Here is a 57,671-nt window from a genome sequence, read left to right as displayed (position 1 = left end):
TTGTTTGCTTTTCTCAGGTAATTTTAGATAATCCACTTTCTGGTTAACAGTAAGAATTATAATATCTCCCTTTGCCGAAATATTAATGCTGTTTGGGTCAATATTCTGCGCAACATCAGTAAAAATTAAATCTGATTTCCCTTTCTCGAGTTTTACTTTTGCTGAATGAGTAATTTCTGCACCTCTTAAAAAAACTTTTATACCAGTTATATTTGCTTTTATGAACTGTTCATCTGAAGCGTAAACATGATTAAAAAAACCGAGAATTAATAAAAATATGATTGATGGTTTCATAAATTCCTCTTTCTTTAAAAAACTGCTTCTTATATACTTAAATTGATATTTCAGTTCCATCAGTAAAAGTTTGTTTGGAAAATTTCAACCTTTCAATTGAGAAATGGTTTCTTTAATTTTGTCTGCAAATAATTACTTTATTATATAAAATACTTCTGAAATTTATTGTTTATTCTGCCATTAACCAATCATTTAATGAATGAAAAAATTATTAATAGAATTTCTAAGAAAACATTTTTACCAGGTATCAGAAAATTGGAGCAGTAAGCTAATTCAACTTTTTAAAGAAAAGCTGTTAAATGCACAAATAAATACTTTTGTAGAAAGCAGTATTACTACCTTTATTGAAGTATTAGAACAGGGTGATTATAAAATAGCCGACCAGTATCTAATTGACATTTATACTTTGTTCTCAAGGTCCAATTTAAATTTGCTTGAAGTAAGCCAGATGTTCAGTCAGGGGAGATATGCTGTATTGAATGTTATTGAGAAAGAAATTGCAAGTCCTATTGACCCTGTTATTTTACTTGGCTTTATTGATGAAATAATTGAACAGGTACTTGTGCGGTATGCAATGTTACATCAAGAAGCTAAGATGAATGAATTAAAATATGAAAGGGACCGCCTGGCATTCAAACTCGAACTTAATCAACAATATCTAAAAAATATTCTCCATACTTCAGATTCTGCAATTATGATGGTAGATGAAAATGAAAAATTTATTGCTTGGAATAAAGGAGCTGAGAGAATTTTTGGATATACAGAACAGGAAATTATTGGTAAACCATCTTCATTTCTTTTACCGGAAGGAGAAAAATATCAAGAAGAATTAAGACAGATTCAGGAAGAGGTTAAAAAAGGGGCTACAAAAATTTTAGAGACAGAAAGAAAAACAAAAGATGGAAGAATTATAAGTGTTAAACTGAGCGTTTCAAAACTGCCCGGCAGCAAAGGGGATTATTCGGGACGTTCAATTATTATTAAAGATTTTACTGAGTTCAAAAAACTTCAGGCACAAATTGACCAATCAGAAAAATTAGCTGTTATTGGCCAACTTGCTGCAGGTGTTGCACATGAAATTGGAAATCCACTTGCATCAATTTCTTCTCTGGTTCAAATACTTCAAAGAAAAAGTCAAGACCCCTTTATAAGCGAACAATTATCTCACATCAAAGAAAACATTGATAGAATTTCAAGAATTGTGAGAGAGCTTGTTGATTTTTCAAGACCGCCAAGTTATGAACGTGCAATGCACGATATTACGGATATTGTAAAAACAGCACTTGGTATTGTTAAGTACGACAAGCGAGTTCGCAATGTAAAGTTCGATACAGATTTGAAAAAAAGCTTGCCTGAAATTAACGTTGCGGCAGATCAATTGCTTCAGGTCTTTGTAAACATTCTTATTAATGCACTTGATGCTATAGAAGGAAACGGGATTATTACAGTAAAATCAGATTCTGACGAAGAGAATATTTATGTGCATATTACTGATAATGGTTGCGGTATGGATGAAAAAACGATCGAAAAAATTTTTGACCCATTCTTCACAACAAAAGAAGTTGGAAAAGGAACAGGTCTTGGTTTATCTGTAAGTTATGGAATTATAAAGCAATATAATGGAGAAATTTTGGTTAAGAGTAAATTGAACGAAGGAAGTACATTTACAGTTAAAATTCCAATTAAACAAAATACTTGAGGAAAAAAATATGTCAGCAAAAATTTTAATTGCAGATGATGAAAAACCAATACGAGATTCTTTGAAAATGGTGCTTGAAGAGGAAGGTTATAAAATTGAAGTTGTTGGAGATGGTGAAGAAGCACTGCAAAAAATTCAAACAGCAAAAGGAGACGAAAATTTTGATATAGTTATAACGGATATAAAAATGCCTAAACTTGATGGCATGCAGCTTATTGAAAAAGCTTCGAGAATTTCTCCAGAGACATTTTTTATTATAATGACTGCTTATGCATCAGTTAATACTGCAATCGAAGCATTGCGGCAGGGTGCTTATGATTATTTAATAAAACCAATAGAATTTGATGACTTAATTATTCGTGTAAAAAGACTGCTTGAATACAAAAAACTTGCTCTTGAAAATAAAACACTTCGTCAAAGAATTTCGACTGGTTTCGACTTTACAAATTTAATCGGCAAAAGCGATGCAATGAAAAAAGTTTTTTCGATAATTGCTCAGGTGGCGCCAACTAACAGCAATGTATTAATTACAGGGAAAAGCGGAACGGGCAAAGAACTTGTTGCAAAAGCTATTCATTACAATAGCAAAAGAAAAGATAAAATTTTTCTTCCTGTTAATTGTGGCGCAATAGCAGAAAATTTAATTGAAAGCGAACTTTTTGGACATAAAAAAGGAGCATTTACCGGCGCAACTGAAGATAAAATCGGTTTATTCAAAGTTGCAGATGGAGGAACATTATTTCTCGATGAAATTGGTGAACTCCCCTTAAATCTTCAGGTTAAACTGCTCAGAGCAATTGAAGATAAAGAATTTATTCCTGTTGGTGGTATTAAACCAGTAAGCACAGATGTAAGAATTATTGCAGCCACAAATCAAAATCTTTACGAAAAAACAAAAACAGGAGAATTTAGAGAAGACTTATACTATCGACTCAATGTTGTTGAAATAAATCTTCCTACATTGAACGAAAGAAAGGAAGATATTCCTCTTCTTGTTAATCACTTTCTGGAAAAATATTCGAAAGAAATGGGGAAAAAAATTATTGGCGTTGATAATGATACAATGAAAATTTTAATGTCTCATGAATGGCGCGGTGGAGTAAGAGAACTTGAAAACATTATTGAGCGAGCAGTAATATTTTGCAATAAAGACATTATTACTATTGATGACCTTGCAGAATATATTCGTGGAAATGCAGAAACTTATGAATATCCTGATTCACTCAAAGAAGCTCTTCACAATTTTGAAAGAGAACATATTATCAAAACAATGAAAAAATATGATTACAATAAAGAAGAAGTTGCAAAAGCTCTTGAAATAGGTTTATCTTCTTTATATAGAAAAATGGACGAACTAAATATTCCAACCAAACCTCCAATCGATGATAATAATTAAAAATTGTTCTGTTAATAAATTATTATTTTATCTAAGCTGAAATGTATTTGCAAAGCAGAAAGAAAATGTTCCATCAAACATGTGTTACATTGAATAGTTTTTTTTATATTTGATATACAGACGCATACTATTTAACGATGAACAACTTTATTGATACTAATACACTTTCTTACTTTTCACGCGGTCAAAATGATATTTTTTTTATTGTTGAATTTTTAGAAGAAGAGCATAAAAATTATTATTCTGAGAACATAGAACAGATAATTGGTTACACCCCGGAAGAATTAGATAGTTATCCCGAAAAACTTCACTCGTTAATTGCTGAAGATGATTATAGCAAAGTTAGAAATGCATTACTCGAACTTGAATCTGATGAATCAAAAAACTCAACAGAACTTGAATACAGGCTTAATTCTAAAGATGGAAAAAAAATCTGGCTTAAAGAATTTTTGAAAGTGATTCGTAATAATGAGGGTTTGATTTCTCAAAAATACAGCATGATATTTAATTTAACATCATTAAAGGAAAAGGAAGAGAAATTAGAGGAACAAAATGAAAAGCTTAAAGAACTGAATATTGCTAAGGATAAATTTATTTCTATCGTATCACATGACTTAAGAGCCCCTTTTACAACATTACTCGGATTTTCTGAAATTTTATTAAATGAAAAGGAGTTGACAGAAGAAGAAAGAAATGAATACTTAAGATACATTTATGAAGCTTCGAAGACAGAACTTAATTTAATTAATTGTTTGCTTGATTGGTCCCGTTTGCAAACGGGAAGAATAAAAGTAGAACCAACGAGATTAAATGTTAAATCAACAGTTGCAAATTCAATTATATCATTAACACCAATTTATGTAAGAAAAAATATTGAAATAAAAATTGAAATCCCTCCTAATTTGTATATGTTGGCTGATGAAAGATTGATAAGTCAAGCAATATTAAATTTAGTAAGTAATGCTGTTAGATTTACTCCTGCAGGTAAAGAAGTTCAAATATATTCACAAAGATTTAAAGAGGGATTCATTGAAATAGTAGTAGTAGATCAGGGGACAGGAATACCGGAAGAGGGACAGAGTAAACTTTTTAAGATAGACCAAAAATTTATTACTGCGGGAACTGAAGGAGAAAAAGGAAGCGGGCTTGGATTAACTCTTGTCAAAGAGATTATTGATAAACACGGCGGCGAAGTATGGTTCTACTCCAAAGTTGGAGAAGGCAGTGAATTTCATATTACAGTTCCAGAAGCAAAAAATATTTTGTTAATTGTTGAAGATGACCAAGCAATACTATCACTTTATAAAAGAATTATTGAACATTATCTCCCAAATTTTGAAATTAAAACCGCTGTTAATGGATACGATGCAATAACTATGCTAAAAAATATTATGCCTGCAATAATTATAACAGACCATGATATGCCTTTGATGAACGGGACTCAATTTGTTGATGCTGTTTATAAACGAGAAACAAATAAATCAATTCCTATTATTGTTATTTCTGCTAAACTTGATGACGAGATAATTAAAACATATTCAAAACTGGGAGTGGATAAAATTATTCCTAAGCCAATTGATTCAGAAAAACTTATTAATGCTATTAAAGATTCATTATTAATGAATTGAGAGGGCTTGAATGAGTGAATTAAATCGAAATCTTAAACACTGGTATGCTTTTTACACAAAACCTCATCAAGAATTTAAAGCCCAACAGCAATTTGAATCTGCAGGAATTGATTATTATTTGCCTGTTATAAAAACAGTAAGGCAATGGGGAGATCGCAAAAAAAAAATTCTTGAGCCTCTATTTAAATCTTACATTTTTGTTTATGCTAACGAAAAAGAGAGATTGTGCGCTCTACAACAGTCATCAATTGTAAGAACTGTATGTTTTAATGGAAAGCCTTCTGTTATTCCAGATTATCAAATAGAAAATTTGAAAATTATGCTAAATGAAAACCCGGAAATATTTGTAGTAAACCAAATAGAAGCAGGAGAAATTGTTAAAATTATTGACGGACCTTTTAAAGGCGTAATTGGAAAAATTAAAATAGTAAGCAAAGAAAAATGGCTTGCTGTTTCTATAGATTTGCTTCAACGTTCAGTTCTTGTTCGTCTTCCAATAGAAAGTGTAGTTAAATTAATTTAAATATTTTATGGAGAATCATGTTAAATCAAAAATCATTAAGTGAATTAAACAAAGAAGAAGAATTTACACTTTTTTTGTTGATACATAGCTATGAAACTAAAACAGCTAAAAATGGGAGTTCATATTTGAGTCTTCAACTGCGTGATAAATCGACAGTTGTTTCAGCAAATCTCTGGGAAAATTTTGATGTTATTCTGCAAGGAATTTCAGAAAATAAAATTGTCAAGGTAAATGGAATTTTGCAGGAATTTAATGGCTTGCCGCAAATAAGAATTAAAAAAATTCGTTTTGCAAATGAAAATGACAATGTAAGTATAGAAGATTTTATTCCTGTTTCTTCTCGTTCTTTTGATGAAATGAAAAATGAGTTTAATGAAGTTATTGATTCAGTTCAAAATAAATTCCTGAATACTTTATTAAAAAAAATTTTTAATGACAAAAATCATCATAATTTTTTCAATGTGCCTGCAGGTGCAAACTGGCATCATGCTTATTTGCATGGCTTGCTTGAACATACTCTTGAACTGATAAAAATATGCGAACTGATGTGTACAATTCATCCCGAAATTAATAGAGATTTATTAATAGCCGGTGCATTGTTACATGATTTTGGAAAAACTCAAGAATTAAGCATAAATCCTTCGTTTGAATATACCGATAAAGGGAAATTACTTGGGCACATAGTGATTGGAGCGCTGGAAGTGGAAAAAACAGCTAATCAAATTGAAGGATTTCCCGAAGAATTAAAAAATCAACTTATGCATTTGATACTCAGTCATCAAGGAAAACTTGAATATGCTTCACCTGTAATTCCGAAAACACTTGAAGCAATTGTTCTTTATCATGCAGATGAACTAAGTGCAAAAACAAATGCTTATAAAAATGTAATTCAATCAGAAAAAAATAAAAATGGAAGATGGACAAAGTTTATAAAACTTGCCGACACTTCACTTTATATCCCGGAATTAAAAATTGATGAGGGTGAAAATGGAAATTCATTCCTTCAAAGCAAGTATAATTCAGAAACCGGAATAAACGGAACAAACGAGGAGGAAAGTTTATGAAAAAAATTATTATCAATATTTTGTTTATTGCATTTTTATTTACAGCACAGATTACAGCTCAATCAGTAGAACAATTAATCAAAGAGGGAGATAGTTACTACGAAAAATTTAATAATGAAAAGGCTCTTGAATTTTATAAAAAAGCTGAAAAGAATGACCCGAACAATTATGAAATTTTATGGAAAATAAGTAGAGCTTATGTTGATATTGGTGAACATATGCCATCAAATACATCAGAAGAAAAAGATGCACAATTGTCTGTATATCAAAAAGCATTGGAATATGCAGAAAAATCAATAAAAGCTGCACCGGATAAATCGGTAACTTATTTGCGTCGTGCTATTGCAAATGGAAGAATAGCTCTTTTCAAAGGTGTATTTTCTGTTGCAGGTGTAGTTAATTCAGTTAAAGCAGATCTTGAAAAAGCAATTCAGCTGAATAATGGAGGTAATGAAATTCAGGCAGTTGCGCATTATGTACTTGCAAGAACTCATGCGAAGACAAGTGAAAAGTGGAAACCCGCTCGGTCTGTTCTGGGTTTGGGATGGGCTGATAATGAAATTGCATTGAAGGAATATAAAAAAGCTGTTGAGCTGAAACCAAATTATGTTATGTTTTATGTGGATTATGCAATTTCATTGATGCGCGAGAAAGATTATAAAACAGCAAAAGCAATGCTTCAAAAAGCAATTGATAGTCCAATAGAAGATGAAGATGATGAAGTTAGAAAAGATGAAGCAAAAAAATTATTAAAAGAAATTGAAAGTAAGTAAAGATGGAATTTGAAAAAAAATTTCTTGAAAAATTAGGTACTGCAAAAAGAATTGTCTTTTTTACAGGCGCAGGAATTTCTGCTGAAAGTGGCATTCCTACATTTAGAGGCAGTGATGGCATATGGAATAAAATGAAACCCGAAGAATTGGCAAGTTTTGATGCATTTATGCGAAATCCTGATTTAGTTTGGGAATGGTATCAGCATAGAAGAAATATTATTAATAATACCAAACCTAATGCAGGACATATCGCCATTGCTGAATTAGAAAAATATTATGATGTAACTGTAGTTACACAAAATATAGATAATCTTCATCGACGTGCAGGTTCAACTAAAATTTTTGAACTTCATGGTAATATTGAAAGAAATTATTGTATAGATTGTAAAACATTTTATAACTCACCCGAAATTGAATTAAGCAGCAGTGTGCCTAAATGTAAAAAATGTGGAGGATTGATTCGTCCTGATGTTGTATGGTTTGGGGAAATGCTTCCTCAAGACCAATACAGTGGTGGTGAGATAGCAGCTCAAAAGAGTGAAATTTGCTTTGTAGTAGGAACTTCGGCTGTTGTATATCCTGCAGCTTATATTCCTATGACTGCAAAACAAGCTGGGTCATTTATTGTTGAAATTAATATTGAACCGACAGATTTAACACGCTATGCTGATTATTCTATATTCGGAAAAGCTGGCGAGATACTCCCTGAAATAGTAAAAGAAGTAAAGAAAATTAAAGGTGAATAATCATACTCGAGTTATATTGCGGAAGTGTAAGCTGACATACTTAATAATTATTTTAGCTTTATCTCTTCTTCTGCATAAGAATTTTCTGTTTCAAGAACTCTAACTTTTAATGAAATGATATTTTCAGGTAAAGATGGTTTGATTTTATCAATTAAAAAGTAACAGATATTTTCAGCTGTTGTTTCAAAATTTACAACTACCTTTTTAGAATTCAGTTTTTCGAGTGCTGAGATTAAATCTTTATCTTCATTATAAACCATAATTGAATGGTCTAACTCATCAATTACTGGATTTACAATTTTTGATAAATCATAATAATCAAGCACCATTCCATTAGAATCCGGAGTTCCGTTTATTTCAATTATACATTTGTATGAATGGCCATGAAGGTTTTTACATTTCCCTTTATGAAATGTTAAGCGATGTCCCATTTCCCATGTAAATTCTTTTGCTATTTTCATTACACACCTTTTGTTTCTGGATGCCAAATATATTTATGCATCTGAAGTTGAAATCTTACATTTAATTTATCTTCTAAAATCCAATTTACAAGTGTAATTGGTTCGAGCTGTCCGAATACAACCGAGAACAAAACTTTACATTTTTCATTTAAGTTATATTTGGATATAATCTCTTTACTCCACTCATAATCTTCTCTTGTACCGATAACAAATTTTACTTCATCATTTGGTTTAAGAAAGTTTATGTTTTCATAAAGATTTTTTTTCATCATATTACTGGATGGACATTTTAAATCCATTATTATCATTACACGCTTATCAACATCTGCAATTGGAAGACTTCCGCCTGTTTCAAGCATTACTTCAAAGCCTTCATCGCAAAGACTTTTCATCAAATCAAGTGATTCCTTTTGAAATAGAGGTTCACCGCCTGTAACTTCAACTAAATTACAATTGTATTGCTTAACTTTATTAATAATTTCTTCAATAGTGAAATCTGTACCTTCGTAAAAAGCATAAGTTGTGTCACAGTAGGAACATCTTAAATTACAATAAGTTAATCGCACAAAGACACATGGCAAGCCGGCTTTCGAACTTTCTCCCTGAATTGAATAAAATATTTCATTTACTCTAAGCATAAATAGTTCTTTTTTTATTTACAAAATAAGAATAAAGGATATGAGATTAAAGTTTTATAAAAAAAAGTTTGATTTCAAACTGTCTTAAAAGTATATTTACGCACGTTTTTAAATAAATTTAGGAAATTTAATGGCGCATCATAAGTCAGCACAAAAGAGAATCAGACAAACAATCAAAAGAACATTACGAAATAAAGCAGCTTTATCTAAGATTAAAACATTGATTAAAAAAGTCTACAGTACACAGGATAAAGAGCTTGCAGAAAAATATTTAAGAGAAGCTGTGGCAACATTGGATAAGCAAGCTGCTAAGGGAAGAATTCATAAGAATACTGCTGCAAGAAAAAAATCTGCTATTACAAAATATGTAAACAATTTAACAGTAGAAAAATAACCACCTCCTTTTCAAAATTTAGGGGCTGCCTAAAATTTTTTGGCATCCCCTTTTTAATTTTGATTCAAATCTTTTATTGCTTCTTTCCCTTCCGGTTCGGGTAAATAAAATCTAACCTTGAATTTATCTCCTGAAAAATCTAATGGTTTTTGTATGATTTTTTTAATTAATACAGAATGTTCAATAAAAATATTTTCATAGATTATAGAACCAAAGATATATGTGACGCCCTTTATTGTAACATCATTATATATTTTTACGGGAAATTCATCGCTTCCTGTTATTCTTACTCCCGATTCTATAGAACAATTATCACCAATAGTTACATTTCCTTTAATAACATCACCCCAGAAGATTTCAACATTGTTTCCAATCTGAAGTGTTTGATTTGGGAAGCAGGATAGATGTGCATTTTCTCTGACAATAATATTTTTTCCAAAAATAATATTGCCTGATATAAAAACATTTTTCATCAAGTTTAGATTGTAATTAAGCTTAGCCCCTTTTCCAATGTAGACTCCTTTACCAATTTTAATATCAAGTGGTACACCAAGTTTATCCATTCTTAAAATATCTTCAATAACATCATCATCGATAAAAAAATCATCAGGGTCATCTATTAGAATTATGTCTTTTAATTTTTCATAAGCAACCTTTCTTGCTATATCATCCATTTCTTTTAAAACAGATTTATTGTTAAAACCCATTAAAACATATTGTTGTTTTGGACTTATTGCAGCTACAGAATAATTATGTTTGTTGAATAATCCTATTAAATCAGTTAAATAAATTTCGTTTTGAACATTATTGCTTTCTAATTTATTGATGAGTTCCGAAAGCGGCTTAAATTTGAATGCATAAACTCCGCTGTTAAATTCTCTGTTTTCAAGTAATTCTTTTTTTGTGTAAGAAAATTCTTTGCCGCGATATTTAATTTTGTACTTCTTTTTATCATCTAAATTGAGAATATCTTTGTATTCGAGTATTTCAATAACTTTTCCTTTGAACTTAAGAACTTTATTTCCCTTTGAATCTCTATCCTTCACTCTAATTATTCTGCCGTAATAATTATTTTGAATATCACCTTCGTAAATTCCAGTAAGAACAATCATATCGGAATTTGATTTTAAAAACTCATCTTTAAGAAATTGAATAGTCTCTGCGTCAATTAATCCCATATCACCAGGAAAAACATAGACAGTTCCATCATATTTTGAAATGTCTATATTTTTCAGAGCAGTTTGAACAGCATGCCCCGTTCCATTCTGCATTTCCTGATAAGCATAAATTAAGGATTCTCTTTTTCCAATAGTCTTAATTACATCCTCAGCTTTAATTCCTACAACAATTATAATGTTTGATTGTTGTAATCCTTTTACACAGGCATTATAAACACGTTCTACAGTTGGTTTTTCCCATATTTTATGCAGCATTTTAGATGTTTGCGATTTAATTCTTTTGCCGTGACCTGCAGCTAAGATAATAGCGGTTTCTTTTTTGTTGTAATCAAATTTGTCTGAATATTCTTTAATTAGCTCTTCAATTGATGCAGTACTGCTCATTTATTCCTCGCTTTATAATTTTTATACTGAAATTTAACAATAATTGATTAATAATTACTCAGATGATTATTGAATATTTTATAAGCATGAGGTTAAATAGTTCTTCCATTTTATGAGAATTTTTATTAATTCTTGCATTAAAAAAAATAGGCTTTAGTAGAAATATGAAGAAAACAATTTTTCTCTTTTCAGTTCTAATTTTTTTCAGTAATTCCTTTGCGCAGGATAAAGGATTGGGATTGGGTGTTATGATAGGGGAACCAACCGGATTAAGTGCAAAATACTGGCTGAATAACAGCAATGCATTTGATGGAGGATTGGCTTATTCTTTTGTAAAAAAACATAGTGCTGTATCTTTGCACGCAGATTATTTATATCATAATTATGATTTAATAAAATCTAATTATAAAATTCCTGTTTATTATGGTTTTGGTGTTAGAATGCGTTTTGTTGAAAATGAAGATAATTCACTTGGTGCACGTGGTGTAGTAGGATTAGCCTGGTTAATTAATGATTTGCCAATTGATGTTTTTCTTGAGTTTGTACCTGTCTTTAATCTTTTTCCCGCAACAGCATTAAATTTAGATTTAGCAATTGGTGTAAGGTATTATTTTGATAAAAAATGATGGACAACCAGGAAGTTAAAACATACTTTGATACTCCCGAGCGTTCGAGTGCAGACGATATAATTAAAGATTATTTGATATTTCATCTTAATCCGCTTATAAGCCAAATTCTTGAAGGCTTCCCAGAATTAGCAGTAATAATTAATAAAAACCGCCAGATAGTAGCATTTAATAAAAAAGCAGCAGAAACATTTAAAATTTCTGACACAGATAAAATTTTAGGAAAAAGAATTGGTGAGGCATTAAATTGTATACATAGTAATTTAATGCCAGCCGGTTGCGGAACATCATTATTTTGTAGAGAATGTGGCGCCGCACAAGCAATAAAATTTACTGATGAAAATAAAATTCATTCTGAACAAGAGTGTAAAATTACAGCCACATTAACAGGGAAAGAAATTTCATATGAATTTTATGTTTATGCACAACCTATTAAGTATAAGAATTCTGAATTTGTTTTATTTGCTGTGAAGGATATCTCAAGTCTCAAACGAAAGGAAGCTCTTGAGAGAATTTTTTTTCATGATATATTAAATACAGCAAGTGCAATTGCAAGTATATCAAACCTTTTAAACGATGAAGAAGATGAAAAAGAACGAAAAGATTTGATAAAAGCATTAAATGAAGCAGCTCAGCAACTTGTAAATGAAATAATTTCTCAAAGAGATTTAAGAGATGCAGAGGATGGCAAATTAGGTGTTGATATAAAAGAAATAACAACGATTGATTTTCTTAAAGCAGTCCATGAAGTTTATAAAAATCATGAATTGGCTAAAAACAAAATTCTTGTTATTGAATATCCGACTGACTGCAATGTTTTTGAGACTGACAGAACATTATTATTAAGGTCAATTGGCAACTTAATTAAAAATGCACTCGAAGCATCATCTGAAGGAGATACAGTAAAAATATATTCATACAGCAATCATGAATTTGTTTATTTTAATGTACATAACAATCAAGTAATACCAGAGAGTGTACAGCTGCAGTTGTTTCAGCGTTCGTTCAGTACAAAGGGAGTTAAAGGTAGAGGCTTGGGACTTTACAGTGTTAAACTAATTATTGAACGGCATTTGAAAGGAAAAGTTACTTTTGTATCAAATGAAATGCTTGGCACAATTTTCACAATTCAATTGCCAATAAAATTTAATTCAAAATAATTATTGAGGGTAAAAATGAATAAAAAAATTTTTTTATTATTCTTAATGTTTTTTTGCTTTAAACAAATAATTGCACAGGATAACTTCGAAAAAGATACAATAAAAACATCGCATGGGGAATTAATTATTACTTTTATTGGACATGGAACATTAATGTTTAATTTTAATGATCTGGTTATACACATTGACCCAGTTGGACGATATGCAGACTACTCAAAACTTCCTAAAGCAGACATAATTTTAATTACACATCATCACGGGGATCATCTTGATTTAAAAGCAATTGATACATTAAGAAAAAAAGACACAGAATTGCTTTGCACTGAGTTGTGTTATAAACAATTAAATTATGGAAATATAATCAGGAATAATGAAGTTAAATTTGTAAAAGGAATTAAGATTGAGGCAGTTCCTGCTTATAATATTGTTCATAAAAATAATAATGGAAATCCATTTCATGTCAAAGGAGAATGTAATGGATATGTAATAACGTTTGGCGATAAACGAATTTATGTTGCAGGAGATACAGAAAACATTCCTGAAATGAAGGAATTAAAAAACATAGACATTGCATTTCTTCCAATGAATTTACCTTATACCATGACCACAGAAATGGCTGCCGATGCAGTTAGAATGATTAATCCCAAAATATTTTATCCTTATCACTATGGTAATAGCAATATAAATGAATTATTAGAATTACTAAAAGATAAAAAAGATTGTGAAATAAGAATCAGAAAGATGAATTGAATTTAGTATTCAATAAATAAAGCTGATAATCCAACAATAAAAAGAATTAATCCAGCAATTAATTTATCGTGATGTTCCAGAAAATTCCATTTTAATTTACTTATTCCCTTTGAGGCTAAAAATACAAGCAGTAACATTCCTGCAACTGTTACAATAAAATAAACAGAAGAAACTATTATAATTCCTGTCCAGCCAAACTGACTTGCAGTTAAATAATAAATTTCAATTTCGAGACATGGAGAAAAGAACATTGCTACTACAAGAGATAGAATTATTGATTTTTTGTTTTTTTTCTTCTGGATGATAGTTTCAATATCAATATGATGATGTTTGTGAGAGCTCGTAATTTTTTTGTGTCTGTATTCTAAGTAAAAATAGATGAAACTAAGAGCAATTAAAATTACTGGAGCAATTATTTTGGTAATGTGAAAATATGACTCAGATAATTTGTAACCGGCAAATCCAATAATAATTCCTATGATTATTGTACTTGAAATATGAGAAATACTTGTTATTGTAGTTGTTACTAATAATTCTTTTTCACTCCATTTTTCAGATTTCCCAATAGCAATTAAAGGTAACCAGTGGCTTGGAATTAATGCATGTGCAATGCTTAATAGTAAGCTGCCAATGAATATATTTATGATTGGATGCATAAAAGAATATTTATAATTGAATATTCAATTATAATGAAAATGATTGAATATTCAACAGAGTCTTGCAATTAGTTTTTATTTCTATTTTCTGGTTTTAGGATTATAGATAAATTAAGCAAGATAAAAATAACTGTATCTGTTTTTGCGAGAGCAAGTATGTATTCGTCTTTTGTGTCTTTGCCAAAATCTGGGGGCTCTTCAATTTCAGAAGCTTTAACATCATAAACTGCTTCAACTTCGTCAACTATTAATCCTACTCTTATATTCAAACCATCAATTTTATCTTCAACAATCACGATTCTTGTTTTAGGGTCATATTCTTTTTCAGGCATGTTGAGTTTGAGTCGTAAATCAACAACAGGTACAATGTTTCCTCTTAAGTTTATAACACCTTTTACATATTTAGGAGTATTTGGGACTGGTGTAATGTTTATCATTCTTATTATTTCAATAATTTTAAGTATTTCAATACCATAATGTTCTGTTCCTAAAGAGAACTTCAGATATTTCCCTTCCATATTTAATAGAGCTTTTGTTCTACCTTCTGCTAAAACAGTTTCTTCTTTATTTATTATTTTTCTTGCATTGTTGGCAAGGTCAATTTCACTAATATGACTGCGGGCATCTGCTTTATCTTTATCAGAGCAAGCAGCATCTGCGAAACGTTTATCTACAAATTTATTTAAGTCGATTATTGCACCAATTCCCATTTTATTATGCATGTAATGCTGAATGAAATCGAGATCTTTTATTACTGGATAAAGATTATTTGTTTTTATTCCCTTTGGTTCTGTCAATACATTTTTGAGAATTGGGACTGTAAGGCCAAGTTCTTTTTTCGGGTCTAAAAATTCAACTGCAATTTCTGCAGCAAGAGCAGGTTTTTGAGAAATAAATTTTCCAGAATAAACAAGTAATTCTGTAAATTCTTTGACAGCTTCAGGAAAACGCTCAATAAAATCTGCCTGCATTGCCAAAACACAGCATGGATGATTTTCCCATAACTCGCTTGAAAGAAATTGCAATTCTGCAATTCCAGCTGCAATAGCTTTTGTGCCTATTGGTTCTGCTACAAGATATCCACATGCATCAGGATTGCCTGATAGAAATTCAGGCATTTTGATTGGAGCAACAACTTCAAATTCGACATCAACATTTTTCTGTCCACTCACACCAGGATTTAATCCGATATTCTTAAAAAATGCATGAGCAAGCATGTTATGAATCGACATAGTATGTGGAATGTAAAATGATTTTCCTTTGAAGAAATCAATACCTTTTTCGTCGTCACCTGTTTTGTTTCTAACGCAAATGCTTCCATTTTTATGAGCAAATAAAATTAATCTTAGAGGTACTCCATAATTGTAAAGATCCATTGCTAATGGAGCAAGTATGAAGGCAGCATCAGCTGTGCCGTTTTCTAGTGCTTTTGCTACTGCATTCCAGCTTGGTAGACATTCTGTTTCTAATTCGAAATGATTTGGATTTAATTCCCCTTTTTTGATTAAATATTTTAATACACCTAAAGTTAAATGGTCTGTTATCTGAATATGAATTGCTTTTATTAATGCTTTCCCTGATTTTGTAATTCTTGAATCTAAAGACCGAGATTTAATTTCCTCTTGAACTTTAATACCGAAAGCTTCATTAATTTTATCAAGAAGCTCATCTTTATTAAAAGGTTTTGAAATAAAACTGCTAACCCCAGCTTCATTTGCTTTTTCAACTTCTTTTTTTTCACCTCTGCCAGTAGCCATTAAGAAAGGAATATTTTTTGTACTCTCATTATTTCTTACCCATTTCAGCAATTCAAATCCATCCATCTCAGGCATGTTCCAATCACTAATGATGAGTTCAACAGAGGGGTCATTCTGTAAAATTTTTATTGCACTTTTACCATTTTCAGCTTCAATAACATTTTTGAAACCAAGAGCATTAAGTGTTTTAATTTCCATCTGGCGCATTACACCAGCATCCTCAACCAGTAGAATCTTGATATTTTTTTGAAGTTCCATGTATTCCCTTAATTATTAACAACATTTAAGATTTGTTCGAATTATTATCGAATAAAAAATCAAAAATTTTATTTGTATTACACTGATAATAGTCTAGATTGGAAAATAAAATTTAAAAGCATGGAGAAATTTTGGGAACCATAAAATATGTTAAATTTTAAAAACGCTGCCAATTATTTCATACCTTGTTAATCATTTCAAATTTGTAAAAATAAAAGAGGAGATGATTTATGGTAGAAATGCAGAAGCTTAAAAAAATTGCGTTCGTTGGAAATTATTTGCCCCGTAAATGTGGAATTGCAACTTTTACATTTGATTTAAGAAATGCAGTAAATAATCAATATCCACAAACAGATTGTCTTGTTCTGGCTTTAAGCGACAGAGATCAGGATTTTGAATATCCGTCAGAAGTTAGATTTGTAATCAATAAGCAGAATATTAATACTTATCAAAAAGCAGCTGACTTTCTTAATTTTAATAACATTGATGTTGTTTGTCTGCAGCATGAATATGGAATTTTTGGCGGTACAGAAGGAAGTCACATTTTAGCTTTACTGCGTAATTTAAGAATGCCTGTTGTAACAACACTTCATACAATATTAAATGAACCTAATCCAGACCAGAAAAGAGTAATGAAAGAATTAATTTCTTACTCAACTCGTTTAATTACAATGACAGAAAAGGGAAAAGATTTTCTCAAAAATATTTATAATGCGCCAGAAGATATTATTGATGTAATTCCACATGGAATTCCTGATATGGCTTTTGTAGACCCAAATTTTTATAAAGATAGATTTAATGTTGAAGGCAAGTATGTAATTTTAACTTTTGGTTTGTTATCACCAAATAAAGGCATTGAATATGTTCTTAAAGCTTTGCCGAAAGTAATATCTGTTTTCCCAAATCTTGTTTACATAGTGCTTGGGGCAACTCATCCTAACATTGTAAAAGAATATGGTGAATCATATAGAATGAGTCTTGAAAGATTGGCTCATGATTTAGGGGTTAAAAAAAATGTAATATTTTATAATCGATTTGTTGATTCAGAAGAATTAAAAGAATTTATTGGCGCAGCTGATATTTATATAACTCCATATTTAAATAAAGCTCAAATAACATCGGGTACATTGTCCTACTCTTTTGGTTGTGGAAAAGCAGTTATATCTACACCTTACTGGCATGCTGAAGAATTGCTATCTGATAATCGTGGTGTAATTGTTCCTTTTGCAGATTCGAACGCAATAGCAAATGAGATTATTAAATTATTGCAGGATGAGCCAAGGCGTCATGCTATGAGAAAAAAAGCTTATATGCTTGGAAGAGAAATGGTGTGGAATAATATTGCTCATTTGTATGTTGAATCATTTCAAAAAGCAAGAAATCAAAGATTAGAAAAGCTGCAAAGTATTTCTTCAGTAAAAACTTTGAATGAACAAAGCATGGAATTACCCTCGTTTAAATTCAATCATCTATTTAATATGACTGATTCAACTGGAATTTTACAACATGCGAAATTTACAATTCCTCTACACAGCGAAGGTTACTGTTTGGACGATAATGCTCGAGCTTTTCTATTAACTATTCTGCTTGAAGAAATTGGTTTAATGGATGAGCAGATTGAAGCAATAGCTAAAAAATATGCTGCATTTATTCTTTATTCATTTAATGAAAAGAAAAATAGATTTAGAAACTTTATGGATTTTAATAGAAAATGGAAGGAAGATGTTGGTTCTGATGATTCTCAGGGCAGAGCACTTTGGGCACTTGGAACTTGTGTTAATAGGTCAAAGAAAAGAGATTTGCAAATGTGGGCAACTCAATTATTTAACAAAGCATTGCCAATTTTAACAGAACTTACATCTCCCCGAGCATGGGCATTCGGTTTAATTGGTATTTATGAATATTTGCAAAAAATGAGTGGCGATAGAGTAGCAATTCAAATACAGGAAAATTTAACACAAAGACTAATTGAACTTTATGAAAGAAATTCAAATAATGAATGGAAATGGTTTGAAGATTATCTGGTTTATGATAATGCAAGACTTTCACAAGCACTCATGTTAACTGGGAATTATTCTAATAATCGAAGAGCATTTGAAATTGGTCTTGAATCATTAAAATGGCTTGTTGAACTTCAAACTACAGAGGCAGGTTATTTCAGACCAATTGGTTCAGATGGCTGGTACAATCGTAATGGCTCAAAAGCAGATTTTGACCAACAACCCATTGCTGCTTATGAAACTATATCTGCATGTATTGATGCTTTTCAAATTACTGAAGATTATTATTGGTACAATAAAGCAAGAATTGCGTTTGAATGGTTTCTGGGAAGAAATGATTTAGGTTTAGCTCTATATGACCCTGTAAGTGGAGGTTGTTATGATGCTCTTCATGTTGATAGAGTTAATCTAAATGAAGGAGCTGAATCAACTTTATCCTTTTTACTTTCACTTGCTGAAGTATATAGAATTGAAAACATGATTAAATCTTACGAGCATGTTAAAAGTTATGAGTAATATTTCGAACATTTAGTAAACAAAATTGGTGTGGAAATATGAGTAATTCTTCTCATGAATTATTTCATCGATATGATGGAAATCCAATCATAACAATTTATGATATACCATATCCGGCTAATTCTGTTTTTAATTGTGGTGCGGTATCTGTAAATGGAGAAACAATTTTATTGATGCGAGTAGAAGATTTAAGAGGGATATCACATCTTACTGTTGCACGAAGTAAAGATGGAAAAACTAACTGGGATATTGATTCAAAACCAACATTGCTGCCTGACCCGATTAATTATCCCGAAGAAATCTGGGGTATAGAAGACCCGAGAATAACCTATCTTGATGAATTGAAAAAATATGCAATTACATATACAGCTTATTCTCATGGAGGTCCTTTAGTTTCTCTTGCAATGACAGAAGATTTTAACTCATTTGAAAGAATTGGTGCAATATTACCACCTGAAGATAAAGATGCAGCTTTGTTCTCAAAGAAATTTGGTAATAGATGGGCAATGCTACATCGGCCAATAATTTCTACTCCATACTCTGCAGCTCATATATGGATTTCATTTTCACCTGATTTAATTCATTGGGGTGAGCATAGAATTTTAATTAGAGCAAGAGAAGGAGCATGGTGGGATGCAAATAAAATTGGTCTGTCACCTCCTCCAATTCAAATTCCTGAAGGCTGGCTGGTTTTATATCACGGAGTAAAAAGGACTGCTGGTGGCGTAATATATCGTCTTGGACTGGTATTGTTAGACCTGGAAGACCCAACTAAAGTATTGCGAAGAAGTGATGAATGGATTTTTGGCCCAAGAGAACATTATGAAAAAGAAGGAGATGTTGATGATGTTGTATTCCCTTGTGGTTGGATTGTTGATGGTGATGATGTTAGATTATATTACGGCGCTGCAGATTCCTCCATAGCACTTGCAACTGCAAAGCTGAGTGATTTAAGAAGATATATTTTATCTTGTCCTGTTGCTGTTACATCATTGAGATGGGGATAACTGAATAATTGTATACTGCACTATCTGTGTTGAATACACAGATGTGCAGACTTTTTTATATTTTTAATAAATTAATTTGGTATTTGTATATTGAGTGAAATTGAAAAATTAAAAAATATCTGGCAGCCAAAACTTTTAGATAAAAATTTTAGAACAAGATTTTTTATTTCCTCCCTTTTGCTTTTGTTTATTTTATTATCACTGGCAAAATTTCTTGAATATAATGAATCCCGTTCTGGATTTTCTTTTAATGACCCAATCTTAGCTTTATTCCAGCCCATAGATATTACATGGTTAACATTTGCTTTGATTTACTCAGGTGTGATAATAGTTTTAATTCATTTAACTTTTCATCCGGAAAATTTTCTTATAGCCATTCAATCTTATAGTCTAACTGCACTTTTAAGATTAATTACAATTTTTCTTTTGCCGCTAAATGCTCCTGAAACAATAATTCCACTGAAAGACCCTTTCGTTGAATTCTTTGGCGGGGGGAATACTTTGTTAAGAGACCTTTTCTTTTCTGGTCATACTGCTACAATGTTTGTCTTTTTTCTTGTAGTAAATAATAGAACCCTTAGAATTATTTTTTTAATTGCTACAATTTTGGTTGGAATATTTGTTCTAATGCAGCATGTTCATTATACAATTGATGTAATTTCGGCACCTTTCTTTGCATATACATCTTATCGTATTGTAATTTTATTGAACCAAAAGTTTGATAATTGAATAATTATCTTATCAAATAAATTTCGTTTTGTCTATCTGATAAAAATTCGCATCCATCTTTTGTTACATAAACCATTTCTTCAATTGTTGCAATGCCATAATTTTCTATTGTTAATCTTGGTTCAATTGTAAAAACATTACCATCTTCAATTTCAAGCAAAGGCAGATTTCCATATCGTTCCCATTTTGGTCCAAGCAGTGCTCCACCATCGTGAACAGAACGACCCACTTGATGTCCAAGACCATGGGGAAATTCGCTATAGCCATTAATCTGAATATAATTTCTTGCAACTTCATCAATTTCCCAGCCTTTTTTGCCAGCTTTTAATTCATTTGCTGCTTTTGTGATTGATTCTTTTATAACATTAAATCCTTTTTGAACTTCTTCAGGAGGATTATTTTCTTCCGGTTTTAATACATACCATGTTCTTTGTAAATCAGAACAGTATCCATTTATTTTTAATCCAAAATCCATATTAACGACATGTCCATGTTGAATAATTCTATCTGTTGGACCAGAGTGAGCACCTGCAGTATCTGGACCTGAAAAAACCGATGGACAATATTCCTTATCCCATGCAAGCTCGAATCCTCTTTCTTTAACAAGATTCTGAACAAATAATGCAACTTGCTTTTCTGTCATTCCCGGTTTCATATAATTAGTAACTTTATCAAAGATTTTTAATGTTTCTTTTATAGCTTCTTTAATTAGTTCTAATTCTTTTGCTGTTTTTCTTCCGCGAAGTGATGCTACTAGTTCTTCTGAGGATACAAGTTTATTCATGTAATCAGTTTCTTTTAGGTTGTCAAGCAAATCAAGATATAATCCATAAGTTAATCCATCTGCAAGACTTGAATTTTTTGAGTAATTAATTGCAATTTTATTTGGTTTTATTTGTTCTAATACTTCCAGCAGTTTTTCTTTAATGGATTTCAAATAAGGATGAATGTTTTTATACGTTCCAACAGATTTCATATTTTCATATTCAAGCGAACCAATTATTGCATGTGTGTTACCATCTTTTGTGATTATAAATGCTGACTGCCATGTTGCATTTGTTCCAACCAGAATATCCATCATTGGGTCTTTCATATTTCCTGTTTCACGAACATAAATTAACCACATATCAATTTCTTTTTCTGATAGCAATTTTGCAGCTTGTTCTATTTTATCAATTATTAAATCTTTTTGCATTTGAAACCTCAAGTTTATATTTCAAAAAAATAAAATTCATTGCATTGATTAAACTTATATGAGTTGTCATGGAGTTATAATTGGTCAGCTTTATTTTTAGGAAGTGAAAAAGTAAAGGTTGTTCCTTTACCGGGGTTACTTTTAACCCATATTTTCCCGCCATTTTTTTCTATCATTTCTTTGCACAGAATTAATCCCAGACCGCTTCCTTTTTCGTTCTTAGTTCCAGATTTTGTAAATGGTATATCGATTCTAAATAGTTTTTCTGTATCAGATTCATCCATGCCTATTCCTGTATCACTTATTGATATTTCAATTACACTATCCTTTTCTTCAGAATTAAAAATTATTTTGCCATTTTCATGCGTAAACTTAATTGCATTTGAAAGTAAATTTTGAAGCACAGAAAAAATCATATCTTCATCTGCATAAACAGTATGTGTGCTGTTTATCTTATTAGTAATCTCAATATTTTTAATTGCTGCATTATGCAAGAGTAGATTTATAACTTTACTCGCTGTATTATGTATTGTAAAGTGTTTTGGACTAAATGAAATAGTACCAATTTGTATGCGTGACCACTGCAATAAATTTTCAAGAAGAGAAAATACTGTTTTTGCAGCTTCGTTAATATTTTCTGCGAAAGATTTTATTTCATCTTTACTTAATTCTTCTATATCCTGATATAAAAATTCAGAAAAACTTAAAAGTGAACTGAAGGGACTTCTTAAATCGTGAGCAATTATTGAGAAAAATTTGTCTTTTGATGCATTTGAGTTTTTTAATTCTTGATTAAGAGTTTCTAATTTTTCAATTAATTCTTTTAGCTGAGCTTCTTGTTTTTTCCGTTCGGTTATATCTCTTAGAATTCCACGATATCCAATAATTTCACCTTCTTTGTTTTTAACTGCTACAGATGTTTCAAGAACAACAGCAATTTCTCCATTTAATTTTTTAATTGCAATTTCAAAATCTTTTACAAAACCTTTTTTTATTAATTCATTTTTGAACTTTTCTCTGTCTTTTGGATTAATATAAAGGTCATATGTAATATTGATATCTTTAAGTTCATCTAAGGATTTTATACCCAGGAACTCCATGCCTGAAGGATTAAGTTCAATGAATTTTCCGTCAATTGTGCTTTCATAAACAATATCTTTAATTTCCATAAAAAGTTCTTGATACTTTTTTTCAGTTTCAAATAATTTTTCTTCGGTTTTAACAATTTCAGTAATATCTTTACTTAAACCAATATAAGCTATAGGTTCCCCATTCTCATTTCTGACTACGGAAGTACTGAGTTCAATAACAAATTCACTTCCATCTTTCCTTTTATTTAAGAGTCTTCCATGCCATCCACCTTTTTGTGTTCCTTCATTTATCTCTTTTAATATTCGAGGGTCATTTTTTTCCGAGCGGAGAATCTGGGTATTTTTTCCAAGAATTTCTTCGAGTTTATATCCGTAAGTATCAAGAAAAGTTTGATTGACAAAAATCATTTCGTGATTTAAATCTGTTACACTTATGCATTCATGAACAGAATTTATTGCATGGATTAAAAGTTTGATATTTTCTTTGGATTCAAAAAAATTATTTAAAGGAGAAATTTTATTTTGTTGGTTATTATTTCGGCTGGTGTTCATATTTTATTAATGCACCCAAAAAGAAATATAAATTTTGGTTTAAATATACAATATTTTTTAAATCTTATCTGAATATTTTTTAACTGCCTTTTTTAGTCTGTCCATTATAGCCAGTCCCAATCCTACTTCTTTAATTGGTTCAACTAAAATTACATCAATTTCTTCTTTTTCAAAATCGTGCAGATATTTAAATAAATTTGCAGCAGCTTCTCTTAAATCTTTTGATGGAGATAAAATTTTAACGGATGCAAAATCATATTGAATTTTTTCTTCACTTAAATAAAGAACACCAATTTTTTTACTAGAATATTTTTTTAAACTTTCTTCGTTCAAAAAAAATATTGGTTTAACAGGTGAGTAATGAAATGGCAATTGTCCGGGTGCTGTTGGTTTTTTTGATTCTAAGTTTAATTGTAGCTTACAATTTATTGTATCTTCAATTTCCTCTTTTGATAAACCTCCAGGACGGAGCAAATAAAAATTTCCTTCGTAGAACTGAACAATTGTAGATTCCAGTCCAATATTGCATTTGCCGCCGTCAAGAATTAAATCAACTTTATCACCCAAACTTTTTTTAACATGTTCAGCCTGAGTGGGACTTAAATGACCAAATTTATTTGCACTTGGTGCAGCAATTGGAGTGTTACTTTTTTCTATTAATTCAAGTGCAATTTTATGGTTGGGCATTCGTATTGCAACTGTGGGATTTCCTGATGTTACTATATCAGGAACTATATCAGTCTTAGGAAGAACTAAGGTAAGAGGACCAGGCCAGAATTTTTCGATTAACTTATCAATCCTTTCATCATTATAGATTGCATATTTTTTTATCCATTCTTTTTGTGAAATATGAAGAATAAGTGGATTAAAAGCAGGTCGCTTCTTAACCTCAAAAATTTTTGTTACTGCTATTGGATTTAATCCATCAGCACCCAAACCATATACTGTTTCTGTAGGAAAAGCAACCAGTCCGCCATTACGAATTATCTCGGCTGCTTTTGTTATTGTTTCGCTATTTGCAGGTAATATATTCATATTTTTTAATTTTCTATGCTGCTAAAATAAAGAGTTTTGGATAAGAAAAATAATTCTATAATTTTGAATACTATTTTGATTAATTCGAAAATAAAAAAGAGTTACAAAATGAATGAAATATCATACTTTAAAAAATTTGTTAAACTATTAGCAGATGAAAGTAAAAAAATTATAAGAGAATATTACAGAAAAGAAATTGTGGTAGAGACAAAAGATGATTTTTCGCCAGTTACAATTGCAGATAAAAAATCTGAAGAAATCATGCGTGAATTAATAACGCATGAATTTCCTGAGCACGGTATAATTGGTGAAGAATTTGGTGATTACAATCCTGATGCTGAGTATAAATGGATTCTTGACCCAATTGATGGAACAAAAAGTTTTATATGTGGAACTCCATTATTTGGAACTTTAGTTGCATTACTTAAAAATGATGAACCAATTTTAGGCGCGATTAATTTACCTGTTCTTGATGAGTTTTTGATAGGGGATAATAAATCAACTGAATTAAATGGTAAAAAAGTTACTGTAAGAAATTGTGAAAATATTTCTTCAGCTGTTTTATTAATTACAGATTATATGAACTTTGAAAAATATCGCAATTTGAAAGGTTTGGATAATCTAATAAGAAAAGTAAAATTATTTAGAAGCTGGGGCGATTGTTATGGTTATTATCTTGTGGCTACAGGTTATGCTGACATAATGATTGACCCGATTATGAGTCCATGGGATTTGATGGCGCTTATTCCAGTAATTAATGGAGCTGGTGGAAAAATTACTGATTATTATGGAGATAATCCTGTAAAAGGCAACAGTATTGTAGCTACTGGAGGGAAAATTCATGATGAAGTAATTAGAATACTTAATGGGTGAAATTTTTTAAAATTTTCTTCCAATGATTTTGAATCTTTTAGAAAGAAATAGCATCAAATCGTTAGCAAAAATAAAATAGGAGTTTTAAATGAATAACATTATTGAAGGCACAGATTTTAATTTCCAAAAAGAAGTTTTGGAATCTGAACTTCCAGTACTTGTTGATTTCTGGGCACCATGGTGTGGACCATGCAGAATGGTTGCTCCAATTGTAGAAGAAATTGCAAAAGAAAATGCAGGAAAGTTAAAAGTTGTAAAAGTTAATACAGATGAAAATTATGGAGTTGCTTCACAATATGGCATTATGAGTATACCTACACTCGGAATTTTCAAAAATGGAAGAATGGTTGATGCAGTTATTGGAGCAGTTCCCAAATATCATTTGATGTCAAAAATTAAACCTTATATAGAACAAGCAAATTAAATTTAGTCTAATGAATGAAAAACCCGATTCAAATTAATGAATCGGGTTTTTTTATAGAGGAGGCAATATATTGATCATTGTTCTACGATAGCATCAACAGCACAGACTTCAACACATGACTTACAGTTATTGCATAATTCCGGGGCAATAAATGTATGTTCTTCAGAAAGTGGAGGATGGGTTTCACCATTAACCGTGTATTCTTCTCCTGCATTGTAAATTGCATTATTTTCACATTCATCAACACAGGCAGAACAGCTTATACAATCATCAGTAATTACCATTTGTTAATACTCCATAATTATTTATTGATATTTTCATAATAGAACTTCAAAAAATTTGCCAGAAGAAAAATTGCTTTTTTAATTGAAAATAAACTACTGATTTATCAATTATGATAAATGTTATAGTTTAGTTTTTAGAAAGTGGGAATTTATGCTAACAGATTTTTTAGTGTAAATTACTGTGGGGCAGAATCATTATAATTCTTGTCCTCATCCCTATGAAAAATATTATCAAGATTGTCAATATTAGAAATTCTTTTTGCAATTGACATCCCATCCAATCCGTGATATTGTAAAACTTCTTGAGGAGTTCCGCACTCTGGATAATCATCAAGTCCAATGATATCAAATCTTTTTGCTTGAAAATGATGAATATCTGCTAGGGCATCTAAAATTCTTTCCCCTAATCCGCCTATAATTGAGTGGTCTTCAAGTACAAAAATATTTTTATAATTTTTTGTAACTGTTTCTATCCAGTCAAGATCAATTTTATTTAACCAGGGCATATTTACAACTTTTAATCCATAATTAACATTTTTCAAAATTCTGTGTGCTGTTAAAGCCTCATGCAGCATTACTGGTCCATATGCAAATATAATAGCGTCTTTGCCATCTGTTAATTCTGTGCCTATACCAGGAATGAATTCATAAAAATCTGGTAATTCAATTTTTTCTGGAGAAGGACCAATAGCCAGTCGAATAACACAATTTTCTTTTGCTTCATTTACACAATATTCAAGTGCCTTTTTTGTTTCAGTAGAATTGCAAGGTTGAATTATTGTCATATTTGGTATTGCTCCAAATAATGAAATATCGCGAATACTTTGGTGAGATTTTCCCGGTCCTGCTGGAATTAATCCTGCAAAGTGACAAACATAAATTATTTTTGTTTTTTCACATGCGTTATTGTAAATCTGTTCGTTAGCTCTGGCTGCAAGAAAACTTGCAAATGTATTTACTACTGGAATTAAACCCATGCGTGCTAAACCTCCAGCCATCGAAACCATATCTTGTTCTGCAATACCATTTTCAATAAATCTATCTGGATATGTGTACTCAAATTTTCTTAGCTTGCAGTCAGCAGAAAGGTCACCATCAAGAACAATTAATTTTTCATTAGTCTTAGCAAGCTCAACGAGTGCATCTCCAAATGCATCTGTTACAAATTCTTTGTCAATCTTTGTTGAAATTTTACCTTCGACTTTATTTTCGGGAATTTCAATTTTCTCAATCCCAAGTTCTTTAGCAAGTTTATTAATTGAATGGGTTAATTCTTCTATACCTTTTAAGAAATAATCATCATCAGGTGCCCCGCTGTGCCATTTGTAATAAGTCTTTCCTGAAATAGTTTCGGTGTAGGGTTTTTCCATAAATGAAATACCTTTGCCTTTAATTGTATCGGCAATAACCATCTTTGGTTTGTCTGTGACATTCTTAAGATTGGAAAAAGTATTTTTTAGTTCATTATAATCATGACCATTAATTCTCACAACATACCAGCCAAATACTTTCACTTTTTCAACAATGTCTTCAATATTATTCACATCGGCAACAAGCATATCAGTTTGATATTTATTGTGATCCATAATAACAGTAAGGTTCGAAATTTTTTGATGAGCTGTTGATTGAATTGATTCCCAGATTTGACCTTCTTGAAATTCACCGTCGCCGGTTAAAACATAAACATGTCCACCTTTATTCTTATATTTCTTTGCCCATGCCATTCCTTTCCCTTTTGAAATTCCCATTCCAAGTGAACCAGTGCATGCTTCAATGCCAGGTATTCGAACATCAGGATGACCATCTAATCCGTGCAGTCTTCTTAGCATCAATAATTTTTCTTCGGGTAAAATTCCAATTGCATAAAAAAGCGAATAGAGCCCTGGCACATCATGACCTTTTGAAGAAAAATAAATGTCACGCTCTTCACTGTTTATTCCAACATTCAGAATATTTAATTCATTCAAATAAAGATATGTCACAATATCCATTGCACTTAAAGATGAACCAAGATGACCGGAACCAGCTTTCTTAACTGCAACAAGAGTATTAAAACGGCACATATCGGCAAATAATTTCATCTTTAGTTCCCAACTGCCATTGAAATCTTTCACTTTATCAAATTCTAATTTTTTGATTAATTGGTAAGACATTTATTTTTCTCCGTGTTTATTCATAAAGAGAGTACAGCTCAAGACAAAATTACTTCATTTTATTGATAATTGAAAAAATATCGATGTTAAAATTCGGTTAAATAATACTTGTGAAAGTTTTCATAATCTGTGGTCATCTGTCAAATCCGCTTCATTTGTGTGCATCTGCTCTTTGTGAAATTTTGGATTAGAGATTTGATTTGACAGGAAATAAAGTAACTGAAAAAAATTAAAAATTGGATATTAGATTTAAGGAACACAGATGACACAGATAATACAAGATTTACACAGGATTTAATCTGTGAGTATCTGTCTAATCTGTGTTATCTGTGTGCTATTTTTATAATTAAAAAAAATTATTGATTACAACTCATCATCTAATTAAATTAAACATGCAAATAGTCTTCCTATCTTAAGATTCCTGTTTCTGTTTAATTCTCATAGATATTTATAATAAAAAGTGAGGGTATAAATGTCTGCTACAAAATTTCCCATCAAGAATTTTATAGCACTTCCAATTTTTATTATAATTACGGCATGTTCATCAATTCCTAAAGAATCAATAGAACTTTCATTAACAGCAGGAAGAGATATTTCTGCAATGCAGCAAGCACATCTTGAATTAATTGATTTATTTTATAATCGATTAATTTCTGATGTAAATAGATTTATAGATGAAGTTTATACACCATATCAAACAGAAAAATTATTGGAAGAATTTAGTGATGAACTATTAGATGAAAGTCCAAAAGGCGAAAAGAAAATTAATTTAGAGAAGATAAAAATTATACTTGAAGAGTTGTATTCAGATATTGAATATTACAGAAAATCAAAACTTAAGCCTTTAGTAGAACAGAGAGATTCAATCAAACAAAATATTATCAATTCTTATAATCGTATTATTTATGCAAACTCCGTTGTTACTGCTCATCTTGCATCAATCATAAAAGTAAAAGATGCTCAACTTGAAATATTACAGAAATTAGACTTAAATAGTCTGCCGCAAAATATCAGTTCTAAACTTTCGTCATTTTCAGATTCAATATTCGGGTTAACAGAAAAAATGAAGAATAAAAAAGAAAATACAGAAAAGGTTATTGAACAATTTGATAAACTTATAAAAGATATTTCAAAATAATCAGGAGGTTTAAATGGGAAAAAGTTTAGATGATTTTCGTAAAAGAGTTAAGCAGAAACTAAAAGAGAACAAAGAAGCATTCGAAGGAAAGTATAAAGATGAACTAAATGAGCTGCTTGGTTTATCTAAAGAAGAGATTAATAAAATTACACCGGATACTACCGACCTTGAAGTATATGATAATTTAATTACTATTGTTAAAGAAGCATCGAGGGTTAATTTATCTCAAGCAGAATTAAAGAAAAGAATTCAGGATTTAGGTGAAGTTGCTATCGAAATAAGTAAAATGGTAGTTCCACTTGCAAAACTTTTTATTAAATAATTGGAGGTGAAAAATGACTGATGTATTAACTGAAGTTGTTACAATGGATGCAGAACAACGCAGAAAGGCAAATGAATTTATAGTTCGTCATTTGCAGGGTTCAATGATTGACGGCAAAATTGATTTAAAAAGTCTGAGAAGAAAATTAGCAGTAACTTATTGGGTAATTGTAATTCTATCTGTTGTAATGTTTGTTATTGGAGTAATTCTTTTAAGTGTTCCTTTTTATGCAGCTTATGATGCTAACATCAAAGAATTAGAAGCACTCATAGCCGGAGGTTTTGGAATTGCAGATTTAGTTTCACTCTTTCTTTTCAGACCAATTGAAAGAATTCACAAAATTATGGGTGACATGAGTCAAATTGTAATTGCATTAAACAGTTTCCAAACTCAACTAGGACTTCGTCTTATGCAGATGGACGCAACAAATCGTCAATAAATGGGAGAAACAGCTGAATACATAAATTCAGCTGCGAAAGAAAGTATAAAATTAATTCAAGATTATTTTGAGACTGTGCAAGCACAGAAATGAAAGAATGATATTATAAGTGTAAAAAGAATGATGGAATAAATATTTATTCTGATAAATATCATTTTCAGTTCATGGTGTGCATAAACTAGGAAAATGTCTATATAAAATTTGTGAATCCATCTTTGATTGAGAATTTTATATTTTCTAAGGTTTATTTTAAAAATACTAATACTTTAGACAGCTCATTTAGATGAGTTCCATTATGTATAAAACATAGGTAGGAACATAACATGGTTATAAGAAAAATTACAACAAATGATGCTGAAAAATTTCTAAAACTCTGTAATGAACTGGATAAAGAAACTCAGTTCATGCTTCTCGAACCAGAAGAAAGAAAAACTACAGTCGAAGAACAAATCAATCAAATTGCAAATATCATATCAAGAAATAACAAAATAATTTTTGTTGCCGAGTATAATAATCAATTAATTGGTTATATAAGTGCCGAAGGCGGGGATTATAAAAGAAATAAACATAGTGTTTATATTGCGATGGGAATACTTCAAGCTTATACTGGACAAGGAATAGGAACCATGCTGTTAAAAGAATTAGAAAAATGGGCTTATCAAAATAAAATTCATCGTTTGGAACTGACAGTTATGGTTCATAATAAAGCAGGACTTGCTCTATATAAAAAAATTGGTTTTGAAATTGAAGGAACAAAAAAGCATTCTCTTTTAATCAATGGGTCTTATGTCGATGAATATTACATGGCTAAGTTATTATATTGAAAGCATGCAAAAAGCAAATTAGCAACATCACTGATTCACTTTTGATGATGTTTTAGTACTTGTAAGTATTTGAGAATTCTGAAAAATAGATTTTGAATTGACTGTTGTTCTCGCTGCCTTAAGTATTCCAATAGAAGAAAGAGGAAATTAATTTAATAATCATTTGATTCCTGCCTGCCCGTTAAGGCAGGTTTACACAGGAATGACGTATAAAATTTTTTGGAAGTCTTTATTTGTTATACTAAATTCTTGTCAAGTATTATTATACTTTTTAATAACTCAGAATTTAATAAAGCAAATATTTAAGCAACTAGTTTTTTCAGTGAATTATAAGTCCATCTTTATTTTGTTTTAATTCATCAGGGATTACTTTTAAGATTTCTACTTTCAGAGCATTTAAAAGGTGTTTTTTAATGAAAGTGTTAGTATAAATAAATCCAACTTCTCTTTTAGGAACAGGTTCATTAAACTCCTTGATTTGATTAAGTTTCTTTTTATCCTTGATATATTGAACGGCTAAATAAGGCAGCAGTGTCATTCCAAAACGTTGTTCAACTAATTTAATTAAAGTATCAAGATTACCACTTTCAAAAACAACTTTGTTGCTTTTTTCAATCCATGTGTTTTCACTGCTTCTGCAAATAGAAAGAGTTTGCTCTCTTAGACAATGTCCTTCTTTAAGTAGAAGAATATCGTTCACATTTAAGTCTGTTTGGTTCAATTTCTTTTTTTTCATTAACTTGTGGTCAGGCGGCAAAAAGGCAACAAAAGGTTCATAATACAATGTTTCTGTTAATAAATTTTCATTATTTGATCGCAGAGCAATTATTCCAATATCAAAGTAAGATTTTTGTAATCCGGTTATTACTTCATCTGTTGTTACTTCATCAATGATTAATTCTACATCGGGATATTTTCTTATAAAATTTTTTAAAAGCATTGGAAGCAGATAAGAAGAAATAGTGGGAATAATTGCAACACGTAATGAACCAACGAATTCACCTCTTTCTATCTGAATGATAATATGTAGTTTTTCTTTTTCTTTAAGAATATGTTTTGCTTGTTCGATTATTTTTTTGCCAATTTCTGTTGGAACGATTGGATGTTTGTCTCTTTTGAAAATTATTACACCAAGTTCTTCTTCAAGTTTTTGAATTTGCATACTTAATGTTGGTTGTGTAACAAAGCAGTTTTGAGCTGCCTCTGAAAAATTTCCAAATTTTTCTACGGCTATTAAATATTCAAGCTGTGTTAGTGTCATATTTATTATAAAAATTATTTATATGAATATAAAGATAATCAATTTGATTTATAATATAATTTGTATGATAATTGTAACAAAGTAATCCTTGAATAAAAAATAAAATGATTATTAAACAAATTATTAAGTGAGGTTAGTAATATGAGTAACAATGAAAGCAAATGTCCAGTCCATATACCAAAACCAGGAACAATGGGGACAAAAAATGAAGACTGGTGGCCCAATCGCCTGAAGTTAAATATACTCAGACAGAATTCTTCCTTATCCAATCCAATGGATAAAGACTTTAATTACAGAGAAGCATTTAAAAGTCTTGATTATTATGCATTGAAAAAAGATTTACAGGAATTAATGACACAATCTCAAGATTGGTGGCCTGCAGATTTTGGTCATTATGGACCTTTATTTATCCGCATGGCATGGCATAGTGCAGGTACATATCGAATGGCAGATGGCAGAGGTGGAGCTAATGGTGGATTACAAAGATTTGCTCCATTGAACAGTTGGCCTGATAATGCAAATCTCGATAAAGCTCGAAGATTACTCTGGCCGATTAAACAGAAATACGGAAATAAAATTTCATGGGCAGATTTAATGATTCTTGCTGGAAATGTTGCTATGGAATCTATGGGTTTCAAAACATTTGGATTTGGTGGAGGACGAGAAGATGCATGGGAATCTGATGAAAGTATTTACTGGGGTTCAGAAACTAAATGGCTTGGAGATGATAAGCGTTATTCTGGAGAAAGAGAACTTGAAAATCCATTAGCTGCTGTTCAAATGGGATTAATTTACGTTAATCCAGAAGGACCAGGTGGAAATCCAGACCCAGTTGCTGCAGCTAAAGATATACGTGAAATATTTGCAAGAATGGGAATGAATGATGAAGAAACTGTAGCATTAATTGCAGGTGGTCATACATTTGGTAAAGCACATGGACAGGGCGACCCAAAATTAATGGGTCCTGAACCTGAAGCCGCAGATGTTGAAGAACAGGGCTTAGGTTGGAAATACAAATATAAAACAGGCAAAGGTCCTGATACTTTGACAGGCGGACCTGAATTGACATGGACAACTACACCAACAAAATGGGGTCATGATTTCTTTAAGCATCTTTTTGAATATGAATGGGAATTAACAAAGAGCCCTGCAGGTGCTTATCAATGGGTTGCTAAAAATGCAGAACCAAATATCCCCGATCCTTTTGATCCACATAAAAAACATTTACCAGGAATGTTAACAACTGATTTAGCTTTAAGATTTGACCCTGAATATGAAAAAATCTCAAGAAAGTTTTATGAAAACCCGGATTTGTTTGCCGATGCATTTGCCAGAGCCTGGTTCAAATTAACTCATAGAGATATGGGACCAAAAGCTCGTTATCTTGGTCCTGAAGTTCCAGAAGAAGATTTAATCTGGCAGGACCCAATTCCTAAATTAGACCACAAATTAGTTGATGAAAATGATATTGCTCAATTGAAGAAAAAAATTCTTGAATCCGGTTTGTCAATTTCTGAATTAGTTGTTACTGCATGGGCATCGGCATCAACTTATCGTAATTCTGATAAACGTGGTGGTGCAAATGGTGCTCGTGTTAGATTAGAACCACAAAAAAACTGGGAAGTAAATAATCCTCAACAATTATCAAAAGTATTAAAAGTGTATGAAAATATTCAAAAAGAATTTAATGCAAATCAAAAAGATGGAAAGAAAATTTCAATTGCTGACTTAATTGTTCTTGGTGGATGTACTGCCGTTGAAAAAGCTACAAAAGATGCAGGTTATAATATAACTGTTCCATTTACTCCAGGAAGAATGGATGCAACTCAGGAACAAACTGATGTAAATTCTTTTTCCTATCTTGAACCTTTTGCAGATGGTTTCCGTAATTATTTAAAAGCAAAAACATCTATAAATTCTGAACATTTTCTTATTGATAAAGCACAACTACTTGGTCTGACAATTCCTGAAATGACAGTTTTAGTGGGAGGGATGCGAGTGTTAAAAGCAAATTATGATAACTCTGATTATGGTGTTTTTACAAATCGTCCTGGAGTTTTAACAAATGATTTCTTTGTTAATTTGCTTGATATGAGCACTGAATGGAAAGCAACAGATGATTCAAAAGAGACTTTTGAAGGTTATGATAGGAAAACCGGTAAATTAAAATGGAAAGCCACTCGAGTTGATTTAATTTTTGGGCATAACTCAGAACTTAGAGCTGTAGCTGAATTTTATGCATGTGAGGAAAATAAAGAAAAATTTGTTAGGGATTTTATTAATGCATGGAATAAAGTAATGATGCTCGATAGATTTGATTTGCTTAAGTAAATTTATAATTTCATAATTTTAGCCGTGGTAGCAATATCACGGCTTTTTTTATTGATTAGCGATTAATTTTATTTAATTAAACTCGATTTACAATAATTAATGTGTTCTAAAAACTTTTTGACTGTATAGAATCTTTGAATCATTTGATTCTTTTTGTATGCATTGCACTATGTAACTATCGTATGGTAATGATTCAAATTCACCATGAATTATATAATTACATATACATCTGCAAAGATTTGCTGCTGTATCTGTAACAGAAATTGTTATTGTATCTTTGAAAATATTACTTCTCATTAAAAAACGATTTGCATCAGGACAGCAATTTCCTTTTACACAAAAATCAATTTCAAGCTTATCAAAAAATGTATAATTAAAGCATGAATCAATTATTGATTTTTTTGACATGTTAATTATTTCATGTTGACATCCAGGGACCTGATAAATTTTTACATTGGATTCAGATGACACACCGCTTTCTTTGCAGCTTAGAAAAACTGTAAATAAAAATATGATAGTTAGTTTTTTGTATTTAATCATTTTATTAATACCCTCGATTACGTAATGTAGTCGCAATTTTAAATCCTATTTCACTTATTGAAGTAACATTTTCAAACATGCCCCAGTATTCAATAAGATTTATCCTTTCAAAGAATATGATTGATTTTTTTCTTGTGTCGTAAATTTTTATAAGTATCGGTTTGTAAACCAATCTTTTGTTGCTAAGTCCTGTTTCTCGTGTATTAATTACTTCATCAATTTTCCCATAAACAATTAAGTCTGTCTTAACATATTTTGAGATTGAATCTGCAATTTCAGTTGAAATATTCCATAAGTTAAAATCCGTATTTATAAGTTCATACCATATTGAATCATCTTCAATAACATTATAACCTTTCTGAAGAAAACCGGTAATTAATGAAAATCTAATTTCATCTGATGCATATGGATATTTTTCGTTTTCGATGAAGGGTAAAATTAGAACATTATTTGCTCTAATAATTTTTTGCTGTTGACCCGTTTGTGAAATTATTAGAATTGGAATGCAAAAAAGTAGAATGAATAATAATATTTTATAAAGTTGAGACATACTTCTAAAAGTGTCTCTTTTATATGGAAGGATAATAAATAAATATTAACCTATTTTCAAGAGCAATAATTTTAATTATGCTTGATTGCTAATTGACCGCAAGCAGCTGCAATATCATCGCCACGAGTATCTCTTATAAAAACTGTAATGTTGTTATTTCTTAATAGCTCAACAAACTCAAGAATTTTTTCGTATGGTGTTGACTCGAGTTCTGCTGAAATTCCATCAGGATTCATATGTTTAATACTGTTGAAAGGAATTACATTGATTTTAGAAGGGAGTTGTGTGCAAAGTTTTGTGAGTGCTTTTATATCTTCTTTTCTGTCGTTAATATCTTTAAGCATTATATATTCAAAAGTAATTCTGGTTTTGGTTTTCTTTGCATAATATTTTAAAGCTTCAAGATTTTCTTTTAGAGAATATTTTTTGTTAATTGGCATTATTTTGCTTCGAACATCTTCAAATGCAGAGTGAAGTGAAAAAGCAAGTTTTACTCTAAGATTATAATCTGCAAGGTCAATAATTTTATGAGGAATCCCAGAAGTTGAAATGGTTATTCTTTTTCTGCTTAAACCTTTTGTCAATTCATGAGTAAAAATTTCAACGGCTTTAATAGTATTCTGAAAATTCAAAAGGGGTTCACCCATACCCATGAAAACAATGTTTGTGATTTTTTCTTTTCCATACTCTCTAGCAGAATACAAATATTGGTCTACAATTTCACCAGCAGTCAAATTTCTTTTAAAACCCATCAATCCTGTAGCACAAAATTTACAATCAAGAGGACAACCTACCTGTGTAGAAATGCAAAGTGTATTTCTTTCTTTATCTGGGATTATAACGGATTCAATCTTTTTGTTGTCATGTGTTGAAAAAAGATATTTTTGTGTGTTCGTGTGATTTGAAAATTGTTTATCAACAAGTGTTAATGTTTTTAACTCACAGGTTTCATCTATTTTCTTTCTTAATTCTTTAGAAAAATTTTTCAGTTCCAAAGCATCGAATACCAGATGATTATACATCCAGTTAAATAATTGTTCACCTCGAAATTTTTTTTCTCCAATTGAAATAAAATAGTTCTGAAGCTCTTCGAGCGTTAATCCTTTAAGCTGTATTTTTTGAGTTTCTTTCATAATTAATTTATTAACATGCAGTTTTATAGTTGAAAATTACAAGTTATTGCTTAAAGACTATTAAAAGATAAATATTATTTACAAATTTTATTAAAGTTAATTGAAAAATGTAATTAACAGGTTAGAATTTTTTTGTTATTTTAATTTATGATTTTAATAATTATTGAATTATATGAAAAACATAGTAATTATTTTAATGCTGTCTTCTTTACTAAAAGCTCAAACAGATTGGATTAAATGGGAGAAATATGAAGTAAATTATTCAATAAAATTAGAAAAAGATGACACAGATGCTAACAGTGATTCTAAAAGTAATGTAATTGTTCATCTAAAAAATTTTTACAGTCTTTTAATATCAGATTATGATGGGGACAATTGTCCGTTTAGTCCATCGTGCTCAGAGTTTTTTGTTCAGGCAGTCAAAGAAACAAATCTAATTAAAGGCACATTGATGTTTGTAGATAGATTTACTCGCGATATAAATTTTTTCAAAGGGACATTACATTACCCTCGATACAAAAACAGCAAATTTTATGACCCGGTTAATAATTATACTTTAGTTACACAGAAAATTATATATAATTCACCAACATCTTTTGTTAAATAACATGTTCAATATTTTCATTAGAAATAGATTCATTTTTCTTTCAGTTTTTCTTTTTTCTTTGTGTAATTGTTTTGCACAATCACATGAAAATCTTAATAGTTTTTTTTCACCAACAAATAGATTGAAATTTGGCAATTATCTTTTTTTAGAAAAAGATTATTTAAGAGCTCTAAATGAATTTCGTGAATATTTGAAAACCGAAAATAATGACACCGTTCGTTTTAAATTTGCTTATTGTTTTTTAAAAATTGGAAGATATGAAGAAGCGGCAGAGAATTTCAAAGGTTTGTTTTTTAATTCAACTCTTGAGGAAGAGGCAAAACTTCAATTTTTCAGAGCAAATTTTTTGTTGAGTCTATATAACTCATCGGATTTTTTTTCTTTTCGGGATTTAACAGAAAAACAAATTTATGCCAGCGAAAAGTATGCATTACATTTGAATAGATTGAAATTTATTTCACACCTATTTGATTATTCAATATTACCAGATACAAATGAATTTTTTTCTGCATTTGATGATTCAAATTATACTTCAATTAAAAAATTTTATTTCATGAAAAAATATCCTAATTACAAAAGTCAAACAACAGCTGGATTGTTATCGGCATTTTTACCTGGACTTGGAAAAGTTTATACAGGAGAATTTACTGATGGCATTACAGCATTTGCTGCAACAGGACTATTAGTTTTTTTGGCTGTCAATAATTTTAATCATCACCATAATTTTAGAGGATGGCTCTTTACAGGTCTTTCAGTTTTAACTTATGCAGGTAACATTTATGGTTCTGTAGCTTCAGCACAAATTTATAATGCGAGAGTTAGATTTAATTTTAAAAATGAAGTTAAACTTTATTTTGAGCAAAGAGATTTTCTTTTACCCAAAATTGACTTTTTGGAGAGATAATCATTGATGAAAAAATATTTCTTTCTTTTTCTATTAATTTTTTCACCGCTTTATGCACAAAATTTATTAGAGCAACTCAACTATGCTAATGAACTATTCAAATCGGAAAGATATTACGATGCAATTACTGAATATAAAAGATTAATATTTTTTGATACCTCAAAAACATTTTCATATGTCTGTAATTTCAATATTGGCAAATGCTACAAGTCAGGTGGGAAATTTGATGAAGCAATAAAATACTTTTCTTTAGCAGAAATTAATTCTTCCAGTAAAAATGAAAAATTCAGAGCTAAAATTGAAATTGTTAAAACAAACTTGTTAAGAAGAACAACTGATAGAGCACTGCAAATATTAAATGATATGGAGAAATCTTCAGAATTCAACGAACAATCTGATTCATTAAACTACTGGAAGGGGTGGGTTTACATATTTAACGATGATTGGGAAAAAGCAAAATTTTATTTCAATAAATTTGAACCGTATCACGAATTATCAATTTTATCGCAAAGAGTAATAAAAGAAAAATATTCGGTTACATTTGCTAAGGTAATTTCTTATATTTTGCCTGGTGCAGGACAAATTTATACAGGACACATATTTTCTGGATTAATGTCACTTGGATATAATATTTTATTTGGTTATTTAACTGCTAATTCTCTTTCAGAAAATAGAATATTTGATGGTGTAGTAATAGGAAGTTTATTATGGTTAAGATTCTACAGAGGAAATATTCAAAATGCAGAACAATATGCGGTTGAGAAAAATATCTCTGTTTCAAATCGAGCTCTTAATTATCTTCAAAATGAATATAGAGGCAATAAGCCATGAAGCTTACTGAAGAAGAAATTAGAAAAATTACTTTTGAAACTGTTAATGAATTAGGAAGAGATGCAACGCCGGCAGAAATTAAAGAGGCAGTTCGAAAAAAAATTGAATCTATGTCAGATTATGATTTGAGATTAAAACAGGGTGAAGTTACTTCAGGCAGAGTTATTTTAACTTCATTCGGATTGAATAAGCCTGGAATTGTTGCAGCAGTCACAAAAGCTTTAGCTGAATCAAATTGTGATATTCAGGACTTAAGCCAGAGGATTATGGGCGATTTTTTTACCATGATTATGATAATTGATATCTCTACGTCAAACAAAGATTTAAAAGAAATTCAAAATGAAATGGCAAAGGTTGCTGATGAACTAAAAATAAAAATTTATCTGCAACATGAAGATGTTTTTAGATATATGCACAGAATATAAATTGTAGTCTGGATTAAAATATGAACCACGCAAAATGTCTTAATTGATGTAAATAAAAAAATATCAGGAAATTATATGCAATATGAATTTGAAGAAATTCTTGAAACTATTCGAATGACAGAAATTGAACATTTTGATATACGAACTGTTACAATGGGAATTAGTTTACGAGATTGTTATGATAGAAATATTGAAGTAACAAAACAGAAGATTTATGATAAAATTATTCGCTTTGCAAAAAATCATGTAAAAAATGCAAAAGAAATTGAATCACAATTTGGAATTTCAATAGCAAATAAAAGAATATCATTAACCCCGATTTCAATACCATTTGATTCATATCATTCAGAAGAATTTATCGAAATTGCTAAGGTCCTTGATAAAATAGCTGAAGAAATTGGTATAGATTATATTGCTGGATATTCTGCATTGGTACAAAAAGGAATGACGAACGGAGAAAAAGAATTAATTAAATCAATTCCATATGCACTTTCTCAAACTAAACGAGTTTGTTCAAGTGTTAATGTTGCTTCCACAAAAGCTGGAATTAATATGGATGCAGTAATTATGATGTCAGAAATAATTAAGTTGACAGCTGAACTTACAAGAGATAAAGATTCGATTGGTTGTGCTAAATTGGTAGTTTTTGCAAATGCTGTAGAAGATAATCCATTTGTAGCAGGAGCTTTTCATGGCGTTTCTGAACCCGAAGTTGTAATTAATATTGGAATCAGTGGACCCGGAGTTGTACTTGATGCAGTTCGCGAAGCAGGAAGAGTTGATTTTCAAACACTTTCTGAAGTTATAAAAAAAACGGTCTTTAAAATTACTCGAGCAGGTGAATTAATTGGTAGGAAAGTAGCAGAAAAAAATGGGGTGCCTTTTGGCATAGTAGATATTTCACTTGCACCTACACCTGCCGAAGGTGATAGCATTGCCGATATTATTAAAGCAATGGGTCTTGAGGATGTTGGAGCACCAGGAACAACAGCAGCACTGGCTATGTTGAACGATGCAGTTAAAAAAGCTGGACTTATGGCAAGTTCTTCTGTCGGTGGTTTGAGCGGTGCTTTTATTCCAATAAGTGAGGATATGGGAATGATTCGTGCAGTTCAATCAGGAAATTTATCTATTGAAAAATTGGAAGCTATGACATCCGTTTGTTCTGTTGGCTTGGATATGATTGCAATTCCCGGTGATACCCCAAGTGAAACTATTGCCGGTATAATTGCCGATGAAGCTGCTATTGGAATTATAAATGATAAAACAACAGCTGTAAGAATTATTCCTGCCTTTGGAAAGAAAGAAGGAGAATTCGTTGACTACGGTGGTTTATTAGGCAAGGCTCCTGTTATGGGAGTAAGAACATTAAGCAGTGCAAAATTTATAAACCGCGGTGGAAGAATTCCTGCTCCAGTAAGAAGTTTAACAAATTGAATTAATCCTAATCATAAATAGGAGGTAAAATGAAAAAGGGTCTATTAATTGCACTTGGAGTTGCAGCAGTAATAATTGTTATTATCTTACTTACAGTAAGTTGGGGTGTGGGAGTTTATAATAGATTAGTATCTTTGAACGAAAGTGTGAATCAAGCATGGAGTCAGGTAGAAAATCAGTATCAAAGAAGATATGATTTAATTCCTAATCTTGTTGAAACTGTTAAAGGTGTTGCTAATTTTGAGAAAGAAACATATACAGCAGTTACAGAAGCTCGAGCAAAAGTTGGACAGATTAGAATTACAGCTGACCAGCTCGGTGATGCTGAAGCATTTCAAAAATTTCAACAGGCACAAGATGGTTTAAGCAGTGCTCTCTCACGTCTACTTGTAGTTTCAGAAAATTATCCGCAATTAAAAGCAAATGAAAACTTTCTTCAACTTCAGGCTCAACTCGAAGGAACTGAGAACAGAATTTCTGTAGAAAGAATGAAATTCAATCAAGTAGTTCAAGAATATAATACACAAATAAAAAGATTCCCTGCATCTATAATTGCAAATATGACAGGATTCAAAGAAAAACAATATTTCCAGGCAGCACCAAATGCTGAACAGGCTCCAAAAGTTCAGTTTTGACAATAGAGTTTAATATGAAAAAAACTTTTTTATTTTTATTAATTCCATTTATAGTTATTCGTGCTCAGATTGAATTCCCAATCCTAAAAAATTATGCAAATGACTATACTTCTACTCTCTCAAATTCAGAACTTTCTTATCTAAACGATAAATTAAAAAGGTTTGACGACTCTACATCAAATCAAATTGTGTTTTTAATGATATCATCATTAAACGGTTATCCCATTGAATTATATACTTATGAAGTTGCCTCAAGAAATAAAATTGGGACAGCAAAGAATAATAATGGGGTTTTGTTTTTTGTTGCTAAAGATGACAGAAAAATGAGAATAGAAGTTGGTTATGGTCTGGAAGGAGCTCTTCCTGATGCTCTTGCAAGTTCAATACTTAGAAATGAAGTTCGTCCACACTTTAAGGGAGGTAATTATTTTGAAGGAATAAAAGCAGGTATTGATGCAATTATTTCTGCAACTAAAGGAGAATATAAAAGTGATAAAAAAGAGAAAGAAGAAGATGATATTAAATTTCCATTTGTTTATATAATAATGTTAATAATTTTTTTGTTATTAGCTCGAGGTGGTAGAGGAAGCGGAGGTGTAATTCCATGGTTAATAATTGGTTCCATGGGAGGAGGCAGAAGCAGAAGCTGGAGTGGGGGAGGTGGTTTCGGAAGTGGAGTTGGTGGCGGATTTGGTGGGTTTAGTGGAGGTGGAGGTTCATTTGGCGGAGGTGGGGCAAGTGGTAGTTGGTAATAAGTCTATGAATTATATATTTTTTATAAAATAATAAAGACTTTAATTATATTTTCTTTTGTATGAATCATTTATGTTCTTTAACTTTATTCTTAGAAATTTTGCTATAAGGTATTTTTTAAGATTTATTTGTAATGAGTATAACAAAATTCTTTCTGATAAATATAAAGTTTATATGTTGAGAAAACTTTTATAAACCTTATAAATAACAAATATTCTTGAATATAATCTTGTTTATTTAATTATAAATAAATCAAATAAAGAATTTTTCATAAAATTAAGGAGAAATTATTATGGCTATAATGATAACAGATGAATGCATCAACTGCGGTGCATGTGAACCCGAATGCCCGAACACTGCAATTTATGAAGGTGGTGCTGAATGGAAATTAGGGGATAAGACTTTTGGCGAAAATGACCCTGCTCCTTCTGGAGCTACAGGATTTTTCTCTGCTGACCGTTTTTATATTGTTCCTGATAAATGTACAGAATGTGTAGGATTTCATGATGAACCTCAATGTGCTGCTGTATGTCCTGTAGATTGCTGTGTTCCTGACCCAAATCATGTTGAAGATAAAGAAACACTTCTGAAGAAAAAGGAATATCTTGATAGTATAGGAAGATAAAAAGTTAATTTATAATCATAACTAAAATCAAAGGCTCGCATTGTCGAGCCTTTTATTAATTACGAAATTTATTAGTCTTTCTTATATACTTTTTATTTTTATAGGTAAATCATTTGATTATCTGAAAATTGTGTAATATGTGAATTCTTTTTATGATACTGTAACATTTGAAATCAACGACAGCAATAAAAATATTGTTGAGCTATTCTGGAATGGTAAAAATGATAATAATGAAGAACTTGCATCTGGAGTTTATATATTCACTGTACGAGGGTCGGGATTCAGTAAGTCGGTGAAATTAGTTTATATGAAATAAATTTGACCGCCAGGGTGTGAGTTAAAGTATAAATCATTCTTTACACTCTGGCGGTTTATAATTAATAAAGATATTTTATTACAGCAGTCACCGGAAAATGGTCTGAAGGATATTTCCCGTTCCTATTTGTTTTTATAATTCTGGAATCTATAGTTTCAAAATCTTTTGAAACAAAAATAAAATCTATTTTATCTCCGGAATCATCACCTTTGAAGTTATGGAATGTACCCTCATTGTTGCTTTTTTTATGCATTATTCTGTAAGTATCAATTAATTTAGAATTGAGAATGGATTTAATTGTTTCATCATTTTCACCGCAGTTGAAATCTCCTGTAAGAATGATGGGTTGAGTAATTTTCATTTCATAAATTTTTTTAATCAAAGCATCAGCACTCTTTCTTCTGGATTCTGAAGATTGATGATCAAGATGAAGATTGAAAACATAAATATTTTTACGTGTGAATTTATCAAATAATTTTGTCCATGTGCAGATACGGGTAATATTGTTCCCCCAGCTTTTTGAACCGGGAATTTTTGGTGTATCTGAAAACCAGAAAGTTTCTGTTGTATCCAGTATGAATCTTTCTTTTGAAAAAAGAATTGGAGAATATTCACCGGCTGTTTTTCCATCATCTCTGCCTGCTCCTGCAAAATTATAATTTTGCAGTTCAATTAATAACTCATCCAATTGAAACTTTAGCACTTCTTGCATTCCAATAATATCTGGGTTGTAATCTCTTACCACATCAAATAAAATTTCTTTTCTATTTTCCCAGCTGTTTTCTCCATCATCGGCAGTTCCATATCGAATGTTGAACGTCATAACTTTTATTTCTGTTGTATTATTCGAAATAGATTTTTTAATTAATGTACAACTCATTATCAAGAATGAAATAAAAGCTATAAAGCCATAGTTTACAACTGAACCTATTTTGATTTTTTTGTTTTTCATATCAATTCCTGATAAATTTATTAAATTTATATAGTCATTAATTAATTATACATAAACATAAAAATAAAATATGAAAATCGGCAAATACGTTTTACATGCAATTGAAACCTGTAAATTTTCTCTTGATGGCGGAGCGATGTTTGGAATAATTCCAAAACCACTCTGGCAAAATACAAATCCACCTGATGAATTAAACCGCGTAGAACTTAATGCAAGATGCTTGCTCTTAAAAAGCAGTGATAGAAAAATTTTAATTGATACAGGAATAGGTTATAACTGGGATGAAAAATTTAGTCGCATTTATAATATTGAGCATACAGAGATGGATTTGCTAAAATCACTATCAGCTCTTAATATAAAATCAGAGGAAATAACGGATGTTTTATTAACCCACCTGCACTTTGACCATACTGGCGGTGCAACAAAATTAGAAAATAATAAATGGATTCCTGCTTTCCCAAATGCAAAATATTATGTTCAAAAAAAACATTTTGAATGGGCAGTTAATCCATCTGAACGAGACAGAGCAAGTTTTGTTACAAATCGTTTTATGCCTTTGTATGAATCAGGTGTGTTAAACTTGTTAAACGAAGAAGAATATTTTGATGATGAAATTCAAATACTAATTTCAAATGGTCATACCTTTTCTCAGCAGCTGATTAAAATTTCGGATTCATCAACAACGATTCTTTTTTGTAGTGACTTATTTCCTTTTACTTCTCATATCTCTCTGCCATACATAACAGGTTACGATTTGCAACCATTAGTAACATTAAAAGAAAAGAAAGATATTTTGAACAAAGCTGTTGAACAAAACTGGATTATATTTTTCGAACATGACCCTTTCACATTGGCTGCTACAATTACAAAAAATGAAAAGGGTTTTATTGTTAATGAAAAATTTACGGAGCTAAAGTGATTAACGAAGAAGGATTTAAGAAAGTTTGTAAATATTCTGAACTAAAAGAGAAAGTTGGAAAACAATTTTTTGTTGATGATGTAGAAATTGCCATATTTAAAGTAGATGGCAGAGTTTATGCATTGAGTAATATCTGCCCACATCAAAAGACTCACTTGATTTATGAAGGTGAAATTGAGAATGATAAAGTTTTATGTCCAATTCATGGCTGGGCTTTTGAATTATCAACAGGTAATTTAGCAGGTAATAGAAAAGGTCTCACTTCATATGAAGTGAAAATTATTGATAACGATGTATTTGTAAAAGTTTCTAAAAAATCATTAAACTGGTAAAATATTTATGACTTCTTTAATGAAAATGAATTAGCAAAAAATGAAGTTAACAAATCAAATAGTAATTGCAAAAGCAAAAGAACTCGGATTTGATTTGATTGGTTTTGCACGGGCAGAAATATTAGAAAAGGAAATAAAAAATCTCAAAGTTTGGTTAAGCAAAGGTTATAATGCAACTATGGAATACATGAATAAAAATATTGAAAAGAGATATGATGTTAAAAATATACTTCCAGAAGCTAAGAGTGTTATTTCTCTTGCAATAAATTATTTTGTGAATGATAATTACACAAATAAAAATGGTACTGGCAAAGTATCGCGTTATGCATGGGGTAAAGATTATCATTTAATAATGTGGGAAAAATTAGAAATACTCGAAGATGAATTAAAAGCAATCGAGCCATCATTTCAATCGAAATCTTATGTAGACACAGGTCCAGTTATGGATAAAGTTTGGGCAGTAAAATCAGGAGTCGGATGGATGGGAAAACATACAAATGTAATTTCAAAAGAAATTGGCAGCTGGTTTTTTTTAGCTACAATGATAACAAACTATGAATTTGAATATAACGAACAAATACCAGACCATTGTGGTTCATGCAGAGCTTGTATTGATGCCTGTCCAACTGGTGCAATAATAAATGAATATGTTATTGATTCAAATCGTTGCATTTCATTTTTAACAATTGAAAATAAAGGAGAAATTCCAGAGGAGTTCAAAGACAAATTTGATAACTGGATTTTTGGTTGCGATATCTGTCAGGATGTTTGCCCATGGAATAAAAAATTTTCTAAACCTACATCAGAACATGAATTCAATTCAAAAGAAAATAAAGAACTCGAAATAGATAAAATCCTGAATATGACAGAAGAAGAATTCAAAGAAAGATTTCAATCCAGTCCGATTAGTAGAGCTAAATTAAACGGCTTGAAAAGAAATGCTAAATTTATAGTTTCATAAAAGATGAATCTTTCATTAAAGTTTACCATCTAATGAAAAACAAAAAAATAAAAATGAATAAATTTACAGTACACAAATATGGAGATTGGTATGGAAGAAAATCATCATAAAGTAGTGATAATTGGTTCTGGACCAGCAGGACTAACAGCAGCACTTTACACAGCGAGAGCAAATCTAAATCCCGTTGTATTTGAAGGTATGCAGCCGGGCGGACAATTAACAATTACTACAGAAGTTGAAAATTATCCCGGGTTCGAAAATGGTATTCAGGGTCCTGAACTTATGGATATAATGAGAAAGCAAGCCTGCAAATTTGGTGCAAAATGTTTCTTCAAGAGTGTTACTGAAGTTGATTTTTCGAAAAGGCCATTTGTGATTAAAGCAGAAAATGAAATTCACACAGCTGATGCAGTTATAATTGCTACAGGAGCCTCTGCAAAATTGCTGGGACTCGAAAGTGAAAAAAAATATATGGGATATGGAGTTTCTGCTTGTGCAACCTGCGATGGATTTTTCTTTAAGGACTTAAAAGTTCTTGTTGTTGGTGGTGGAGATACAGCAATGGAAGAAGCAATATATCTAACAAAATTTGCTTCTGAAGTTACTATTGTTCATCGAAGAGATGAATTTAGAGCTTCGAAGATAATGGTAGACAGGGCAAAAAAGAATCCTAAAATTAAATTTATTACCAATGCTGTTATAAAAGAAATTCTTGGCAAAGAAGAAAATGGTAGAAAATTTGTAACAGGTGCAGTTTTACAAAGTACAAAAGATAATTCTATCTGGGAAGTTCAAGCAGACGGAATTTTTATGGCAATTGGGCATCAACCAAATACATCGTTATTCAAAGGACAACTTGAACTTGATGAAACAGGTTATATAATTGTTCAACCTGGAACAACAAAGACAAGTGTAGAAGGAGTTTTTGCAGCAGGTGATGTAGCAGATAAAAAATACAGACAGGCTATAACAGCCGCTGGAACTGGATGTATGGCAGCTTTGGATGCTCAGCATTGGCTCGAAGAACACGAATTAGCATAAATTAAAGGTCGAGCTTAACTCGACCTTTTTTTGTCTCTTTCTCCTAATTTACGTGCTACAAAAAATGCTACAACAAATCCAAGCCCTAACATTACAAAGATAAGTAAAGGAACCCATTCATCAATTCCTGTATAGCCTTCGATTAGAACTCCTGTGCCTAAACCAATTCCAAAGAAAAGAATTATAATTCCAGCTTTAAGTAAGCTGTAAGCATCTCTTCTTGATTTTAATAGTTCAATCATTTGGTCATATGAAAGTCCCTTTTCTATCATTAATTGCTTTTCTTTAGAACGAAAGTAAAAAAATGTTACCAGTACTATTCCAGTAACCACAATTGCAACTATTGGTATGAACAGTGCTATTAATCCTTCGCCCATTTTAATTCTCCTTGTTTGTTAATTTTTTAATTAAACAATAAAAAAACTTTATTAATTCTATGCACATAATTTTTTCTTTCTCTATAGCTTATGACTACAAGTTAGTATGATAGGTTACAGAAATAATTGATTATTGATATATAATAAATTAGGTTTATGCATAGAAAATATTTTCAACGGATCTGTAACCATTTGAGAGGGATGTTAGTCATAAATAGTGATGAAAAATTTAACTGACATAGAAATAATAGAATCGGTAAAAAAAGGGAATACAGCTGATTTCTCTTTAATAATAAATCGTTATAAAGATAGAGCATTTAATCTTTTAAAGAGATTATTAAAAAATGAAATGGACGCAGAAGAAGCATTGCAGGATTGTTTCTTAAAGGCATTTAATTCTCTCAATTCATTTAGGTACGATTCTCAATTTTCTACATGGTTTTATAAAATTGTTTACAATACAGGATTGACAAAACTAAGTTCAAAGAAAAGAAAAATAGAACAGGAAATGACATCAATTGATGAACATTTTGACCTTGCAGATTATGATAATGAAATTTATTCATCAACAGAAAATCCAAAAGAATATATTCTTAAGATGATAGATAAATTGCCAATACGCAGTGCACTTGTTTTGATTATGTATTATGTTGATGGATTTTCAATTAATGAAATAAGTAAAGTTTTAGGAACCTCGCTTGTAAATACAAAAGTAATGCTGCATCGCTCAAGAAATGCATTGAGGGATTTAATTCTTAAACATAATTTTCAGGAGGAAATATTATGAATGATTATCTCGATGAATTAATGAATGATTATATAGATAATTCTTTGAGCACAGAAAAAATTAATGAGCTCAACAGCATTATGGAAAAAAATGAAAATGCATTAAAAAAATTAAAAGCACTTCGTTTTGTTGATGGGGTATTAAAAAGCATTGAAGTATATCCTGCCCCGGAAAATATTACTGAAAAAGTTATGAAATTAATTTTTAAGAAGTCCAATAAGATAAAACGAAGTGTAAATAAATTTATGGTTTCTGTTTTTTCGTTCTTAACTTTAATTTTATTAACAATATGTTCTGTAGGTTTGTGGATTGTAATAAAGGAATCATCTTCAATCAGTGTTTCTGATAAATTAAATGATTTTCTTAAGAAGGGAATTTCTTTTGTAAATAATTATATGAATAATAATTTATTTTTATTAATTACATCATCAATGACATTAATAACTATAACTGCACTTTATTTTATAATCGAATCTCACAAGGACTTCAAAAATAAATTGAAAAATATTTCATAACTCTATTTTAAATTCATCAGCTTAAATATTTCATCTCTTACAGTTGAACTTATTTAATGCCAATCGAGTTTTATTAAGAAATCCAGGAGGAACTATGAAAAATTTAAGCAAGAAATTTGTTCTCTTCGTTATAATAATTTTTATGAATCAAATTTATGCTGTTGGAGAAAACAAAATGAAAAATTCAATTTATGATATAACTGTAAAAGACATAAATGGAAAAGAAGTAAAACTGTCTGACTACAAAGGCAAAGTGTTATTAGTAGTTAATGTAGCAAGCAAATGCGGTTTTACTCCTCAATACGAGGGTTTGCAAAAAATTTATGAAAAATATAAAGATAAAGGTTTTGAAATCTTAGCATTCCCTTGCAATGATTTTGGCGGACAAGAACCGGGTTCAAATGAAGAAATAAAAGAATTTTGTTCAACAAATTACAATGTGACTTTTAAATTATTTGATAAAATAAAAGTATTGGGAAACGAACGAGCCTTGCTGTATGAAAGATTAATAAACAGCGATAATGTAGAAAAGGGTGATGTAAAATGGAACTTCGAAAAATTTCTTATAGATAAAAATGGAACTATTAGAGCAAGATTTAGAAGCAAAGTTAAACCAGAAAGCGAAGAGATAACAAAAGAAATTGAAAAGCTTTTAAACGAATAGAAGTTTATGTTGAATGGAATGGTGGAATAATGGAATGATGGAATAATGGGTTATAATTAAATTCTTAAAAATGACTTTGTGAATATTTTATGTTCTTATTGGAAATTAAGCAGGAACACCTATTAGGTAAAAGGTGAAAAGGCTCGAAAATATTCGAGCCTTTGTTGTTTTAAAAAACAGTTGATTTTTTTTTTACAATAATTATTATATTGAACAAAAAATTTTAATATAAAAGTAAATAATAGGGCACACATGGGGGCATAGCCATGAGGAGAGTAGCATTTTTAATTTCAGTAGTAATAATTGTTTTAATTAATTCCTGCGGAGAAGGAATAACCGAACCACAGCCGGGAAGAAGAGATTATGTCTGGACGGTGGATACAATTAATCCAGGTAATGAATCTTTATATTTAGGAAGAATATGGGGGAGCTCACCAAATGACGTCTGGGCAGTAGGTACTAGTAGTTGGTCGGCAACAAGTATTTGGCATTATGATGGGGTAAAGTGGAAAACAGATTCGATTCCTAGGAAGGTAAATCCACAAGCTATATTTGGGTTGTCTAGTTCTGAAGTATGGTTAGGAAATTACAATAGTACAATATGGAAATATGATGGTTTACAATGGTCACTGTTTGGTGAATATAAAATTGATGGCTATAACATACTTAATATTAATAATTTTGATGGAATGTCATCTTCTAATATTTATGGTGTTGGTTTTGTGGAGTTATATGGTGCAAATAAATGGAAAGCTATTATAATGCATTATAATGGAATATATTGGAGTCTCATTGATATACCTGAAACTAAAGTGAGTTTTGAAACTATTGCAGTTGAACCTAATAGTGGTATATTAGTAATAAGTGGTACAGTTTATGACCCAAATGGATTTATTGCAAAAGTATACTGCTGGGATGGAAAAGAACTAAAAGAGTTATTATCAGACTATGGCTGGTCATTTGTGATAAGACTTGGTGATGAAATATTTGTTACTAATGCTTCAAGAATATATAAATATTCTAATAAAAATCTTACTTTTTGGAAGGATAACAATGGTACGGGAATAAATGGAAATATTATTTGTGGTAGAAGTAGAAATGATTTTTTTATTGGTGGAATTAATGGTATATATCACTATGATGGGAAAGAGTTCAAAATTATATATGAAACTAATTTGACGGTACAGAGAGGTATAACTTTTGACAAAGATGTTTTTTTTATTGGAACAGACTATATCAATGGTAAAAATAATATAATTCATGGACAATTAAAGTAGGAGGATTGAGCAAAAAAATAATGAGAGGGTGATTGCCGCACCCTCTCACAAACGCAAATAAAAATTAGGCTGCTCACCTAAACCTTTGCTTAGCATAGGCATTTTTTATTTGCATTCCAATAGTATTAATTTTTTTTAACTTTTTAAACTGTGGAGGAAAAAATGAAAAAAAATATTGTATTATTCTTTACAGCAATTCTTTTAACTTTAGGTTCGGAAAAATTAAAAGCACAATATATTTCTTTTGAACCTCATTATGGTGATGTTTATATATGTCCGGGGACAAGTTCAACAGCAAGAATAAACTTATATTGGACTTGGGCTTTAACATCATATCCTTATTCTTATGCTGCTTATGCAAAACTTAAAACAGGAATAAAAGATTATGAAGCTAATATAAAAGGAACTAATCGAGGATCGTTCCCTGAATATTTTGATTTACCCTCTGGAACATATTCTTGGACAATGGAATTATATGAGTTTTTTAATGAATTAGAAGGTTTTGTAAAAACAGCTTCGGTTACAAATGTATTTTATGTTAAATATAAGTTATATGCAGCAAATAATTTTTCAGGAGGTATAATTAACCTCGAAGGTTCAACTGTACAATCAGGTTCAAGTGTTATTAAATTAGTAAATCAAAATGTATAAGTAGGAGCTATAGATCAAAATGATGGTCAAGGTTATTATAGAATATGGAACTCTAATGAAATTAATAAAAGTAATTGGAAGATAAATAATAATCCTATAAACAATGCAACATCTCGTAATTATTCATATACGGTTACAATTAACGATAATGGTGCAACGTTAGTTGCTGATCTTAAAAAACTCTGCAATGTCACTTTCCAGAATAATTTTGTTGGTGTGGGCAATAGCGGAACAATAAAAGTAAATGGGACACAATACAATTCTCCCACAACACAATTTCAAGTAGTAGAAGGCAATACAATAACAGCAGAAGCACAATATTATTATCATATAAATGGAATTGATTATACATTTACAAATTGGAGTGATGGTTCGACATCATTGTCAAAAACATTTACAATAAATACACATAATCAAATTACAGCAAATTATAGAGGGAAACCGACAAATAATGGAGAGAATATTCATTTTGGAAGTCTAGTAGGAGCACCAATAGAGATATACTGGACTGATAATCCCAATGTGAATGTAACCCAGTATCAGATATGGAGGAAAGTAAAACATAATGGAGTAGTAGGCTCGGAGAGATTAATCGGGACAGTAGGAAGAGGGGTTGGAAGATATGTAGATTATGATTATGTATTAACATCGAGTTATACTGATGATTTATTGATGTATGATGTTCGAGCATATTATTCAGTAGAGGGGACATATTCCGACCCGAATTATGAATCGGTATATGGAGCTGAAGCATTGTTTAAGAAAGGAGGAGAAAGTAAGCCGGTAGAATATTCCATGGAAGTATATCCTAATCCATTTAATCCAAGCACAACAATAAGTTATCAATTGCCGGAAAAGAGTATAGTTACAATAAAGGTATATGATATGCTGGGAAGAGAGGTAAAAGAACTGATAGAGGAAATAAAAGAAGCTGGATATTACAAATTAGAATTTAACGGTAGTGAACTGTCAAGTGGAATATATATATGCACAATAAGAGCAAATAAGTTTAACAAAAGTATAAAATTGATGCTCATTAAGTAAAAGGCTCGAAAATATTCGAGCCTTTGTAATAATGTTCTTAAAATTGTGTAAAAGTCAAATATCATCGAAAGAGGTATTCCCGAATAATTGATTATTCAAATCAAAAGCAAAAAAGAGACTGTAAAATAATTTGTGTAAATGGACTTTAATAAAACTGTTATGAACGATGAGTCCACAAAGAAATTAAAAGTTTATAATGCTTTATAAAGCTACTGACTTACTGTAAATTTGATATGAAATCATAGTGAGAAGATTAGTAATTATTATTTATTTTAAATAATTTTTTTCTGACATTTATTTTTCAAAGTCACTTAATTATAAATAATTTTAATGTTACGGAAAAAATTATAATGACTACAGAAGAACTTTATAAAAAGTTTAGTAAGAAACTTAAGCTGTTTATTGGCAAGAGGGTCAGCAATCAAATCGAAATTAATGATATACTTCATGAAGTATTTATAAAAATTCATAATAACATTGTAACACTCAAGAATTCAGAAAAATTGGAAAGCTGGATATATCAAATAACTCGAAACACAATAATTGATTATTATCGTTCAAATAAAACTGAAAAAGAAGTGATAAGCTTTGAAGAGGACAATAATGCAGTTAATAAAGGTAATGAAGAAGGTGTATTAAAGTTCATCGAAGAAAATCCCCATAAAAGAATTGCAAAAGGATTGAAAGAATTTATTGACCAGCTACCGGGTATTTATAAAGAAGCCATTAAGTTGATAGAATATGAAGGACTAACTCAAAGACAAATGGCTGAAAGACTTGAGATTTCATTATCAAATGCAAAATCGAGGGTACAACGAGGCAGAAAAATATTAAAAGAACTTTTGATGCAATGCTGTCATTTTGATTTTGATAAGTATGGAACTATAATCGATTATCACGAAATTCATTGTTGCTGTTGTCATCTTCATCCTGAACAGCCCGCAAAAAATTTGCATCCTTCCAAATAAATCTCCGTCTATTGATTTAGAAATCTAAATTATTAGATAGGAGATGCTGCCATGATTAATGAACTTTTCAAAATTTTCAATTTTATATTCGAACATTTAATTAGAGTTTGGCCCTATTTGCTGATTACCATTCCAGTAGCTGTAACAATTAGAATGTCGGGTGCTTCAAAATATATTAACAAAGCATTTAATACAAGACCGCTGATTGCAATATTTTTAGCAACAATAGTTGGCGCATTTAGTCCATTTTGTTCATGTTCTGTTATTCCAATAATTGCATCGTTGCTTATTGGTGGAGTTCCTTTAGCTCCAGTAATGTCGTTCTGGCTTGCTTCGCCATCAATGGATCCTGAAATGTTTTTCTTAAGTGTTACAACACTGGGCTGGAATTTAGCAGTATGGAGATTAGCATCAACTTTTATGATGAGTCTTTCTGCAGGTTTTATTACTCATTATCTTGTTAAGAAAAACTGGATTACAAATGAAGATACGTTAAAAGCTCACTCAAACAGTTCAAGAAGTAATTTAGCAATTATAAAAGAAATAGTTGTGGAAATTTATTCCTATGGAAAAAGTTTGATAATAAAAATATTATCACCAAAATTAGAGATAGTAAATGTAGCTGGTGCTGATATAAATTCAACTTGTTGTAGTTCTTCAACTAAGTCATTTCAAAGTGATATGAATAAAAATGATTCCAAAATTAAAATGAATAATTTATTAGCAAGTTCAGAAATAAATATAAGTGGAAATAATTGTGTATGTTCAAATAATTCAACTGAAGAAAAAATAGTAAAAGATGACAACAATTCAGAATCTGTTTGTTATAGTAAACCAGGAAAAAATGAAAAAGTAGAAAGCAGTAAATCTGAATCAACTTGTTGTGGAGGTTCACAAAAAGGAGATGATAAAAAAGACAATAATTTAGCATGCTGTGACAGCTCAAATAAAAAAAGTTTTAACAAACATAAATTCTTAAGCAAATTAAGTAAAGAAGCTTACAGTGCAGCAATTATGGTTTTAAAGTTTATGGCACTTGCCTACTTTCTCGAAGCTTTGATTGTATTTTATGTTCCATCAGAATTAGTAAAGTTGTTGTTAGGGAAAAACCAATTTTTATCAATAATACTTGCTGCATTAATGGGTGTTCCGATTTACACGAGCACTATGCCTGCGTTAGCCTTAGTAGGAGGTTTATTAATTCAAGGTATGGCTCCAGCTGCTGCCCTGGCTTTTTTAATATCAGGTCCAACTACTACTATTCCAGCTATGGCTGCTGTATGGAATCTTGCAAATAGAAAAGTATTTCTTTTATATGTTGGTTTTACTTTAACAGGCGCAATTACAAGTGGATTATTTTATTATACATTCTATTTGATTTTTTAAAATGTGATTAACTATTGTAGAGCGAAATAATATTTTTCGCTCTACAATAAATATGAATTAACTTTCATTTTCATTTTTTGCAGACATCTTTGCTGCAATCATATCACGGTGATTGAGTTTGAGATTATTTGAAATTATTCTGATTAAATGTTCCTCGTATTTATTCAATACATTATCTGCATAAATTAATTTCCATAGATTTTTTACTAGTTCGAATTTTTCATCATTATTAAAATGATTATTAATTATATCTGTAAATTCATATAAACTCACACTTTTTATAATCCTTTCTTCTGCTATATCAATAAGTTCATGAAGCTGTTCATCATTTAGATTAAACATTTCTTTTAAAATTTTTCTGAAAAGAATATATTCTTCTTTTGAAAAATGATTATCAGATTTTGCAATTTCCAAAAAGAGAGCTGCAGTTACTATTTGAATTTTCTGTTCTTGATTGACAGAATCGTTTGTCTCTTTGTCATTGAAAATTTTTTTTATGAATGATAACATTTCTACCACCTGAATTTTTTTGTTCTATTAAAAATAGAATTTTATTAAAAATCAATCTTTTTCTTTAAAAATGATTTTTTATTTTGCGTGTAAAATTACAATAAAACAATTGAATAATTTTTTTATTTTTTTCAAAAGTAATTGCTTGATATAAATTAATTTGTTAAGTTGTAAACACTCTTCGTCACCGAAAATTCGAAATAATTTTGTCAAAATTAATCAATGGTATTTTAAATAGATTAAAAGATTGGAGTTGTAAATGAAAATTAATCGTCTCTTTACAACAGCGGGCAAAGACCCATTAGAATCAATTGAGTTTGTTAAAAGAACATCAGAAATCAAAAATCCTGATGGTTCAATTGTTTTTAAAATGGATGAAGTTATTGTGCCTAAAGATTGGTCGCAAGTTGCGACTGATGTTATAGCACAAAAATATTTTCGTAAAGCGGGGGTCCCTAAACTTCTAAAGAAAGTAAAAGAAGATGGAGTGCCAAAATGGCTTCAGCCTTCAACAGCAGATAGTAAACTGGAAGAACTTCCAGAAAAAGATAGATACACCTCGGAAACTGACGCTCGCCAAGTTTTTCATCGAATGGCGGGAACATGGACCTACTGGGGCTGGAAAGCTAATTATTTTGATACTGAAGAGGATGCAAAAGCATTCTATGATGAATTAGTCTATATGCTTGCTAAACAATATGCAGCACCTAATTCACCACAATGGTTTAATACAGGCTTAAACTGGGCATATGGAATTAATGGTCCTGCTCAGGGTCATTATTATGTTGATTATCAAACAGGCGAATTAAAAAAATCTGAGGATGCATATACACATCCACAGCCTCATGCATGTTTTATTCAATCAATTAAAGATGACCTTGTGAATGAAGGTGGCATAATGGACTTGTGGGTTCGTGAAGCTCGTTTATTTAAATATGGTTCAGGAACGGGAACAAACTTTTCTGATATCCGTGGTGCAAACGAACCATTAAGTGGAGGCGGAAAATCTTCAGGTTTAATGTCATTTTTGAAAATTGGCGATAGGTCTGCAGGTGCAATTAAGTCAGGTGGTACAACACGACGAGCAGCAAAAATGGTTACTCTTGATATTGACCATCCTGATATTGAAGAATACATCAATTGGAAAGTTGTTGAAGAACAAAAAGTAGCTGCACTTGTTACAGGCTCTAAAATTTGCAACTACCATCTTAACAATATTATGAAAGCTTGTTATGATGAACATCCTGAAAATGATCGTTTTAACAAAAGAACAAACCTCAAACTTCGGAGAGCGGTTATTGAAGCTCGAAAAGCTCATGTCCCAGAAAATTATATTGACAGAGTTATTAAACTTGCTAAGATGGGATTTAAATCAATTCATTTTCCTATATATGATACTGACTGGAATTCTGAAGCATATGCAACTGTATCGGGACAAAATTCAAATAACTCTGTTCGTGTAACAAATGAATTTATGAATGCAGTTCTAAACGATAGAGAGTGGAAGTTATACTGGAGAACAGAAAAGAAAAAAGCAGAGCGAGAAGGAAGAGAACCAAAACCGTACAAAATTTTGAAAGCAAAAGATTTGTGGGATCAAATTGCTTATGCAGCATGGTCTTGTGCAGACCCGGGTTTGCAATTTGATACAACAATTAATGAATGGCATACATGTCCAAATAGTGGAAGAATTAGAGCATCTAATCCATGCAGCGAATATATGTTTCTCGACGACACTGCATGCAATTTAGCCTCACTTAATCTTGTTAAATTTTATGATGATGAAAAAGGAATTTTTGATATAAAAGCTTATCGTCATGCAGTAAGACTATGGACTATTGTTCTTGAAATCAGTGTACTGATGGCTCAATACCCGAGCAAAGAAATTGCAAAAAAAAGTTATGAGTTTAGAACACTTGGTTTGGGTTATGCAAATCTTGGCTCATTGTTAATGCGTCAGGGAATTCCGTAT

General features: G+C 30.6%; 61 protein-coding genes (2 of these 61 only partly in view). 43 read left to right on the top strand and 18 right to left on the bottom strand.

The window, feature by feature from the left end; all coding sequences use genetic code 11:
- On the bottom strand, nucleotides 1-294 hold the beginning of the coding sequence (locus VJY32_RS04695) for a DUF4139 domain-containing protein (RefSeq protein WP_353676733.1). 1,293 nt of this gene lie to the left of the window's left edge; 294 of the gene's 1,587 nt are visible here — the first part of the coding sequence; it begins with the start codon at nucleotides 292-294; its stop codon lies off the left edge, out of view.
- A gap of 199 nt (nucleotides 295-493) precedes the next feature.
- Between VJY32_RS04695 and VJY32_RS04690 the strand changes: the two genes are divergently transcribed.
- From VJY32_RS04690 to VJY32_RS04660, 7 genes are all read left to right on the top strand, one after another.
- Nucleotides 494-1,993: a two-component system sensor histidine kinase NtrB gene (locus VJY32_RS04690; RefSeq protein WP_353676732.1), complete on the top strand. Its 1,500-nt coding sequence runs from the start codon at nucleotides 494-496 to the stop codon at nucleotides 1,991-1,993.
- Between the two features lie 10 nt (nucleotides 1,994-2,003).
- The gene (locus VJY32_RS04685) at nucleotides 2,004-3,389 is read left to right on the top strand and encodes a sigma-54-dependent transcriptional regulator (protein WP_353676731.1); all 1,386 of its coding nucleotides are present in this window, start codon (nucleotides 2,004-2,006) and stop codon (nucleotides 3,387-3,389) included.
- 137 nt (nucleotides 3,390-3,526) lie between these two features.
- The gene (locus tag VJY32_RS04680; RefSeq protein ID WP_353676730.1) at nucleotides 3,527-5,017 is read left to right on the top strand and encodes a hybrid sensor histidine kinase/response regulator; all 1,491 of its coding nucleotides are present in this window, start codon (nucleotides 3,527-3,529) and stop codon (nucleotides 5,015-5,017) included.
- Nucleotides 5,018-5,027: 10 nt separating this feature from the next.
- Complete coding sequence (locus tag VJY32_RS04675; RefSeq protein ID WP_353676729.1) at nucleotides 5,028-5,540, top strand: UpxY family transcription antiterminator; 513 nt, start codon at nucleotides 5,028-5,030, stop codon at nucleotides 5,538-5,540.
- Between the two features lie 17 nt (nucleotides 5,541-5,557).
- Nucleotides 5,558-6,604 (top strand): 3'-5' exoribonuclease YhaM family protein, encoded by a 1,047-nt coding sequence (locus VJY32_RS04670; RefSeq protein WP_353676728.1) that lies wholly within the window; start codon nucleotides 5,558-5,560, stop codon nucleotides 6,602-6,604.
- Nucleotides 6,601-7,377: a tetratricopeptide repeat protein gene (locus tag VJY32_RS04665; protein ID WP_353676727.1), complete on the top strand. Its 777-nt coding sequence runs from the start codon at nucleotides 6,601-6,603 to the stop codon at nucleotides 7,375-7,377. The genes VJY32_RS04670 and VJY32_RS04665 overlap by 4 nt, the downstream gene beginning before the upstream one ends.
- Nucleotides 7,378-7,379: 2 nt before the next feature.
- Complete coding sequence (locus VJY32_RS04660) at nucleotides 7,380-8,123, top strand: SIR2 family NAD-dependent protein deacylase (RefSeq protein WP_353676726.1); 744 nt, start codon at nucleotides 7,380-7,382, stop codon at nucleotides 8,121-8,123.
- A 47-nt stretch (nucleotides 8,124-8,170) separates the two neighbouring features.
- Here VJY32_RS04660 and VJY32_RS04655 read toward each other — a convergent pair whose 3' ends face one another.
- Together VJY32_RS04655 and queE are read right to left on the bottom strand one after the other, a co-directional pair.
- A complete protein-coding gene (locus VJY32_RS04655; protein ID WP_353676725.1) occupies nucleotides 8,171-8,584 on the bottom strand; it encodes a 6-pyruvoyl trahydropterin synthase family protein in 414 nt (137 codons plus the stop codon).
- Nucleotides 8,584-9,222: a 7-carboxy-7-deazaguanine synthase QueE gene (gene queE, locus VJY32_RS04650; protein ID WP_353676724.1), complete on the bottom strand. Its 639-nt coding sequence runs from the start codon at nucleotides 9,220-9,222 to the stop codon at nucleotides 8,584-8,586. The genes VJY32_RS04655 and queE overlap by 1 nt, the downstream gene beginning before the upstream one ends.
- Nucleotides 9,223-9,352: 130 nt before the next feature.
- Between queE and rpsT the strand changes: the two genes are divergently transcribed.
- Nucleotides 9,353-9,616, top strand: a complete 264-nt coding sequence (gene rpsT, locus VJY32_RS04645; RefSeq protein ID WP_353676723.1) for a 30S ribosomal protein S20 — start codon at nucleotides 9,353-9,355, stop codon at nucleotides 9,614-9,616.
- A gap of 53 nt (nucleotides 9,617-9,669) precedes the next feature.
- Here the strand turns inward: rpsT and VJY32_RS04640 are convergent, their stop codons facing one another.
- Nucleotides 9,670-11,178: an NTP transferase domain-containing protein gene (locus VJY32_RS04640; protein WP_353676722.1), complete on the bottom strand. Its 1,509-nt coding sequence runs from the start codon at nucleotides 11,176-11,178 to the stop codon at nucleotides 9,670-9,672.
- Between the two features lie 164 nt (nucleotides 11,179-11,342).
- Here VJY32_RS04640 and VJY32_RS04635 point away from each other — a divergent pair, with 164 nt between their 5' ends.
- The 3 genes from VJY32_RS04635 to VJY32_RS04625 are packed head-to-tail and all read left to right on the top strand — an operon-like array spanning nucleotide 11,343 to nucleotide 13,714.
- Complete coding sequence (locus VJY32_RS04635) at nucleotides 11,343-11,804, top strand: hypothetical protein (protein WP_353676721.1); 462 nt, start codon at nucleotides 11,343-11,345, stop codon at nucleotides 11,802-11,804.
- Nucleotides 11,801-12,964 carry a sensor histidine kinase gene (locus VJY32_RS04630; RefSeq protein WP_353676720.1) on the top strand — a complete coding sequence of 388 codons (1,164 nt, stop codon included), beginning with the start codon at nucleotides 11,801-11,803 and terminating at the stop codon, nucleotides 12,962-12,964. The genes VJY32_RS04635 and VJY32_RS04630 overlap by 4 nt, the downstream gene beginning before the upstream one ends.
- A 15-nt stretch (nucleotides 12,965-12,979) precedes the next feature.
- Nucleotides 12,980-13,714: an MBL fold metallo-hydrolase gene (locus tag VJY32_RS04625; RefSeq protein ID WP_353676719.1), complete on the top strand. Its 735-nt coding sequence runs from the start codon at nucleotides 12,980-12,982 to the stop codon at nucleotides 13,712-13,714.
- Between the two features lie 2 nt (nucleotides 13,715-13,716).
- On the opposite strand, the gene VJY32_RS04620 is transcribed toward VJY32_RS04625, so the two are convergent.
- Together VJY32_RS04620 and VJY32_RS04615 are read right to left on the bottom strand one after the other, a co-directional pair.
- Entirely contained in the window at nucleotides 13,717-14,370 is a 654-nt protein-coding gene (locus tag VJY32_RS04620; protein WP_353676718.1) for an urease accessory protein UreH domain-containing protein, read from the bottom strand.
- Nucleotides 14,371-14,438: 68 nt separating this feature from the next.
- Nucleotides 14,439-16,385, bottom strand: a complete 1,947-nt coding sequence (locus tag VJY32_RS04615; RefSeq protein WP_353676717.1) for a chemotaxis protein CheW — start codon at nucleotides 16,383-16,385, stop codon at nucleotides 14,439-14,441.
- Nucleotides 16,386-16,615: 230 nt separating this feature from the next.
- Here VJY32_RS04615 and VJY32_RS04610 point away from each other — a divergent pair, with 230 nt between their 5' ends.
- The 3 genes from VJY32_RS04610 to VJY32_RS04600 all read left to right on the top strand — a co-directional run bounded on the left by VJY32_RS04610 (nucleotide 16,616) and on the right by VJY32_RS04600 (nucleotide 20,637).
- Nucleotides 16,616-18,901: a glycosyltransferase family 4 protein gene (locus VJY32_RS04610; RefSeq protein ID WP_353676716.1), complete on the top strand. Its 2,286-nt coding sequence runs from the start codon at nucleotides 16,616-16,618 to the stop codon at nucleotides 18,899-18,901.
- Nucleotides 18,902-18,939: 38 nt separating this feature from the next.
- Nucleotides 18,940-19,908, top strand: coding sequence for a glycoside hydrolase family 130 protein (locus tag VJY32_RS04605; protein ID WP_353676715.1), 969 nt, complete (start codon nucleotides 18,940-18,942; stop codon nucleotides 19,906-19,908).
- A 90-nt stretch (nucleotides 19,909-19,998) separates the two neighbouring features.
- Nucleotides 19,999-20,637 carry a phosphatase PAP2-related protein gene (locus tag VJY32_RS04600; RefSeq protein WP_353676714.1) on the top strand — a complete coding sequence of 213 codons (639 nt, stop codon included), beginning with the start codon at nucleotides 19,999-20,001 and terminating at the stop codon, nucleotides 20,635-20,637.
- A 4-nt stretch (nucleotides 20,638-20,641) separates the two neighbouring features.
- Here the strand turns inward: VJY32_RS04600 and VJY32_RS04595 are convergent, their stop codons facing one another.
- The 3 genes from VJY32_RS04595 to VJY32_RS04585 all read right to left on the bottom strand — a co-directional run bounded on the left by VJY32_RS04595 (nucleotide 20,642) and on the right by VJY32_RS04585 (nucleotide 24,510).
- Entirely contained in the window at nucleotides 20,642-21,832 is a 1,191-nt protein-coding gene (locus tag VJY32_RS04595) for a M24 family metallopeptidase (protein WP_353676713.1), read from the bottom strand.
- A gap of 74 nt (nucleotides 21,833-21,906) precedes the next feature.
- Complete coding sequence (locus VJY32_RS04590; protein ID WP_353676712.1) at nucleotides 21,907-23,475, bottom strand: sensor histidine kinase; 1,569 nt, start codon at nucleotides 23,473-23,475, stop codon at nucleotides 21,907-21,909.
- A 57-nt stretch (nucleotides 23,476-23,532) separates the two neighbouring features.
- Nucleotides 23,533-24,510, bottom strand: coding sequence for an L-threonylcarbamoyladenylate synthase (locus VJY32_RS04585; protein WP_353676711.1), 978 nt, complete (start codon nucleotides 24,508-24,510; stop codon nucleotides 23,533-23,535).
- Nucleotides 24,511-24,618: 108 nt separating this feature from the next.
- Here VJY32_RS04585 and hisN point away from each other — a divergent pair, with 108 nt between their 5' ends.
- The gene (gene hisN / locus VJY32_RS04580) at nucleotides 24,619-25,383 is read left to right on the top strand and encodes a histidinol-phosphatase (RefSeq protein ID WP_353676710.1); all 765 of its coding nucleotides are present in this window, start codon (nucleotides 24,619-24,621) and stop codon (nucleotides 25,381-25,383) included.
- A gap of 88 nt (nucleotides 25,384-25,471) precedes the next feature.
- Nucleotides 25,472-25,807, top strand: coding sequence for a thioredoxin (gene trxA / locus VJY32_RS04575; protein WP_353676709.1), 336 nt, complete (start codon nucleotides 25,472-25,474; stop codon nucleotides 25,805-25,807).
- 74 nt (nucleotides 25,808-25,881) lie between these two features.
- Here trxA and VJY32_RS04570 read toward each other — a convergent pair whose 3' ends face one another.
- On the bottom strand, nucleotides 25,882-26,091 hold the full coding sequence (locus tag VJY32_RS04570) for a 4Fe-4S binding protein (protein WP_353676708.1): 210 nt from the start codon (nucleotides 26,089-26,091) through the stop codon (nucleotides 25,882-25,884).
- A 176-nt stretch (nucleotides 26,092-26,267) separates the two neighbouring features.
- A complete protein-coding gene (locus VJY32_RS04565) occupies nucleotides 26,268-28,244 on the bottom strand; it encodes a thiamine pyrophosphate-binding protein (protein WP_353676707.1) in 1,977 nt (658 codons plus the stop codon).
- A 472-nt stretch (nucleotides 28,245-28,716) separates the two neighbouring features.
- Between VJY32_RS04565 and VJY32_RS04560 the strand changes: the two genes are divergently transcribed.
- The 4 genes from VJY32_RS04560 to VJY32_RS04545 all read left to right on the top strand — a co-directional run bounded on the left by VJY32_RS04560 (nucleotide 28,717) and on the right by VJY32_RS04545 (nucleotide 30,967).
- Nucleotides 28,717-29,382: a hypothetical protein gene (locus VJY32_RS04560; protein ID WP_353676706.1), complete on the top strand. Its 666-nt coding sequence runs from the start codon at nucleotides 28,717-28,719 to the stop codon at nucleotides 29,380-29,382.
- 13 nt (nucleotides 29,383-29,395) lie between these two features.
- On the top strand, nucleotides 29,396-29,704 hold the full coding sequence (locus VJY32_RS04555; protein WP_353676705.1) for a hypothetical protein: 309 nt from the start codon (nucleotides 29,396-29,398) through the stop codon (nucleotides 29,702-29,704).
- Between the two features lie 13 nt (nucleotides 29,705-29,717).
- Nucleotides 29,718-30,143, top strand: coding sequence for a hypothetical protein (locus VJY32_RS04550; protein ID WP_353676704.1), 426 nt, complete (start codon nucleotides 29,718-29,720; stop codon nucleotides 30,141-30,143).
- A gap of 323 nt (nucleotides 30,144-30,466) precedes the next feature.
- Nucleotides 30,467-30,967 carry a GNAT family N-acetyltransferase gene (locus VJY32_RS04545; protein WP_353676703.1) on the top strand — a complete coding sequence of 167 codons (501 nt, stop codon included), beginning with the start codon at nucleotides 30,467-30,469 and terminating at the stop codon, nucleotides 30,965-30,967.
- A gap of 319 nt (nucleotides 30,968-31,286) precedes the next feature.
- Here VJY32_RS04545 and VJY32_RS04540 read toward each other — a convergent pair whose 3' ends face one another.
- A complete protein-coding gene (locus VJY32_RS04540; RefSeq protein ID WP_353676702.1) occupies nucleotides 31,287-32,228 on the bottom strand; it encodes a hydrogen peroxide-inducible genes activator in 942 nt (313 codons plus the stop codon).
- A gap of 141 nt (nucleotides 32,229-32,369) precedes the next feature.
- On the opposite strand from VJY32_RS04540, the gene katG reads away from it, so the two are divergent.
- Nucleotides 32,370-34,559, top strand: a complete 2,190-nt coding sequence (gene katG / locus VJY32_RS04535; RefSeq protein ID WP_353676701.1) for a catalase/peroxidase HPI — start codon at nucleotides 32,370-32,372, stop codon at nucleotides 34,557-34,559.
- Nucleotides 34,560-34,655: 96 nt separating this feature from the next.
- Here katG and VJY32_RS04530 read toward each other — a convergent pair whose 3' ends face one another.
- The 3 genes from VJY32_RS04530 to rlmN all read right to left on the bottom strand — a co-directional run bounded on the left by VJY32_RS04530 (nucleotide 34,656) and on the right by rlmN (nucleotide 36,782).
- Nucleotides 34,656-35,099, bottom strand: coding sequence for a hypothetical protein (locus VJY32_RS04530; protein ID WP_353676700.1), 444 nt, complete (start codon nucleotides 35,097-35,099; stop codon nucleotides 34,656-34,658).
- Between the two features lie 4 nt (nucleotides 35,100-35,103).
- Nucleotides 35,104-35,649: a hypothetical protein gene (locus VJY32_RS04525; protein WP_353676699.1), complete on the bottom strand. Its 546-nt coding sequence runs from the start codon at nucleotides 35,647-35,649 to the stop codon at nucleotides 35,104-35,106.
- Between the two features lie 71 nt (nucleotides 35,650-35,720).
- Nucleotides 35,721-36,782, bottom strand: a complete 1,062-nt coding sequence (gene rlmN / locus VJY32_RS04520) for a dual-specificity RNA methyltransferase RlmN (RefSeq protein WP_353676698.1) — start codon at nucleotides 36,780-36,782, stop codon at nucleotides 35,721-35,723.
- Nucleotides 36,783-36,954: 172 nt separating this feature from the next.
- Between rlmN and yidD the strand changes: the two genes are divergently transcribed.
- The 9 genes from yidD (at nucleotide 36,955) to VJY32_RS04475 (ending at nucleotide 43,315) form a co-directional block, all read left to right on the top strand.
- Entirely contained in the window at nucleotides 36,955-37,389 is a 435-nt protein-coding gene (gene yidD / locus VJY32_RS04515; RefSeq protein WP_353676697.1) for a membrane protein insertion efficiency factor YidD, read from the top strand.
- Between the two features lie 121 nt (nucleotides 37,390-37,510).
- Nucleotides 37,511-38,293, top strand: a complete 783-nt coding sequence (locus VJY32_RS04510) for a tetratricopeptide repeat protein (RefSeq protein WP_492008315.1) — start codon at nucleotides 37,511-37,513, stop codon at nucleotides 38,291-38,293.
- A 6-nt stretch (nucleotides 38,294-38,299) separates the two neighbouring features.
- On the top strand, nucleotides 38,300-39,124 hold the full coding sequence (locus VJY32_RS04505; protein WP_353676695.1) for a tetratricopeptide repeat protein: 825 nt from the start codon (nucleotides 38,300-38,302) through the stop codon (nucleotides 39,122-39,124).
- Complete coding sequence (locus VJY32_RS04500) at nucleotides 39,121-39,549, top strand: ACT domain-containing protein (RefSeq protein ID WP_353676694.1); 429 nt, start codon at nucleotides 39,121-39,123, stop codon at nucleotides 39,547-39,549. The genes VJY32_RS04505 and VJY32_RS04500 overlap by 4 nt, the downstream gene beginning before the upstream one ends.
- Nucleotides 39,550-39,624: 75 nt before the next feature.
- Nucleotides 39,625-40,986 carry a PFL family protein gene (locus VJY32_RS04495; protein WP_353676693.1) on the top strand — a complete coding sequence of 454 codons (1,362 nt, stop codon included), beginning with the start codon at nucleotides 39,625-39,627 and terminating at the stop codon, nucleotides 40,984-40,986.
- Between the two features lie 29 nt (nucleotides 40,987-41,015).
- Nucleotides 41,016-41,621, top strand: coding sequence for a LemA family protein (locus VJY32_RS04490; RefSeq protein ID WP_353676692.1), 606 nt, complete (start codon nucleotides 41,016-41,018; stop codon nucleotides 41,619-41,621).
- A gap of 14 nt (nucleotides 41,622-41,635) precedes the next feature.
- Nucleotides 41,636-42,373, top strand: coding sequence for a TPM domain-containing protein (locus VJY32_RS04485; RefSeq protein WP_353676691.1), 738 nt, complete (start codon nucleotides 41,636-41,638; stop codon nucleotides 42,371-42,373).
- Between the two features lie 293 nt (nucleotides 42,374-42,666).
- Nucleotides 42,667-42,999: a 4Fe-4S dicluster domain-containing protein gene (locus VJY32_RS04480; RefSeq protein ID WP_353676690.1), complete on the top strand. Its 333-nt coding sequence runs from the start codon at nucleotides 42,667-42,669 to the stop codon at nucleotides 42,997-42,999.
- Between the two features lie 139 nt (nucleotides 43,000-43,138).
- Nucleotides 43,139-43,315 (top strand): flagellar hook assembly protein FlgD, encoded by a 177-nt coding sequence (locus tag VJY32_RS04475; protein WP_353676689.1) that lies wholly within the window; start codon nucleotides 43,139-43,141, stop codon nucleotides 43,313-43,315.
- A gap of 61 nt (nucleotides 43,316-43,376) precedes the next feature.
- On the opposite strand, the gene VJY32_RS04470 is transcribed toward VJY32_RS04475, so the two are convergent.
- A complete protein-coding gene (locus VJY32_RS04470) occupies nucleotides 43,377-44,267 on the bottom strand; it encodes an endonuclease/exonuclease/phosphatase family protein (protein WP_353676688.1) in 891 nt (296 codons plus the stop codon).
- 70 nt (nucleotides 44,268-44,337) lie between these two features.
- On the opposite strand from VJY32_RS04470, the gene VJY32_RS04465 reads away from it, so the two are divergent.
- The 4 genes from VJY32_RS04465 to trxB all read left to right on the top strand — a co-directional run bounded on the left by VJY32_RS04465 (nucleotide 44,338) and on the right by trxB (nucleotide 47,520).
- The gene (locus tag VJY32_RS04465) at nucleotides 44,338-45,186 is read left to right on the top strand and encodes an MBL fold metallo-hydrolase (protein WP_353676687.1); all 849 of its coding nucleotides are present in this window, start codon (nucleotides 44,338-44,340) and stop codon (nucleotides 45,184-45,186) included.
- On the top strand, nucleotides 45,183-45,518 hold the full coding sequence (locus tag VJY32_RS04460) for a Rieske (2Fe-2S) protein (RefSeq protein WP_353676686.1): 336 nt from the start codon (nucleotides 45,183-45,185) through the stop codon (nucleotides 45,516-45,518). The genes VJY32_RS04465 and VJY32_RS04460 overlap by 4 nt, the downstream gene beginning before the upstream one ends.
- Before the next feature lie 40 nt (nucleotides 45,519-45,558).
- Nucleotides 45,559-46,479, top strand: coding sequence for a tRNA epoxyqueuosine(34) reductase QueG (gene queG / locus VJY32_RS04455; RefSeq protein ID WP_353676685.1), 921 nt, complete (start codon nucleotides 45,559-45,561; stop codon nucleotides 46,477-46,479).
- 90 nt (nucleotides 46,480-46,569) lie between these two features.
- Entirely contained in the window at nucleotides 46,570-47,520 is a 951-nt protein-coding gene (gene trxB, locus VJY32_RS04450) for a thioredoxin-disulfide reductase (protein ID WP_353676684.1), read from the top strand.
- A gap of 14 nt (nucleotides 47,521-47,534) precedes the next feature.
- On the opposite strand, the gene VJY32_RS04445 is transcribed toward trxB, so the two are convergent.
- Entirely contained in the window at nucleotides 47,535-47,897 is a 363-nt protein-coding gene (locus VJY32_RS04445; RefSeq protein WP_353676683.1) for a DUF6249 domain-containing protein, read from the bottom strand.
- Nucleotides 47,898-48,117: 220 nt separating this feature from the next.
- Between VJY32_RS04445 and VJY32_RS04440 the strand changes: the two genes are divergently transcribed.
- The 8 genes from VJY32_RS04440 (at nucleotide 48,118) to VJY32_RS04405 (ending at nucleotide 55,189) form a co-directional block, all read left to right on the top strand.
- Nucleotides 48,118-48,684 carry an RNA polymerase sigma factor gene (locus VJY32_RS04440; RefSeq protein ID WP_353676758.1) on the top strand — a complete coding sequence of 189 codons (567 nt, stop codon included), beginning with the start codon at nucleotides 48,118-48,120 and terminating at the stop codon, nucleotides 48,682-48,684.
- Complete coding sequence (locus tag VJY32_RS04435; protein ID WP_353676682.1) at nucleotides 48,681-49,199, top strand: hypothetical protein; 519 nt, start codon at nucleotides 48,681-48,683, stop codon at nucleotides 49,197-49,199. The genes VJY32_RS04440 and VJY32_RS04435 overlap by 4 nt, the downstream gene beginning before the upstream one ends.
- A gap of 94 nt (nucleotides 49,200-49,293) precedes the next feature.
- Nucleotides 49,294-49,863, top strand: coding sequence for a glutathione peroxidase (locus VJY32_RS04430; RefSeq protein ID WP_353676681.1), 570 nt, complete (start codon nucleotides 49,294-49,296; stop codon nucleotides 49,861-49,863).
- A gap of 266 nt (nucleotides 49,864-50,129) precedes the next feature.
- Entirely contained in the window at nucleotides 50,130-51,140 is a 1,011-nt protein-coding gene (locus VJY32_RS04425) for a glycosyltransferase family protein (RefSeq protein WP_353676680.1), read from the top strand.
- 162 nt (nucleotides 51,141-51,302) lie between these two features.
- A complete protein-coding gene (locus VJY32_RS04420; protein ID WP_353676679.1) occupies nucleotides 51,303-51,791 on the top strand; it encodes a hypothetical protein in 489 nt (162 codons plus the stop codon).
- Between the two features lie 216 nt (nucleotides 51,792-52,007).
- The gene (locus VJY32_RS04415) at nucleotides 52,008-52,835 is read left to right on the top strand and encodes a T9SS type A sorting domain-containing protein (protein ID WP_353676678.1); all 828 of its coding nucleotides are present in this window, start codon (nucleotides 52,008-52,010) and stop codon (nucleotides 52,833-52,835) included.
- 350 nt (nucleotides 52,836-53,185) lie between these two features.
- A complete protein-coding gene (gene sigZ / locus VJY32_RS04410; RefSeq protein WP_353676677.1) occupies nucleotides 53,186-53,803 on the top strand; it encodes an RNA polymerase sigma factor SigZ in 618 nt (205 codons plus the stop codon).
- 51 nt (nucleotides 53,804-53,854) lie between these two features.
- The gene (locus VJY32_RS04405) at nucleotides 53,855-55,189 is read left to right on the top strand and encodes a permease (protein WP_353676676.1); all 1,335 of its coding nucleotides are present in this window, start codon (nucleotides 53,855-53,857) and stop codon (nucleotides 55,187-55,189) included.
- A 57-nt stretch (nucleotides 55,190-55,246) separates the two neighbouring features.
- Here the strand turns inward: VJY32_RS04405 and VJY32_RS04400 are convergent, their stop codons facing one another.
- Nucleotides 55,247-55,699 (bottom strand): tellurite resistance TerB family protein, encoded by a 453-nt coding sequence (locus VJY32_RS04400; protein ID WP_353676675.1) that lies wholly within the window; start codon nucleotides 55,697-55,699, stop codon nucleotides 55,247-55,249.
- 259 nt (nucleotides 55,700-55,958) lie between these two features.
- Here VJY32_RS04400 and VJY32_RS04395 point away from each other — a divergent pair, with 259 nt between their 5' ends.
- Nucleotides 55,959-57,671: the 5' portion of a vitamin B12-dependent ribonucleotide reductase gene (locus tag VJY32_RS04395; RefSeq protein WP_353676674.1), read on the top strand. It continues 1,854 nt past the right edge of the window; only the first 1,713 of its 3,567 coding nucleotides appear in the window; its start codon is at nucleotides 55,959-55,961; its stop codon lies off the right edge, out of view.

The sequence above is a fragment of the Rosettibacter primus genome, assembly GCF_036860675.1.
Lineage (GTDB): Bacteria > Bacteroidota > Ignavibacteria > Ignavibacteriales > Melioribacteraceae > Rosettibacter > Rosettibacter primus.
This window is presented reverse-complemented; position numbering and strand designations above follow the sequence as displayed.

Bases quoted from the DNA above. Each gene is read 5' to 3' on its own strand.
- VJY32_RS04690 (WP_353676732.1), top strand. From the start codon at position 494: ATGAAAAAATTATTAATAGAATTTCTAAGAAAACATTTTTACCAGGTA.
- VJY32_RS04685 (WP_353676731.1), top strand. From the start codon at position 2,004: ATGTCAGCAAAAATTTTAATTGCAGATGATGAAAAACCAATACGAGAT.
- VJY32_RS04680 (WP_353676730.1), top strand. From the start codon at position 3,527: ATGAACAACTTTATTGATACTAATACACTTTCTTACTTTTCACGCGGT.
- VJY32_RS04675 (WP_353676729.1), top strand. From the start codon at position 5,028: ATGAGTGAATTAAATCGAAATCTTAAACACTGGTATGCTTTTTACACA.
- VJY32_RS04670 (WP_353676728.1), top strand. From the start codon at position 5,558: ATGTTAAATCAAAAATCATTAAGTGAATTAAACAAAGAAGAAGAATTT.
- VJY32_RS04665 (WP_353676727.1), top strand. From the start codon at position 6,601: ATGAAAAAAATTATTATCAATATTTTGTTTATTGCATTTTTATTTACA.
- VJY32_RS04660 (WP_353676726.1), top strand. From the start codon at position 7,380: ATGGAATTTGAAAAAAAATTTCTTGAAAAATTAGGTACTGCAAAAAGA.
- VJY32_RS04655 (WP_353676725.1), bottom strand. From the start codon at position 8,584: ATGAAAATAGCAAAAGAATTTACATGGGAAATGGGACATCGCTTAACA.
- queE (WP_353676724.1), bottom strand. From the start codon at position 9,222: ATGCTTAGAGTAAATGAAATATTTTATTCAATTCAGGGAGAAAGTTCG.
- rpsT (WP_353676723.1), top strand. From the start codon at position 9,353: ATGGCGCATCATAAGTCAGCACAAAAGAGAATCAGACAAACAATCAAA.
- VJY32_RS04640 (WP_353676722.1), bottom strand. From the start codon at position 11,178: ATGAGCAGTACTGCATCAATTGAAGAGCTAATTAAAGAATATTCAGAC.
- VJY32_RS04635 (WP_353676721.1), top strand. From the start codon at position 11,343: ATGAAGAAAACAATTTTTCTCTTTTCAGTTCTAATTTTTTTCAGTAAT.
- VJY32_RS04630 (WP_353676720.1), top strand. From the start codon at position 11,801: ATGATGGACAACCAGGAAGTTAAAACATACTTTGATACTCCCGAGCGT.
- VJY32_RS04625 (WP_353676719.1), top strand. From the start codon at position 12,980: ATGAATAAAAAAATTTTTTTATTATTCTTAATGTTTTTTTGCTTTAAA.
- VJY32_RS04620 (WP_353676718.1), bottom strand. From the start codon at position 14,370: ATGCATCCAATCATAAATATATTCATTGGCAGCTTACTATTAAGCATT.
- VJY32_RS04615 (WP_353676717.1), bottom strand. From the start codon at position 16,385: ATGGAACTTCAAAAAAATATCAAGATTCTACTGGTTGAGGATGCTGGT.
- VJY32_RS04610 (WP_353676716.1), top strand. From the start codon at position 16,616: ATGGTAGAAATGCAGAAGCTTAAAAAAATTGCGTTCGTTGGAAATTAT.
- VJY32_RS04605 (WP_353676715.1), top strand. From the start codon at position 18,940: ATGAGTAATTCTTCTCATGAATTATTTCATCGATATGATGGAAATCCA.
- VJY32_RS04595 (WP_353676713.1), bottom strand. From the start codon at position 21,832: ATGCAAAAAGATTTAATAATTGATAAAATAGAACAAGCTGCAAAATTG.
- VJY32_RS04590 (WP_353676712.1), bottom strand. From the start codon at position 23,475: ATGAACACCAGCCGAAATAATAACCAACAAAATAAAATTTCTCCTTTA.
- VJY32_RS04585 (WP_353676711.1), bottom strand. From the start codon at position 24,510: ATGAATATATTACCTGCAAATAGCGAAACAATAACAAAAGCAGCCGAG.
- hisN (WP_353676710.1), top strand. From the start codon at position 24,619: ATGAATGAAATATCATACTTTAAAAAATTTGTTAAACTATTAGCAGAT.
- trxA (WP_353676709.1), top strand. From the start codon at position 25,472: ATGAATAACATTATTGAAGGCACAGATTTTAATTTCCAAAAAGAAGTT.
- VJY32_RS04570 (WP_353676708.1), bottom strand. From the start codon at position 26,091: ATGGTAATTACTGATGATTGTATAAGCTGTTCTGCCTGTGTTGATGAA.
- VJY32_RS04565 (WP_353676707.1), bottom strand. From the start codon at position 28,244: ATGTCTTACCAATTAATCAAAAAATTAGAATTTGATAAAGTGAAAGAT.
- VJY32_RS04560 (WP_353676706.1), top strand. From the start codon at position 28,717: ATGTCTGCTACAAAATTTCCCATCAAGAATTTTATAGCACTTCCAATT.
- VJY32_RS04555 (WP_353676705.1), top strand. From the start codon at position 29,396: ATGGGAAAAAGTTTAGATGATTTTCGTAAAAGAGTTAAGCAGAAACTA.
- VJY32_RS04550 (WP_353676704.1), top strand. From the start codon at position 29,718: ATGACTGATGTATTAACTGAAGTTGTTACAATGGATGCAGAACAACGC.
- VJY32_RS04545 (WP_353676703.1), top strand. From the start codon at position 30,467: ATGGTTATAAGAAAAATTACAACAAATGATGCTGAAAAATTTCTAAAA.
- VJY32_RS04540 (WP_353676702.1), bottom strand. From the start codon at position 32,228: ATGACACTAACACAGCTTGAATATTTAATAGCCGTAGAAAAATTTGGA.
- katG (WP_353676701.1), top strand. From the start codon at position 32,370: ATGAGTAACAATGAAAGCAAATGTCCAGTCCATATACCAAAACCAGGA.
- VJY32_RS04530 (WP_353676700.1), bottom strand. From the start codon at position 35,099: ATGATTAAATACAAAAAACTAACTATCATATTTTTATTTACAGTTTTT.
- VJY32_RS04525 (WP_353676699.1), bottom strand. From the start codon at position 35,649: ATGTCTCAACTTTATAAAATATTATTATTCATTCTACTTTTTTGCATT.
- rlmN (WP_353676698.1), bottom strand. From the start codon at position 36,782: ATGAAAGAAACTCAAAAAATACAGCTTAAAGGATTAACGCTCGAAGAG.
- yidD (WP_353676697.1), top strand. From the start codon at position 36,955: ATGAAAAACATAGTAATTATTTTAATGCTGTCTTCTTTACTAAAAGCT.
- VJY32_RS04505 (WP_353676695.1), top strand. From the start codon at position 38,300: ATGAAAAAATATTTCTTTCTTTTTCTATTAATTTTTTCACCGCTTTAT.
- VJY32_RS04500 (WP_353676694.1), top strand. From the start codon at position 39,121: ATGAAGCTTACTGAAGAAGAAATTAGAAAAATTACTTTTGAAACTGTT.
- VJY32_RS04495 (WP_353676693.1), top strand. From the start codon at position 39,625: ATGCAATATGAATTTGAAGAAATTCTTGAAACTATTCGAATGACAGAA.
- VJY32_RS04490 (WP_353676692.1), top strand. From the start codon at position 41,016: ATGAAAAAGGGTCTATTAATTGCACTTGGAGTTGCAGCAGTAATAATT.
- VJY32_RS04485 (WP_353676691.1), top strand. From the start codon at position 41,636: ATGAAAAAAACTTTTTTATTTTTATTAATTCCATTTATAGTTATTCGT.
- VJY32_RS04480 (WP_353676690.1), top strand. From the start codon at position 42,667: ATGGCTATAATGATAACAGATGAATGCATCAACTGCGGTGCATGTGAA.
- VJY32_RS04470 (WP_353676688.1), bottom strand. From the start codon at position 44,267: ATGAAAAACAAAAAAATCAAAATAGGTTCAGTTGTAAACTATGGCTTT.
- VJY32_RS04465 (WP_353676687.1), top strand. From the start codon at position 44,338: ATGAAAATCGGCAAATACGTTTTACATGCAATTGAAACCTGTAAATTT.
- queG (WP_353676685.1), top strand. From the start codon at position 45,559: ATGAAGTTAACAAATCAAATAGTAATTGCAAAAGCAAAAGAACTCGGA.
- trxB (WP_353676684.1), top strand. From the start codon at position 46,570: ATGGAAGAAAATCATCATAAAGTAGTGATAATTGGTTCTGGACCAGCA.
- VJY32_RS04445 (WP_353676683.1), bottom strand. From the start codon at position 47,897: ATGGGCGAAGGATTAATAGCACTGTTCATACCAATAGTTGCAATTGTG.
- VJY32_RS04440 (WP_353676758.1), top strand. From the start codon at position 48,118: ATGAAAAATTTAACTGACATAGAAATAATAGAATCGGTAAAAAAAGGG.
- VJY32_RS04435 (WP_353676682.1), top strand. From the start codon at position 48,681: ATGAATGATTATCTCGATGAATTAATGAATGATTATATAGATAATTCT.
- VJY32_RS04430 (WP_353676681.1), top strand. From the start codon at position 49,294: ATGAAAAATTTAAGCAAGAAATTTGTTCTCTTCGTTATAATAATTTTT.
- VJY32_RS04425 (WP_353676680.1), top strand. From the start codon at position 50,130: ATGAGGAGAGTAGCATTTTTAATTTCAGTAGTAATAATTGTTTTAATT.
- VJY32_RS04420 (WP_353676679.1), top strand. From the start codon at position 51,303: ATGAAAAAAAATATTGTATTATTCTTTACAGCAATTCTTTTAACTTTA.
- sigZ (WP_353676677.1), top strand. From the start codon at position 53,186: ATGACTACAGAAGAACTTTATAAAAAGTTTAGTAAGAAACTTAAGCTG.
- VJY32_RS04405 (WP_353676676.1), top strand. From the start codon at position 53,855: ATGATTAATGAACTTTTCAAAATTTTCAATTTTATATTCGAACATTTA.
- VJY32_RS04400 (WP_353676675.1), bottom strand. From the start codon at position 55,699: ATGTTATCATTCATAAAAAAAATTTTCAATGACAAAGAGACAAACGAT.